Below are 56,003 nucleotides of genomic sequence, written 5' to 3' on the forward strand. Positions count from 1 at the left end.
GGCGGCGTGCTCGGCGTTCTTGGCCACGTCCTGCACGCCGTAGGTGACTTCATTGATCGCGGTGGCCACCAGTTCCATCTGCTGCGATTGTTGCTGGCTGCGGTCATGGGCCTGGCTGGCGTTATTGCCCATCTCCGTGGACGACTGACCCAGCGCATTGGCGCACATCTGCAACTGACCGACGACCTGGCGCAGCTTGGCGGTGAAGTTGTTGAAGTGCTGGGACAGTTGGGTGACTTCGTCGCGGCCATGGGTGTCGAGGCTGCGAGTCAGGTCGCTCTCGCCGCTGGCGATATTGGCCATGGCGCTCACGGCCGCCTGCAGCGGGCGCACGATGCTGCGCACAATCAACGAGACCAGCAGGGCCATGACCACGGCGATGCCCAGGCCGATACCTGAGGCTTTCCACACTTGCACGTTGAATTCGGCTTGCACGTCATCCACATACACGCCGGAGCCGATGATCCAGCCCCATGGCTCGAACAGCTGGATATACGAGGTTTTTTTCACCGGCGCTTCAGCACCCGGCTTCGGCCAGCTGTAATTGATGTTGCCGGCACCCTTGGCCTTGGCCAGGCTCACGAACTCGTTGAATATCGCAAAGCCGTTCGGGTCGCGAATCGACGAGAGGTTCTGACCATCGAGCTTGGGGTTGGCCGGGTGCATGATCATCACCGGCGTCAGGTCGTTGATCCAGAAATACTCATTACGGTTATAGCGCAGGCCGCGCACCGCGCTCAGCGCTTGTTTCTGTGCCGCTTCACGGGTCATGGCGCCGCTGGTTTCGAGGCTGTGATAAAACGTCAGGATTCCACTGGCGGTCTCTACGACGTGCTGGGTCTGCAGGCGTTTGGCTTGATAGAGGTCGCCATGGATCTGCTGGAGCATCAGCAAACCCAGGGTCAACAGCATCAGCACGGCGACTACTAGGATCAACCAAAGACGGCGGCTGATCGACATATTGCGCAAACTGTTCATCGTCCTGTCACTCCGTGCTTTTTATAATTCTCGGCGTTGCATCGACTTTTACGCCTTGTCTGATAGGCTTTCGGCCTGAAATCGAAAAACCTGAGTGCTGCCTGATTTTTCACGGAATTTTTGCAGACCGGCGTTGAATATCAACACCGGGCCTTTAGCGTGCTCATCGTCAGTGAACCATTAAAAAGACTAACGAGGCTTGTCGTAGAGCAAGACCTTTGGGGGAAGTATGGATTTGTGGACCGCCGCACAGGCGTTGATACTCGGCGTGGTAGAAGGGCTGACTGAATTTCTGCCGATCTCCAGTACCGGCCACCAGATTATCGTCGCCGACTTGCTCGACTTTGGCGGCGAACGCGCCATGGCGTTCAACATCATCATTCAGCTCGGCGCGATTCTGGCGGTGGTCTGGGAGTTTCGGCGCAAGATCCTCGACGTGGTCACCGGCTTGCCGACCCAGCGCAATGCGCAGCGCTTTACCGTCAACCTGCTGATCGCGTTCCTGCCGGCCGTGGTGCTGGGGGTGATTTTCGCCGACCTGATTCACCACTATCTGTTCAACCCGATCACCGTCGCCACTGCATTGGTGTTGGGCGGCATCGTGATGTTGTGGGCGGAGCGTCGCCAGCATGAAGTGCATGCCGAAACCGTCGATGAGATCACCTGGAAGGACGCGCTCAAGGTTGGCTTTGCCCAGTGCCTGGCGATGATTCCGGGCACCTCGCGCTCGGGCTCGACCATCATCGGCGGCCTGCTGTTCGGCCTGTCGCGCAAGACCGCCACCGAGTTTTCGTTCTTCCTGGCCATGCCGACCATGGTCGGTGCGGCGGTGTACTCGGGCTATAAGTACCGCGACCTGTTCCAGCCGGCGGACCTGCCAGTGTTCGCCCTCGGGTTTGTTACCTCGTTCATCTTCGCGATGATTGCGGTCAAGGGCCTGCTCAAGTTCATCGCCAACCATAGCTACGCAGCGTTTGCCTGGTATCGGATTGCATTCGGCTTGCTGATCCTGGCGACCTGGCAGTTCGGCTGGATCGACTGGGCTGCGGCCAAGGCATGATGATTCAGCACCCGCGCCTGAAGGCGCTGATCTTTGCGCTGTTATGCGCGGCGCCGTTAGTGGGCTCGGTATTGGTGTGGCATCGCGGCGAGACCGTGATGCCGCTGGTGGCCTATGGCGTGGTCAGCGTGATCGCGTTTTTCCTGTACTGGAGCGACAAGCGCAAGGCGCGCACCGATGCTCGGCGCATCCCGGAAAACATCCTGCACGCCGTCGAGCTGGCGGGCGGATGGCCGGGGGCGCTGATTGCCCAGCAGGTGTTCCGGCACAAGACGCGCAAGGTGTCTTATCAGGTGCTGTTCTGGGTGATCGTGCTGTTGCACCAGGTGTTCTGGCTTGACCAGATGTTCCTCAGCGGCACGCTGTGGTCAGTCCTCTAGCAACAACCCGATCTGCGTGCGCTTGGGCAATTTGCTCACCACCAACTGGTGGGAGCGCTGCAACAGGCCACGCAATTCCTCGGCGCCCAACGGGTAGGGCGTGTTCATGATGATCCACTGCGCGCGCGCCAGGTACGGCGCCGGGTGGATGCCCGGGCGGTCCACATGGCCCAGGAACAGTTCCTTGTCGACCTTGAACGCCAACGAGTCGCCCCGTAGATTCTGCACGGCGAACATCTTGTTGCCGGCAATCGAAAACACCCGCACGCCACCCCATTTGTAGTCCTCCCGCGCGCCGGGCAGGCTCAGGCAGAAGTGCGCGACGTGTTCTTCGGTCATGTTCATAACAGGCGGTCTCCACAGCTATTAAAGCCTTCTTCCAGGTAATCGATCCACGCGCGAATCGCCGGCAGCACGCCACGGCGATGCGGGTACACGGCCTGCAACCAGCCCCCCGGCAGCGACCATTGCGGCAGCAGTTGCACCAGTTGGCCGCTGGCCAGTTCTTCTTCGCAATACATCATCGGCAGCACGGTAAAGCCCAGGCCCTTGCGTGCGCTGGCTTTGCGCACGATGAAGTCATCAATGCCCAGGCGGGCTTCCATCACCAGGTCTTCGGCGCTGCCTTGGGGGTCGAGCAGGCGCAGGTGGACCATGCGGTCGGCTTCCAGGGCGCCGAGCACCGGCAATTGCTTGAGGTCGTCGAGGTTGTCGACCTGTCGGCCACGCATGAGGTCCGGGCTGGCGACCAGCAGCGTCTGGGCCTGGCGCAGGCGCTTGGTGACCAGCAGCGGGTCTTCGTCGCCGAGCTCGCGCACGCGCAACGCCACGTCAATGCCCTCGGCCACCAGGTCGACCCGACGGTTGACCAGGGTCATTTCCATCTGGACCAGGGGGTGGGCAGCGAGAAAACCGGCGACTAGCTCCGGCAGGATGTTCTGGGCCAAGCCCACCGGGCAGCTCACCCGCAGCCGCCCACGGGGTTCGCTGGACATGCTGGCGACCGCCTCATCGGCCATTTCCGCTTCCAGCAGCATCGCCTGGCAATGGCGCAGATAACGCTCGCCGACGGCGGTCAGGGTCAGTTGCCGGGTGGTGCGCTGCAGCAGGCGCGCGCCAAGGCGTTCTTCCAGCTCGGCGATCCGTCGCGACAGCCGCGATTTGGGAATCCCCAGTAGGCGACCGGCCGCCGCGAAGCCGCCGGCTTCCACGACTTTGGCGAAATAGTAGAGGTCATTGAGGTCTTGCATGGTCGGCCTATTGTCCTGTCAGTAGGACGAACTATCGCATTTCAACTACCTTATCGGCTATTAGTTTCATGCGTAGGATTAACACCATCTAATCCGCACCGCTGATCTTATTTGGAGCTTCCCCATGAAACTGTTGCATATCGATTCCAGCATCCTCGGCGACAACTCGGCTTCGCGCCAGCTCAGTGCCGGCGTGGTCAAGGCCTGGCAAGCGGCCGAGCCGGGTGTGGAAGTGACTTACCGTGACCTGGCCAACGAAGGCATCAACCACTTCTCTGGCGCCACCTTGGCTGCATTGGGCACGCCAGCCGAATTGCGCGACGCCGCGCAGCAGCGCGAAGCCGACCTCAGCGCGGCGACCCTGGCTGAATTCCTCGCCGCCGACGCCGTGGTGCTGGCCGCGCCGATGTACAACTTCACCATCCCGTCCCAGCTCAAAGCCTGGATCGACCGCATTGCAGTGGCCGGTCAGACCTTCCGCTACACCGAAGCCGGGCCGGAAGGCCTGTGCGGCAACAAGAAAGTCATCATCGTCTCCACTTCCGGCGGCTTGCATGTTGGCCAGGCAACGGGCGTGGCCCACGAGGAATACTTGAAAGTGATGCTGGGCTTCCTCGGTATCACCGACATCGAATTCGTCCGCGCCCACGGCCTGGCGTATGGCGATGAGTTCCGTAGCAAGTCCCTGAGCGACGCCAACGTTGTCATCAACGAACAATTGTTCGCCGCCGCGTAAGGCTTGTGTAAATTTCGTTGTTGCTCGGTTTCAATCTGAAGCCGGGCGCCTAAACTCTGTATTCTGCTCGCCTGAACGCGACCGGAGTACGGAGTTTTTTCGTTGGCCCGCTGTCTTTACTTTGGCCCAGGTTATGCACGCATGGGTTTATCACTCGGTGCGAGTACCCAGAACCATGGACATCTTAAATAGACATGCCGGTTATCGCGCAGCAAAGGTGGACATCCTCATGATGCGTCTTTGTGCTGTTTTGGTTCTTTCCCTGCTTGGCAGCCTGGTTTCAGTGCACGCCGCCCCTGCGCCGCACCCGCATTGGAGTGTGGGCTTTCACCGCATGAGTTTTCTCGACCCGCTGGATCTACAGCCGATGAAGGCCGTCGCGTTCTATCCGTCTACCGACCCTGAGCACACCACCCAGGTGGGTGGGTATCATGTGGCGGCGACGGAAGATTCGAAGATCGCTATAGGCCGTTTCCCGATGCTGATGTTGTCCCATGGCAACACCGGTACGCCGCTGGCCCTGCATGACCTGGCGACCTCCCTGGCGCGCAAGGGTTTTGTGGTGGTGGCGGTGCTGCATCCCGGCGACAACTACAAGGATCACAGCCGCCTGGGCACGGTGAGCAACTTGTATGGGCGGCCGATCCAGATTTCCGAAGCGATCACTGCGACCCTGGGCGACCCGATGCTGTCACCGTTCGTCAACGTCGACCAGGTAGGTGTCATCGGCTATTCGGCCGGTGGCGAAACCGCGTTGATCCTGGCGGGTGCCAAGCCCGATTTCGCGCGCCTGCGCCGCTATTGCCAGGAACGTCCGGAAGATCGCGACGCCTGCACCACCAACGGCGAGCTGGTGGTGGACCGTGATGACCTGCAGCCACAAGCCGATCCACGCGTTCACGCGTTGATGTTGATGGCGCCGCTGAGTTTGATGTTCGGCCGCCACACCCTGGCCGACGTCCACGTGCCGGTGCTGCTCTATAGCGGTGATGGCGACAAGCTGGTGGCTGTGGACAAGAACGCCGCTGCTTTGGCACGCAAGCTGCCCGAGCCGCCGGACTTCAAACTGCTGGCCGGGGCCGGGCATTTCGTGTTCATGGCGCCCTGCGACAGCGCTCAACTGGCGCTGATGCCGGCGATCTGCACCGATGCCGATGGCGTCGACCGCGAAGGCATTCACCGCGATCTGAGCTCCGAAGCCGGGCGCTTTTTCACTCAGACCCTCGGGCGGTCCACCCGTGCCGGCTTGCAAACGGCGGATCAGTAAGCGCGACGTTTGAGCAGCAAGGTCACGCCCAACGCAGTGAGCGACAGCAGCGCCGCGCAGAAGAAGATCCAGCCGTAGCCGAGGTTCAACGCCACCGCGCCCATCAATGGCCCGGCAATCGCCAGGGCCAGGTCGAAAAACACGGCGTAGGCACTCAGCCCCGCGCCACGGCTGCTGTTGGGCACTTGCTTGATCGCTTCCACACCCAGCGCCGGGTACACCAGGGATAAACCGAAGCCGGTCAGCCCTGCACCGACCAACGCCACGCCGGTAGACGGCGCGAGCCACAACAGCGTCAGGCCCAGGGTCTCGATGACCATGCAGGCAATCGCTGCCCTGAAGCCGCCAAAGCGGCTGATGGCTGAGATAAACACCAGGCGCGAAACGATGAAACACACGCCAAATACCGTCAGGCAATAGGCCGCGCCTGCCCAGCCGCGATTGAGGTAGTACAGGGTGATAAAGGTGGTCAGGGTGCCGTAGCCGATGGATGCCAGGCACAGGCTGGCGCCAAACGGTGCGATGCGGCCGAACACCGCCCAGAACGGCAAGCGCTCACCGCGCACCACCGGCACTGATGGTTTATTGCGGATCAGCACCAAGCCCAACGCCGCCAGCACCGACAGGGCGATGCCGAGGCTGTTGTAGCCATATTCGGCGACCATCACCACCCCCAGCGGCGCGCCAATCGCGATGGCGCCGTAGGACGCGATGCCGTTCCAGGAAATCGAGCGCGCCGTGTGCTCGGCGCCGACCTGGCCCATGCACCAACTGATGGTGCCTACGCCGATCAGGCCCTGGGCCACGCCAAGCAACAAACGACCGACGATCAGGATGCCCAGGCTCAACAGCGGCAGGCTCTGCAGCAGTGTGGCAAGCAGCGTCAATACGCCGCTGACCAGGATGCCCGCCAGGCCCAGCACGATCGCACGTTTGGTGCCCACGGTATCGGACATGCGCCCGGACATGGGGCGACTGAGTAGGGTGGCCAGGTATTGCGAACCGATGGTCATCCCGGCCACCACCGCACTGAAGCCCAGTTGCTCATGCACATAGCCCGGGATCACCGCGATCGGTAGGCCGATGCAGAGAAAGGCGATGAAGCTATAGAAGACGATGGAGACGATCTGCAGGGTGATCGACACTGAGCTGGGGGCGGCGGCAGACATGAGCACTCGTTCGCGGGAGGGCGGTGAGGGCATCATCGCAAGGGCTTGGGAGAAAAGAAAGCAGGCTAAGTATTAAGCCGGCTGACCCGTACAGATACAAAAAGCCCCATCACAGTGGACGGGGCTTTTTCTTGCCGCTTGGCGCTAACAGCTAGTCGCTGTGCTTAAAACACCACGCCTTGGGTGCGCAGGTAGTCGTCATAGGTGCCGCTGAAGTCGATCACGCCGCTGGCGCTCAACTCGATGATGCGGGTGGCCAGGGACGATACGAACTCACGGTCGTGGCTGACGAAGATCAGCGTGCCCGGGTAGTTTTCCAACGCCAGGTTCAGCGCTTCGATGGATTCCATGTCCAAGTGGTTGGTCGGTTCGTCCATGATCAGCACGTTCGGCTTTTGCAGGATCAGCTTGCCGAAGAGCATGCGACCTTGCTCACCACCGGAGATGACCTTGACCGACTTGAGGATCTCGTCGTTGGAAAACAGCATGCGGCCCAGGGTGCCGCGGATCACTTGCTCGCCCTGCGTCCACTGGCCCATCCAGTCGAACAGGCTCATGTCGTCTTCGAAGTCGTGGGCGTGGTCTTGGGCGTAGTAGCCCAGCTCGGCCGCGTCGGTCCACTTGATGCTACCGGCATCCGGCGTCAGTTCGTTGACCAGGGTGCGCAGCAGGGTGGTCTTGCCGATACCGTTCGGGCCGATGATCGCCACGCGCTCGCCGGCTTCAACCTGGAAGCTGAAGTCCTTGAACAGCGGCTTGCCGTCGAAGCCTTTGGCCATGCGATCGACGATGACCGCCTGGCGGTGCAGCTTTTTGGTTTGTTCGAAACGGATGAACGGGCTCACACGGCTCGAAGGCTTGACCTCGGCCAGCTGGATCTTGTCGATCGCCTTGGCACGGGAAGTGGCCTGCTTGGCTTTCGAGGCGTTGGCCGAGAAGCGGCTGACGAAGGATTGCAATTCGGAGATCTGCGCCTTTTTCTTGGCGTTGTCCGACAGCAGTTGCTCGCGGGACTGGGTCGCCACGGTCATGTATTCGTCGTAGTTGCCCGGGAACAGGCGCAGCTCGCCGTAGTCCAGGTCAGCCATGTGGGTGCACACGCTGTTCAGGAAGTGACGGTCGTGAGAGATGATGATCATCAGGCTGGAGCGCTGGGTCAGGATGTTTTCCAGCCAGCGGATGGTGTTGATGTCCAGGTGGTTGGTCGGTTCGTCGAGCAACAGCACTTCAGGGTCGGAGAACAGCGCCTGGGCCAGCAACACGCGCAGTTTCCAGCCTGGGGAGACTTCGCTCATCGGGCCGAAGTGCTGCTCCAGGGGAATACCCAGGCCCAGCAGCAGTTCACCGGCGCGGGATTCGGCGGTGTAGCCGTCCATCTCGGCGAACTCGGTTTCCAGCTCGGCCACGGCCATGCCATCTTCTTCGCTCATTTCCGGCAGCGAGTAGATACGGTCGCGCTCGGCCTTGACCCTCCACAGCTCTTCGTGGCCCATGATCACGGTGTCGAGCACGGTGAATTCTTCGTAGGCGAACTGGTCCTGGCGCAGTTTACCCAGGCGCACATTCGGCTCCAGCATGACCTGGCCGCCGGATGGTTCAAGGTCGCCACCGAGGATTTTCATGAAGGTCGACTTGCCGCAACCGTTGGCACCGATCAAACCATAACGGTTACCGGCGCCGAATTTGACCGAGACATTCTCGAAGAGCGGCTTGGCGCCGAACTGCATGGTGATGTTAGCTGTGGAGATCAATTACTTTACCTATCAATAGCTTAGGGTGCGCTTATTTGAGCTGTGACCAATTTTGGGCCAATCTGGAGCGCTTCCGATTCGCTCCAGTCCGAGCTTGAGTTGATCCAGCGCGCATAAGTCGAGAGCAGCATCTGCACACTATGGCCGAGCTGCTGGGAAATGAAGGCGGGGTTCATGCCAGACATAATGCATATTGTCGCATAGGTGTGACGACAGTTGTATGGCAGTCGACGACGGATGTTCAATGCTTTCGGTGTTGGAACCCACTGCCGCGCGGGAGGGGGGCAATCGGTTTATCTGCTCACCGAGCGAGCGGGCCAAACCGATTCGGACTAGCTAGCGATTGGCGCAAACCAACGTAACCCTTTCAGGAAACGTTTATCGCCGCCCTTGACGGTGAGCTTGATCGGTTGAAACCTGAGTGTTGAAAATGTGGAATAGGCGCGACGTGCTTGTGCCGTCGTATGAAAACCCAGGGTCAGGCCTTTACGTACCACATGATCGACCCAGGCCTTGAGCGCTGCTGGGACGTTATAGTTGTAGACTGGCGTTGAAATAACCACGTGATCGGTTTCCAGCAACTCGGCCACAAGCTCATCGGATAGCCGTAACACCGCTTTCATTTCAGGCGAATGTCGGGTTTCGGGGGTGAAGTAAGCCTGTAGCCAGGGGGCTGTCACGAACGTAAGCGGGGTGTCCGTGAGATCCCGTATTTTGATGGCGCCGCTAGGGTAGCTCGCTGTAACTGACTCTCTGGAGATGCAATGGACATGCCCTCAGCCCAACAGGCGATTGCCAGCAACAAGGACGCCTGGGACGAATCCGCCCGGCTGCACAAAGCCACGGATACCTGGAGGACGCTGCTGGACTCGGTCGCCGAACCGGGTTTCTCGTGCCTGGACCCGACCCTCACCGTCTTGCTGCGAGACGTCGGCGTTGCCGGCAAGGACGTGGTGCAATTGTGCTGTAACAACGGCCGCGAATGCTTGTCGTTATTTGGCCTGGGCGCGCGCACGGTCGTCGGCGTGGACCAATCCCGCGCCTTTCTCGATCAGGCTCAGGAACTGGCGGCGCTCTCACCCCACAGCCCGGAGTTCATCGAAACCGATATCCACCATCTGCCCGAGCGCCTGCATGCACGCTTCGATATCGCCCTGGTCACCATCGGTGTATTGGGCTGGATGCCGGATGTAGCGCTGTTCATGCGCCAGGTCGCCACAACGCTGAAGCCCGGCGGCACCCTGGTGATGTACGAAACCCACCCGTTCCTGGAAGTGTTCGACCCACTGGCGGCCAATCCGCTGCTGCCGGCCAGTTCGTACTTCCAGCGTGAGCCTTTTGTGCTGCAAGAGTCGATCGTCTATGAAGGGCTGGGCGCTGTCGAGGGGCCGACGTCCTACTGGTTTGTACACACCCTGGGCAGCGTGGTCAGCGCAGCGATTGCGGCGGGGTTGCAGATCGGTCATCTGCAAGAGTACCCGCATTCAAATCGCGAAGAACTCTATGACCAGTATGAGGGGCAGGCGGCCCAGTTGCCGCTGTGTTTTACCCTGACGGCGACCAAACGCCTTCCCTGAAGAGTCTTTCGCGTAAAAAAAAGCCCGCTGGGGGGCGGGCTAAGGGATTCACTGGAGTAGGTAGGCTTCACCCTATAGACCGGAAAGTGAAGGCCCTGTGAAAATCCCGTCGCAAGTTCAGATGGGCGCGGGGTTCAGGGTCTACGCACAAATGTGCGCATTGTCTGCCCGGGGCCGGTACTGAAAGTACGCGGTCGCGGCATGCCTTCATCCGCTGCGATGAACACAAATTCGTCTCCTTCCAGGCGGTAGCTGGCCGGCAGTGCCTTGCCCGCGTCGTCACCCATGGCATCGATCCAGGTGATGCTTTTGGGACGGGTGGTGCTGTCCAGGAAGAACCGGCCGGCCAATAGGCGCTCGCCGTCAACGGTGAGCACTTCAAAGCGATCACCCGTAATGGTGGTGAGCGCGCCGGGGGCGCTATGGGCGTCAGCGGGGTTGAGTTCGCCGCTGTCTTCGAGCGAGATCTGTTCCCAGGCGCCTTGGAGGGCGTGGTAGTCCGGATCGGAAATGGCTGCCATACAAATTCCTTTTTGTTGAGGTACATCGGCTGAATAGGGCGACCGAATGGTCAGAACAAGCCCGGTATGCACAGGTTCATCTGTAGGATACTTCGTGTTATCAGTCTTTTATCTCGAATTTTCCCTGTACCAGCAGCTATTTAACAAACTTTTGACTACTCTTGTGACAAGAATATTCCTACTTGATGAACGCCAGTGGCAATGATCGCTTTGATGAAGGGAAACAAACTTTAATAGCGTGGGATTTTTCGTCTGGCTAAGAGGTCAGATGGCTATTGGTTGGCCTGCTCTGTGGGCTTCAGGGCGTTGTTCCTTGGATTGTTTAGGTCTTTGGCGGTGATGGCCGTTTAGTATCATTTTTAAGGTGCTTTCATTTTGAATCGAACTTCCCCGCATACGGCTTCTAGCTCTTCAGATGAAATCGACCTGCTTGAACTGTTTCACTCGATTTGGCAGCAAAAAAAACTGGTAGTGGGGTGTACGGTTCTGGCGGGCGTGCTCGGAGTCGGCTATGCCTTCCTGGCGCCGCGGACATATGAGGTCAGCAGTGTCTTGCGCCCGGCGGCGATCAACGAACTGGATGCGTTGAACCGTTCCGAAGTCTACAAACTGCCACCGGCCGATGCGTTGTCGAAGGTGGGCGCGCAGTTGGACTCTTATGAGGCGAGACTGGGCTTTTTTAAATCCCATGAGCAATTGTTCACTGCGTTCCAGACGCCAGGGCAAAGCCTGGAGCAGAGTTTTGAAGACTTCAACCGCAACTCGGTCAAATTGATTCTGCCGGACCCGAAGAAGGCAGACTCGTTGAGCAGTTATATCCGCCTGGAGTTGCAGTACCCGGCCGATGTGGACGGTGTGGCGATTCTTAACGGCTTTGTCGACTACGCCATTGCGGCAGAGCGCTCACAAGTCGGTGCGGACCTCAAAGTGATCGTCAATAACCGCCTGAATGAACTCAAAGGCAAGATTGACGCGGCGCGCGCCAACTACGATACCGATAAGGAATCGAAGATCGCCAAGTTGTTGGAAGATGACCGACTCAAGCGCGCCCAGTTGCAAGATGAACTCAGTGCCCTGCGCCTGCAAATGAAAATGGAGCGTAACAACCGCCTGGCGGAATTGTCGGAAGCCATTGCCATCGCCAAGTCCATGGGGATCAAGACGCCGACTACGCCGTCTTCCATGGCGGATGCGTCGCGCGGCGGCTCGAGCCAGGTGATGCGTACCGAAGTCAACAACCAGAAGATCCCGCTCTACTTCCTCGGCACCGAAGCCCTTGAAGCCGAGCGCGTTGCGTTACAACAGCGGACCAGTGACGACTTCACCAACCCTCGCGTCGCCGAGATCGGCAAGGAGTTGCAACTGCTGGAGGTCAACCGTGAGGTTGAGGTGCTGCGCAAGCGTGGGAATGAAGATATCTTCCTGCAGGATGTTGAACCGCTTCGTGCAGAAGTTGCGCGCTTGCGCAACCTCAACATCGACATGAGCGACCTCAAGTTGGTCACCGTCGACCGCCGCGCCCAAGAGCCACTGGCCCCGATCAAACCGAAAAAAGCCCTGGTGATCGCCTTGAGCCTGGTTGCGGGGTTAATCCTCGGTTTGTTCGTCGCACTGGTCCGCCATTTTGTGCTGACCCGACGCGAAACCGTGCCTTATTCGAGCTTGGAAGACGGGCGCTTTTCCCGGCGTGAGCGCAAGGATGATCAGCCGCTGCTGTAACGTTTAACGCGAGAGGGCTTGTCCCATGACAAGCCCGCGTGCCGGCCTCCCATTACAATCAGTGGACAGCTCTTCACAATTCTTAGTTAACCTTTAGTTACAAAATGTGGCTAAATATCGGGCGATGGCAATGAACCAAAGGGTTATCCGCCGGTCGTGCCGCCTCTATGTGAATTGTGATTTCATGTGCTGCTATCCAACCTCGGCCGTCGTGGGCCCGCAGGAGCAGCCTGTTTTCTCCTGACTTGTGACGAAATCCATTGAAACTCATTATTGTTTTCCTCTACGTTGCCTCTATTGCGTATGTCCACCTGCGTGGCCGGGTGCGGCATAAACTGAGACGCCAGCTCAGCGATCACTCTACGTTCCTGGCGCCCATCAACTGCTTTCTCTACTTGTTCTCCAAGCTACCCAACCGACCGTATCTCTCGCCCAGCGATTTCCCAGACCTGAGCCCGCTGCAGGAGCATTGGGAAGAAATCCGCCAGGAAGCCCAGACCCTGATGCAAGCGGGCGCGATCAAGCGTTCGGACCAATACGACGACGTCGGTTTCAACTCGTTCTTCAAGTCGGGTTGGAAGCGCTTCTACCTGAAATGGTATGGCGACAGCCACCCCTCGGCGATGAAGCTGTGTCCGCGCACCACCGAGTTGCTGCAGAGCATCGGCTCGGTCAAGGCCGCGATGTTCGCCGAGTTGCCGCCGGGCTCCAAGCTGGTGCGCCACCGTGACCCTTACGCCGGCTCCTATCGCTACCACTTGGGCCTGGATACCCCCAACGATCCGGGGTGCTACATCAATGTGGACGGCGAGAACTACTCCTGGTGCGACGGCGAGCCGGTGATGTTCGACGAGACCTATATCCACTACGCAGAAAACGCCACCCAGAAGAACCGCATCATTTTGTTTTGTGACGTCGAGCGGCCAATGAAGTACCGCTGGGCGGCCGCGTTCAACCGCTGGTTCAGCCGCACGGTGATGGCGGCCGCAGGCGCGCCGAACGACGCGGGCGACAAGACCGGCGGTCTGAACCGTGCGTTTAGCCGCTTGTACAAAATCCGCCTGCGCGGCAAGGAACTCAAGAAGCGTAACCGCACGCGCTACTACCTGGAAAAATGGGCGATTTTCGCGGTGTTTGCGCTGATCTTCATCCTGATCTGAACCTCGACGCGGCGCGACTCACTGCGGTGGCGTCGCGCCCAACGTGTTCCACATCTTTTTGCTGAGCTTCTGCCGATTGGCATAACCCGCCCACGGGTCGTCCTTCAAACCCTGCAGCCGCTGTTGCAGGTTGGCGACCGTCCACTGCTGGGCGCCGCGCAATCCCTTCAACTCCTCGCGACTGACCGGCACCGACACCGGCAGGCCGGGGCGTGCGCGCACCGAATAGGCCGCCACCGTACTGGCACCGCGCACGTTACGCAGGTAATCGATGAAGATCTTGCCCTGTCGATTCTTCGGCCCTGAGGTGGCGGTGAAGCGTTCCGGCAGGCGTTGGGTCATGCACTGGGCGATCGCTTTGGCGAAGGCTTTCACGGTGGCCCAATCATCGCGGCGCGCCAGCGGGATGATCAGGTGCAGGCCTTTGCCGCCGCTGGTCTTGACGAAGGCTTGCAGGCCCAACTCGTCGAGCTCCGACAAGGTCAACTGCGCCGCCTTCAGCATGGCATTCCACGGCAGGGCCGGATCGGGGTCGAGGTCAAGGACGAACAGGTCCGGGGTTTCGATCTTGTCCGAGGTGGCGCCCCAGGTGTGCAGCTCGACGGTGCCCATCTGCACCGCACCGATCAGGGCGGCGAGGCTGTCGATTTGCATCAGGCACGCATGCTCCGGGTCCAGGCGCTGGTCCAGTTGCCTGATATGGGGAATCGCCAGGTGCTCCGAGTGTTTCTGGAAGAACTGTTCGCCGTCGATGCCCTCTGGCGCCCTCAGCAAGGACACGGGGCGGTGACGCAGGAAGGGAAGCAGCCATTCGCTGATGCTCTGGTAAAACTGCGCCAGTTGCAGCTTGCGGGTGCCGCTGGCCAGATCGATGATGCGCTCGGGGTGGGTGATCTGCACACCGGCTAGCGTGACGCACGCGGCGCTCTTTTGCGGCGCGGATGTAGGCCTGGCGTTCCCCACGCAGGCACCGCTGAGCACGCTTTGGGGCTGGGCTTCGGTGATGTCGTAGTCGCTGGCCGGGCGGGCGTGCCGGTCCTTTTCTTTGATCAGCAGCGACTGTTCCGATTCCACGTTTTCGATCTTGCCTGCTTTGGCCTTCTTCATAACCAGAACCCTGATGTTGTCTTGAGTAAAGGCGGTGTTCCGTTGACGCCCAGGGCCCGGCGAAAGTTTCGGCGGGCGGATGCGCAGACAGAACCTGTTACACCTGATGAGAAACTATTTAGTTACCAAAGCCGAACCCAAAGCGTAGCGTGGTATCGAAAGCACGTACTCCTCGTCCCAAGAGGCTTTGTCATGATCACCTGTGTGCGACATCTTGCAGCGTTGGCGCTAGGCCTGGCACTCGCAGCCGGCGTTCAGGCGCAAAACCTGCCCGGCAACAGCAACTCGAACAATAGCCCGATCCACCGGGCCAATCCCAACAGTATGCAGGGCACCCAGCCCAATGCGCCGGCAGTTCGCGGCATCCAGACCGGGCCGACCACGCGCACGCCGACCCTGGAAAACGGCGGCATCGGTAATCGCTATCCGCAACGCGAGGCTGTTCCCAGTCGCCCCGCGACCGAAACCAAAGCCCCCACGGTTGACGCCAACGGCAATCGCCGGCCTTGAGTGCCGGTAAGGACCCCGTCTTATGTTTCTACGCAAAACCCTGCTCGCCGCGTGTTGTGCAAGCACCTTATTGTCGCTGACGACGGTGTATGCCGCCGAGGCCCAGCAATTTCCCAGTGAACAAGGCAGTATCAGCGCCACGCCGATCGCCAAAGGCCTGGATCACCCGTGGGCTGTGGCGTTTTTGCCGGACAAACAAGGCTTTCTCGTCACCGAACGTCCCGGCCACCTGCGGGTCGTTAGCCCGGACGGCAAGTTGTCTGCGCCGCTGACCGGTGTGCCGCAGGTCTGGGCCAAGGGCCAGGGTGGATTGCTCGATGTGGCGCTGTCGCCGGACTTCAAGCAGGACCGCCTGGTGTACCTGTCGTATGCCGAAGGTGGCGGTCAGGGCGGCACGGCCGGCACCGCGGTTGGCCGCGGGCGGTTGGCGGATGACCTGAGCGGTTTGCGCGACTTCAAGGTGATCCTGCGCCAGGAGCCCAAGCTCTCCACCGGCAATCATTTCGGCTCGCGTCTGGCCTTTGATCGCGACGGCTACCTGTTCGTCACCCTGGGTGAAAACAACGACCGGCCCACCGCCCAGGACCTGGACAAGCTGCAAGGCAAGGTTGTGCGGATCTACCCGGACGGCCGCGTGCCGGATGACAACCCCTTTGTCGGCCAGCCGGGCGTGCGCCCCGAAATCTGGTCCTACGGCCAGCGCAACCCGCAGGGCCTGGCGCTGAACCCGTGGAGCGGTACGCTCTGGGAAAACGAGCACGGGCCGCGTGGCGGCGACGAAATCAACATCATCGAGCGCGGCAAGAACTACGGCTGGCCCTTGGCGACCCACGGTATCAATTATTCGCTGATGCCGATCCCCGAGGCCAAAGGCGAGGCGGTGGAAGGCACCGTGGCGCCACACCACGTGTGGGAGAAATCCCCGGCTATCAGTGGCATGGCGTTCTACGATGCAGACCGCTTCAAGGCGTGGCAGCACAATCTGTTCATTGGCGCACTGGCCAGCCAGGAGCTGATTCGCCTGCAGTTCGATGGCGACAAGGCGATCCATGAAGAACGCTTGCTGGGCGGTTTGAATGCGCGGATTCGCGACGTGCGGCAGGGGCCGGATGGCTTTTTGTATGTGTTGACCGATGAGGATGATGGGGTGTTGTACCGAGTGGGCCTGAACCAGGATTGAGCAATAAGCCGCAAACTTCACGCTTGCGGCTACAGGCTAGAGTCCCAACTCCGACAGCCCCGGATGATCATCCGGGCGCCGCCCCAGCGGCCAGTGGAACTTGCGCTCGCTGTCCTTGATCGGCATGTCGTTGATGCAGGCAAAGCGGTTGGCCATCAAGCCGTGCTCGTCGAACTCCCAGTTTTCATTGCCGTAGGAACGGAACCAGTTGCCCGAGTCGTCGTGCCACTCATAGGCATAGCGCACCGCGATGCGGTTATCGCCGAACGCCCACAGTTCCTTGATCAACCGGTAATCCAACTCCTTGGCCCATTTGCGGCTGAGGAAGTCTTTGGCTTGTTCGCGGTTGTAGGCGAATTCGGCACGGTTGCGCCATTTGGTGTCCAGAGTGTAGGCCAGGGACACCCGATGCGGGTCGCGGGAGTTCCAGCCGTCTTCGGCCAGGCGGACTTTTTCGATGGCCGACTCGCGCGTAAACGGCGGCAGGGGCGGGCGTGTTTCTGCAGGGGATGACATTGGGCAGCTCCTTAAAGCAATAAAGGTTGATCGAAAGTGCGAGGCCTGTGGGTTTAAAGTCCCAATAACGTTCGTGCCGTGGATTGCGCCGTATCCGCCGCGGTTGCGTCGCCCGTCACCAGCGCCACGGTAATCGCGCCATCGATCAGGATCAGCAGTTGCGCGGCCTGCTGTTGCGGCTCGGGCGTGCCGTGGGCTTGACACAGTTCGAGCAGGTACTCGAAGAGTGTGTGTTTATGCGCCTTCGCCAGCAGGCGTACCGGGGCTTGCGGGTCGCCGGTTTCGCCGCTGGTATTGATGAACGCGCAGCCGCGAAAGTCCGCCGAACCGAACCAAGCCTTGAGCGCGCTGAACAGTGCGAGCAGGCGCTCGCCGCTGTCGTCACAGCGTTCCACCTCGGTGCGCAGCCAGTGCATCCAGCGCGCGTCGCGACGTTGCAGGGCAGCGATCACCAGTTCGTCCTTATTGGCGAAATAGCGGTAGATGCTTTTTCTGGAAACACCGGCGGTTTTGACCAGGAAGTCCATGCCCGTGGCGGCGATGCCGTGGCGATAGATCAGCTTCTCGGTGACGTCAAGGATAATGTCTCGGGTAATATCGTTCATGTACTGGATAGTAGAACGATCGTTCTTCTTTCGCAACGAAGTTTTTCACTGACTGGCAACGAGACCTGAGCACCCCCATGGTGTAAGCTCTGGGCCTCTTCGGATTCGACCCATTGCGAGCCTTATGCCGTCGTTCTTCAAACGTTCCCTGTTGCCCAAACTGCGCGGTTTCCCACTCTCCACCGAGGCGATTGAGGTGCTTTCCGGCGCCGCTGCGTTTCGCCGTTGCCTGCTGGAGAAAATTCCCCAGGCCACCCGGCGTATCTACATCGTCGCGCTGTACTTGCAGCAGGACGAGGCGGGGCAGGAGATCTACGACGCCTTGCACGCGGCCAAGGCGGCACGCCCGGAGCTGGACATCGTGGTGGTGGTCGATTGGCTGCGCGCTCAGCGCGGGTTGATCGGTGCCGGCAAACAGCCGGGCAACAGCGCCTGGTACCAGGCCATGACCCAAAGCCATGCCACTGAGGTGCCGGTGTACGGCGTGCCGGTGCAGACCCGCGAACTGTTCGGCGTATTGCACCTCAAGGGCTTTGTGATCGATGACAGCGTGTTGTACAGCGGCGCCAGCCTGAACAACGTGTATTTGCACAAGTTCGACAAGTACCGCTTTGACCGTTACCACCTGATCCACAGCGCACCGCTGGCGGATTCGATGCAACACCTGGTGGAGCACGGGCTGATGGCATCCAAGGCGGTGCATCGCCTCGACTTGCCCAACCCGCCGACCACCCGCAGCCTGCGCAATGATATCGGCGACCTGCGCAGTCGCCTCAAGCACGCCGCCTACGACACCACGACCGGCCAGTTGCCCAACGGCCACCTGTCGGTCAGCCCCTTGCTCGGTGTCGGTAAGAACAACCCCTTGAGCCGGGTGATCCTCGAACTGATCGCCAGCGCCCAGCATCAACTGACCATTTGCACGCCGTACTTCAACCTGCCGCTGCCCGTGACCCGGGAAATCAACCGCGCCCTGGTGCGCGGGGTGAAGATCGACATCATTGTCGGCGACAAGACGGCCAACGACTTCTACATCCCGCCCAGCGAGCCGTTCAAAGTGATCGCGGCCTTGCCGTACCTCTACGAAATCAGCCTGCGCCGCTTCGCCAAGCGCCATCAGCGGATGATCGACAGCGGCCAGTTGAACCTGCATCTGTGGCATGACGGCGACAACACCTACCACCTCAAAGGCATGTGGGTCGACCAGCGTTATACCTTGCTGACCGGCAACAACCTCAACCCGCGCGCGTTCCGCCTTGACCTGGAAAACGCTTTGTTGATCGATGACCCCAAGAGCGAGTGGCTGGAGCCCAGGCGCACGGAACTGGCGCAGATTTTCCAGCACACCACGCGCATCGACGGTTATCAGCAGTTGCAGACCCTGGTGGATTACCCGCAAGCGGTCGGCAAATTCCTGCGTCGCGTCAGCCGGGTGCGGATTGAGCGGTTGCTGTATCGCATTCTGTAACACGGGCATCGCGCAACGAACTCTCTTGCTGCCTTCAAAGCCCTGAGAGTTCGCCTACACGCAGCGCGGGCCTATGTGGGTATGTTTTCTCTCGACAGTTCTTAAGGACAAGAACTCTTACCGATCACTGGTAGAGAGGAACTAGAAATGTCGCACGTCTCCCCAATGCTTCATGCCCATCCACCAATTCCGCCAGCGCTGAGCGCCGCGCCGACGCCGATTGGCAGCCCCATCCCCGACACGGTTGTGCGCAAACGGCGCGCGGCGGCGCCCGATCTACCTGACGGCGCGGCGCCGCGGTGGACCTTGCAGCCGGCGCCGGCAACATCGGCGGATGCCGATCGTCAGTTACACACTGCGTTGAGCACCTCGGCGTTGCGTCAGCTACCGGACTCGACCGTCCAGATTCCCCATGGCGCCGCGATTCGTCCAGGCTTCGAGGCCCTGCGCAGTGCCTTCAATACCGACGAGGTACGGGCCTGGGTCGCGAGCAAAGGGCTGGCCATGGATACCGTGGTGGTCAAACCCGACTCGATCAGTGGCTGGGTCGTCGACAACGGCGTCGCGACACAAAAGACCTTCACCGTGAACGACACCTCCGGCTGGTGGCAGGTCAGCGCCAGGCTGCGCGCCGCCGCTGTCGCCCTGGATGTGGCCGGCAACGGGCTTGCGTATGTGCATCCCGAGGGCGAAGGCTTGTCTCGCAACGCGGTCTTGCAGTGGTACGGCGTCACCCCGCCGAACACTGCCGATGAACTGGGAGCGGTGCGCCAGGCACTTTCGACGGCGGACGGGTCAGCCTTGTCGGCGCAGGAAAAAGGGCGTCTGGAACAACGCACCCTGACCGCCAGAAAAGCCATCGACGTCATGGATGAGCGTGTGCATCTGGCGCACCGTTTGAGTGAACTCGTGCGCCACCTATCCGATGAGGACGAGGTGCTGCTGGCCGGCGTGCAAACGCCGATCAGCCATACCTCGTCGCTGGCGATTGACGGCGCCGACCAGGCTGCGATCAGCGAGGTGCTGGCGTCCCATGGGTTGCCGGTGCCGAAGACGGCGCGGGAGGTGCGCAACCTTCTGCGCTGGCTCGACGCCGCGCTGCCGCCGGCGCCGGCGCTGGGGGATTACGCACAACTGATCGCGCGTCAGTGGGCCCCTGGAGTCTTGTCCGACGCCGACAAACGCCTCGTGGCGGAGTTGAGCGATGACGATACTCCTGGCAACAAGCCTGCGGTGAACCTGCTGCGTGTCCTGGATGTTCGCGGCGTGCTTGCTCTTAACAGCGCAGGCACCTTGCGCGCCGAGGCTGATCGCTTCCTCGAACAGGTCCTGAACAGCCCCGTGGCGTTGGACTGGGGTCGGGCGGTGGCGCGTAATCGCCAGTTCCAGGGGGCGTCCGGCAGCGATCAACTCTCGACGCTCGAAGCCAAGCAGTGGGTGCTGGCGGCCATCATGCTGCAAATCGATCCCGACGCACCAGGGCGTCCGGGAACCATTGCCGGTTATGACATCTACCAACCTGCCAACAATGGGCGGACGCTGGCCTCGGTACGCACGGATATCGAGACGCACCTGTGGAAAAAAACTTCACTGGACCCCAAGGTCGCGCCCCTGTTGGCCCACCTGTTTCTGGCCGCTGCCGCCCCTGAGTTTCTGATTCGGGATGTTCCCTCCACGCTGCGCATGGGGTCTGCCGAATGGGCGGATCTGCGCCTGGGCGTGACCTTTGCCGAACGTCAAGGCGGCGCAGGCAGCTCGCGGGCGATGAGTTACCCAGAAATCATGGCGCTGGCCCGGCTGGATGCGCGCACTGCGGACGAGGCGGCAGTGCTGGATAACCACGGTGTCGACGTGTTGCTGGACTGGGGCTTGATGCAGGGGATCTACGCCAAGACCGCAGACGGTCGCTACACACCGCAGCACTACCAGCAGGCCAGTGAAGCCTTTCAGGCCCAGCGCGAGCAACTCCTGCAGGCTCTGCTGGCGTTCAAGGCGCCGCTGCCGACCCGCCGGGATCAGGCGGTCGCGAACCTGCAGAAGGTGTTCCCGGAACTCAGCGTGGCCCAGTTGCAAGCGTTGCAGGTCTATATTGCGGACCCGGACGAGCGCCGCAACATGAAGGTCTCGGAACCCAAGACCCGTTCGCTGATCGAGACCTATATGACAGGGGATCTGGTCAAGGACCGCTGGATGCTGCTGGAGGCTGGCACGCCCGGCGGCACTGGCGCCGCAAGAACGCCCTTTTCAAACACACGCCCAAGTCGCGCCGAACAAGCTGCCATCGTAAAGAACGTGCGCGCCTTGAACGCCAGGATCAGCCGCTTGCCCAGTCTGCCGGGGCAAGTGGCGAGCGAAGTCGACAGCTATCTGGAGAACCTCAAGCAAGGCTTGGGCACCACCACCAAACGGTTGATCGCCAACTTGCCGCTGGCGGACCGCCAGGCCTTGGAGTATGGCGCCGTCGAGCTGTTTGCCCTGCGCGAACAGGTTGACGGGGTGCCCACGCTGGACCAGACATCTGCGCAAGTCGAAGCGCGACGAGGGCGCAAAGGCACGCTGATCCGCTGTGACTACAACGGGATGATCAGCTACTTTGAAGTGTTCCCGGCCAAGATGCTGATCGTTAAGCGCACGGATTTACCGGACCAACTGGCACTGGGCGGCACCCTCGAAGAGACGCAGCGTACCTATGGCCGTTGGGCGCCTTCGACGGTTCGGTTGCAAAATGGCGCAGTGGAACCGTTCGACTTCACGGCCTACACCTCCGACGCCTTGCCCCGATCAGACGTATCGTCCCCCGGCATCATTATCGAAAAGCTGGGTGACACCTTGCCGGCCGCCGCCCCGTCCGCCGATGGCAGCGTCCAGGCGGCGGTGCCCAACAGCTTTGCGTCGCCCCGCAGCCAAGCGATTGTCGAGCGGATCATGCAGGGCAATTTCATTCATCACCGCGACAGTGTGCTCAAGTATGCCCAGGGCCAATTGCCTCTTGAGCAACAGCGGGAAGTGTCGCAACGCAACGACAGCATTTTGCTGAGCATGATTCCGTTTGTCGGGGCCATCGTGGACCTGGCCAAGGGCAATATCATCGAGGGCACGCGGGGCCTGTTGATCGATACGGTCGGTGCATTTCTAGGCGGCGCGGGCGCGGCGGTGCGTTCGTTGGTCAAATCCACAAAGGCTGTCGCGCCCTTTGGTGCCAAGGCTTTCCGTGTGCTGGAAAAGGGCGTGAGCGTGGTCAGCGCGTTTTTGAATCCGATAGATGGCGCTGCCGATCTGTTGGTCAACAGTGCAAAAGGCGTGCTCGCCTTGCCTGGCGTGTTGAGCCGGGTGCCCAATGTGTCGGCGTTCGCGAACATGCTCGCGGCGCAGGAAAAGTTGCGCGCATTCTTCGGCGTACAGGTGGCAATAGATCGCGCGGTAGCGACCCACGATGGCTCTCAGCAGGCCGCAGCTCACAATGGACACAACCATGCTGTGCCCGTTCGAGCGGTACAGGTGGGCGGGCGTTGGTACGCAGTCAACCCTGAGAGCGGCTTGCCGATCGGTACGCCGTTGGATGGGTACCGACCGTTGAACGAGACCTAGAGGGCTCAGTTCAAACCCAGTTTGCCGCGCAGGGTCGACAGGTCTTCAGCCAGGGTATTGACCGGGCCAACCAAGGCTTTGCGGTCGTTTTCCTTGACCTTGTCGTAGGTCTGGAAGCCGCCGTCCGCCGTCTTGTACTTGGCCAGGACCTTATCCACGCTGGCGAAGTTCTTGTCGACCTTGGCCAGGAAGGCCTTGTCCTGTTTCTCGATCTGGCCGCGGAACAGATCGACGATTTTCTTCGCGCCGTCGATGTTGCCCTGGAAGTCATACAGGTCAGTGTGGCTGTAGCGGTCTTCCTCGCCGGAGATCTTGGTGGCGGCGACTTCTTCGAGCAGGGCTGCGGCGCCGCCCACGACTTTTTCCGGCGGGAAGGTCAGGCCGGCCACGCGCGTCTGCAGGTCCTTGACGTTGTTGTTCAGGCCGTCGGCCAAGGCGTCGAGGCCGTGGGTGGTGTTCTCGGCGAACAGGCTGTACTCGATGCGGTGAAAACCGGTGAAGTCATCGGCCTTCACGCCTTTTTCGTGGTCGTCGACACGCGAATCGATGGCCGCATCGAGGTCGCTGAACAGCTCGGCGATCGGCTCGATGGCCTCATAATGTACGCGGGTCGGCGCATACAGCTGCTTGGCGGTGGCCAGGTCGCCTTTTTTCACCGCGTCGGTGAACGCCTGGGTCTGGGTCGCCAGCTCAGCGATTTGCTCGGTGACGTAGATCTTGTAGTCCGACACCGGGCCTACCAGGTCCAGCGGCGCTGTGGCGGCGAAGGCCGCCAGGGGCGAGAGGGTGATTAACAACGACAGCGCGAGAGTCGACTTCTTCATGGGACGGTTTCCGCTTTAAGTGTTGGCAGGAGGTTGAACGTGCGTTGCAGCAAGTAGCGTGCGCCCGATGAAATCCTTCGGTCCCGTCGCCCCCGGCAAGGTGAAGAAATACCCGCCACCGACTGGCTTGAGGTACTCCTCCAGGGGCTCACCGTTGAGCCGGGTTTGTACGCTGATAAAACCTTTCTCCAGGTCAGCCTGGTAGCAGATAAACAGCAGCCCCATGTCCAACTGACCGTTTTTGTTGACGCCGTTGGAGTAGTTGAACGGCCGACGCAGGATCAGGTTGGCCTGGGTCTGCGGGGTGCGCGGGTTGGCCAGGCGGATATGGGCATCGAGCTTGGTCAGCTTGCCTTGCGGGTCTGTGCTGTAATCGGGGACTTGGGCTTCGTGCTGGCCACCCATGGGCGCGCCGGTGGGCTTGACGCGGCCGATGATGCTTTGCTGTTCCTGCAGCGGTGTGCGGTCCCAACGCTCGACAAAATTGCGAATGATCCGCACCGCCTGGTAGCTGCCATTGGCGGCCCAGGCCGGCTCGTCGCTGCCGGGCTGCACCCAGACAATCTGGTCCATGGTCTTGGCGTCGTTGGAATTCGGGTTGGCCGAGCCGTCACGAAAGCCCAGGAAGTTGCGCGCACTCTGCGCAGGCTCGCCGGGGCGGGCGGGCGCCTGCGGCGGCACGCTGCCTTCCTGCTTCCAGCGCACCAGCAGCAGGTCGGGCAGGTTCTTCACGATGTCGCGCAGGGCGTGGATATTGGTGTCCGGGGTGTTGGAGCAAAATTGCAGGCTCAGGTCGCCGTGGCACTGCGCCGCTTCCAAGGCATCGTTGGGGAAACCGAGCATGCGGATCAGGCGCTTGGGTTTGGCGGCGCTGAGACCGAAACGCTCATCGAACAGCGATTCGCCGACCGATACAGTGATGGTCAGGTTATCCGGCGTGACCACCGGGCCGAGGATGCCCGAATCGGTGGGCGGCAGTTTCGGGTCGACCTGCGGCACGCTGCCGCCCGTCATCAGGAAGCTGATGCGTTCGTTGAGGGTGCGGAACAACCGCTCCAAGTCCTCGCGATCACTGGCCAGGACATCAAAGGCCACCAGCATGCCGCAGGCCGGACGCGGGGTGACGATGCCGCTTTGGTGCTTGCCGAAAAAATCGTGATGGTCCTGGGTTTTGTCGCTACGCGGGGCGGTGGTCACTTGCTCGGCGGCAGCGGCCATGGCCGGGCAGCTCAAGGTGCTGCCGGCAATCGCGGCGCCGGTGGCGGCCATGCCCAGCAGGACGCGGCGGCGTTGAAGGTCTAACGGGTGTGAATCACTCATGTGTGCGCTCGTCTTTACTGCAGGCCGGAGAGGCCAAGGGCGGGGTCGATTCCATCGAGTGCAGCGGCCAGTGCCTTGGCCTTGTCGGCGATCTGCTGGCGCTGATCGGCGGTAACGCTGTCGTAGCGGCTGAATTGGCCGTCGACTTTCAAACCATTGAGCTGCGTCTCGAACGCTGCAAGGGCCGTGTCGATGTTCGGCAACAGGTCGGCGGCGGACTTGCTCAGCAGCGGACGCATCAGGTCCACGACCTTGCGCGCAGCGTCCAGGTTGGCGGCGAAACCGTTCAGGTCGATATGGCTGTAGCGTTCTTCTTCACCACTGGCGGCGCGCACGTCGGCCAGGCTGTTGAGGTTGCGCACCACGATGCTCACCAGTTGCTCCGGTGGCAGCGACTGCGCCAGCAACTGCTGCTTGAGATTGCTGACGTCGTTCACCAGGCGCTGCGCCAGCGGGGCCAGGCCATCGAGGCTGCGTTGCTGGAACAGGCTGTATTCGAGGCGGTGGAAGCCGCTGAAGGCTGGGTCCTGCTCACGCTTTTCGAAATAATCGGCGCGGGCGTTGATCGCGTTATCCAGTTCCGCCAGGCGTTGCGACGCTGCGGCGAGACGCTGGTAAGCCTCGCGGGCCGGCACGTACAGCGCCTGGGCCTGGGCCAGATCACCGGCGTCGATCGCTTGCTGCAAGGCGGTCACGGCCTTGATCAGTGCGCTGGCCTGGCTGCTCAGGTACACGCGAAATTCCGACAGCGGACCGATAAACGCCACCATCGACGGCTTGGCCTTGGCTTGGGCATCGGATTCAGCCGTGGGTGTCACATGCAGGGTGCCGCGCGGGTTGCTTAACAGGCCGCAGGTGATTGCATAGTCGCCGGGCAACAGCTTGGCATTGATCACCTGGCTCAGGCCCGGCGCGATGTTTTCGCGCTCTTCGAGCACCAGCACGCCGTCGAGGATTTCCCATTCCACCGCGCGCTCGGAGCGGTTGATGATGCGAAAGCTCGCGCGCCCGGCTGGAACGCTCAGCACGTTGGGTTCGCAGGCGTGGCCATGAATGGTCACAACGATTTCATCGTGATGGGTCTGGCGCTTGGCTGCGGCCATCTGCGAGGCGTAGTAGAACAGGCCACCGGCGGCGATCATCACGACCACCGAGCCGGCCACCGCCCAACGCAAGGCGCGGGGCGGCGAGGCCGGTTGAGGAGTTGGGTTGGACAAGAGACAGTCCTTACGGGTGAGAAACGGAAGAGGGCGCGGCCACCGGCTTGGCGGGCGCTGCGGGCAGGAAGAACATCACCAGGGCCACCACCAGGTAGATCAGGTAGGCACCCAGGGCGCTGACGGTCGGCGCGTCCTGATAGCCGAACATCCCGGCCAGCACCGAACCTACCGGGCCGTCCATCGGCAACGTGGCGCTGACATCGAACAGCACGCTTTGCAGGTGGTTCCACACGCCGGCTTCGTGCAGGGCCTGCACGGAATTGGCGAGGATGCCGGCGGCCACCACCAGGATGAACAGGCCGGTCCAGCGGAAAAACGCGCCGAGGTTCAGGCGCATGCTGCCGCTGTAGATCAGGAACCCGACGATGATTGCCAGCACCAGGCCGAGCAGGGCACCCAGCGGGGCGCCGGGGCCTTCACTCTGCTGGAACACCGCCAACAGGAAGAACACGGTTTCCAGGCCTTCGCGGGCCACGGCGAAAAACACCATCAGGATCAGTGCGGCGACCTGATGCCGCGAGCCGGCCAGGGCATGGTCGAGGGATTCGTGCAGTGAATGCTTGATCGACCGCGCGACCTTGCGCATCCAGAACACCATGGAACTGAGAATGCCCACGGCGACCAGGCCGACCACGCCTTCAAACAATTCCTGCTGTTTTTGCGGGAATTCGGCACTCATCAGTTCCAGGCCGCCGCCGACCAACAGGGCCAGGGCGGCGGCAAGGAAGACACCGATCCACACGGCAGGCATCCACTGGCCACGGCCGGTTTGTTGCAAGTAACTGGCAATGATGCCAACGATCAGTGCGGCTTCAATGCCTTCGCGCAACATAATGAGAAAGGGAACAAGCATTCGGCACCGAAGGGTAACTAGACAGGAAGCGAATTTGTAACATAATGATACTCATTGCTAAACAAGAAACATTAGCCTTTGCTGAACGGCGGCTGAACGGTGGTGGCAAAGCTCAAGCGCCCTTATGATGCACGCCACCTTTTGTGCCGTTGGATTGCCCTACAGCCATGTCGGAAAAAGACACCATCTCCATCCATCTCGTGCGCGAAGCGCTGTTGCAGAGCTGCGCGCCAGGGGCGGCGACCATTGAGGCGTTGAGCAAGGTGGGCATTGCTCCCGAGCTGCTGCTGCAGCCCGGCGCACGTGTCTCGGCCACGACCTACGCGCGGCTGTGGCGCTTGTTGGCGCGGCGCCTGGACGATGAGTTTTTTGGCATGGACCCGCGCCCGCTCAAGTCTGGCAGCCTGGCGTTTCTGTGTCGGGTGGCCATGGCCCAACCGACGGTGGCGGCCGGGCTGGAAACCGGTTTGGCGTTCCTGTCATTGATGTTCGAGCATCTGCCTGCCCAACTGGTGCGCCAGCAAAGCCTGGCAGAAATCGTGCTGCTCGAAACCGAGCCCGATCCGCGCCGAGCGTTCAGCTATTTCACTTACTGGATGATCGTCCACGGCGTTGCCTGTTGGCTGGCGGGACGGCGTATACCGATCCTGGCCATCGAACTGCGCTGCCCACAGCCGGATTTTTGTGACGATTACCGGGTGATGTTCTCCGACAACCTGCGTTTTGACCGGCCGCGCACCCGCATGATTTTCTCCGCCGATTGCCTCGATCTACCGATCAAGCGCAGTGCCGAAGAACTCAAGCGTTTCCTGGGGCATGCGCCGGCCAACATCCTGGTCAAATACCGCGACCCCGACAGCCTGGCCACGCGCATCAAGCACGACCTGCGCCAGATGCCGCCCGACACCTGGCCGGAAACCGACGGCCTGGCCGCCCGCCTGTGCATCTCCGCCTCGACCCTGCGCCGCCGCCTGGCGGAAGAGGGGCAAACGTATCAGGGGCTCAAGGACAGCGTGCGCAAAGAGTTGGCGATTGTCTGGCTGGCCGAACCGCAGATCAGCTTTGCCGAAATCGCTACGCGACTGGGATTTGCCGATGCCAGTTCGTTTTATAAGGCGTTTCGTAAATGGGTCGGGTCGAATCCGGGGCATTATCGTAGTTTGATTTTGAACGAGACAAATCGCCTGTGATGGAGTGGGTGTACGGGATAAAGAGCCAAACTCAGGCACGCTCCTCTATCGAGAGATCGCTGCGGGAAGAATTAACAAAAAATGCCAGTGCATTGATTGCATGATTGGCTGCGAACATGCCTTGAACATATTCGGGGATGCCTTGTGACCGCTTCACGTTGGGATGGCTTTCAAGAAACGAAAGGTAATCTTCCAGCTTTTCGTTAAATAAGGCGATTGCATTGTATTTTACGTCAGTTTCAGCTTGCTGGCCGTTGGCATCAAAAGCATCCAGGCCAGATATGAACATATGAAACGCCTCGCCATCAATTACGTCGTTTTCATAAAGCCGTCTGCCGACTTTTTTTAGTTCGTTGGTGGTGATCGATGTCATGTCGTAGTCTTTCAAAAATGTTTTCAGATCATCAATCGACTCTTGTTTTCGAAGCTTCAACGTGTCCGAAGCTTTTGACTCTTCCGTTATCGTGAATTTATTGACAACCTGTTCCGGGTTCTTTATCTGGAACGGGTTAGACGCTTTGGTGTACCTCATTTGTTCCGCAGTCAATAAAACGGCCATAGTGAAATCCTCCATTAGTCGAAACGTACACTTTTATATCGGGCCACTCGTGTACCTACTTTAAAAAAGTGCCGTGACCGAAAGGGCCGTGGGGCAAAAAACTGGCTGGCTGCGACCAGCCAAAGAAACTTTTTACATCATCTGGTGCTGGTGACGCTTCGCATCAGTTGCGTTACCGCAGTCATATTATTTAACGAAATTAGTCCATTGGAATAGCTGTTAGGAAGTGTCTGACAGCTATTGGTAGGCGAGAGGAAGTCCATTTCCCAAATTGAACGACGATGCGCGAATTCACCGGGTAAATCCGCGACAGCGCTTGGGCCTTTGATTAGATTGCGACGTCATCTTCATGCAATAAGGAATGCACGTATGGCAAGCAATACGCCCACATCAACCGGCTCCCTTCGCCCACTGCTGCTGAGAGGTTTTTAATGTCTCAGCCCTATGCGTTCATCAATGATTGGCAACAAACCTCAGTTGAACTCAAGGCAAGATTGCGCTTGAGCCAGCACGCCGAAGCCAAGTTCGACATGCTCAATACCCATATCCGAAACGTCGTGGTACTGCCGGGGCAGTTGGTCATCATCGGTGATGACTCCACGGCGTTGTGCAAGCCGGAAGAGCATCTGCTGATGCAATCCGCCTGGCGTATACGCCACAGCGTGATGGCCGAAGGGGGAGATGCCTTTGCCTTGCAAAACTATGACCTGCTGCAGAAACTGCTGGGCTACACCTCGCTTGGGGTCGGTACGGCGGGGGACGCTTGGAATCGCCACTTGAAGGCGATCGTCAAAACCCTGGAAGAAATCGATGCCCTGCATAAACAGGCGTTGCGCCGAGGCGGTGGCGCAGCGCGGGATGAGTTTTTGGCGCGTCGCCAAACGCTGTTCGCCAAACTGGAAGCACAACTGCGCGGGTTCGCCCGTTACGGCACGGGTTTGCGGAATGAAGGTTCGATCAAGAAAATGCTCGGTATTTCCACCAAGAGTTATCTGCATACCGGGGAGATCAGTCGATATGCCGAGAGGATTGCGCGTATTTCCAGGGTGGCGAAAGTGCTCAAGGCTGGGACGCCGTTGGGGATTGCTTTGAGCGCTGCGTCCACTGCGCTGGAAATTAAGGAAGCCTGTTCCACGGGGAGGGAAGAGCAGTGCAGGAAGGCGAAATATGTGGAAGTGAGCAAGCTAGGAGGAGGGATTTTGGGAGGAGTGGCAGGTGGGGCTCTGGCGACAGCATTATGTGTCGTCGTACTGGTCCCTACAACTGGGCCTGTATCATTGAGTTGCCTGTTGATCGCGGGTGGGACCTTAGGCGCGGTTGGGGGCGTTCATGGGAGTGAGTTCGGTGAGTACGTAGGGGAGAAGATTTATGAATATTGACTACTGGCTCAATCTTCCTATTAAGTTTTGGTTTAGTGCGAGCATTCTGTTTGTTGCCCTTAGCATCAATGTAGTCGGCATTTTTCTGATGTATCGACGATTGGATGAAATGGAGGAGCGTTTAAACAAATGCAGTCTTATCATTTTTCACAAACAGTTTTGGGGCAATTCTGCGCGAGGAAGGATGGTTCGACTGTGTGCCGTCACTGCGGCGGTTGCGATGCCGGGGTGGAACATAAAGCGCGGTGTAGTGGATCGACAGCAAGTTCAGGATTTTCCTCGCGGTCTCAAGCGCTTGTTTCAGGGAACCCTGCTTGTTGGAGTGCTTTTTTTAATTAGCGCCACCGCTGACATCTTGTATAAGTGGCTATATCAGTAACTGTGTCCAAAAAACCGTGACCAAACGGACCACGCGGCTAACCATTGGCTGGGTGCGACCAACCAAAGGAACTCTTTACATCATTTGGCACTGGCGGGGGGAGCCGCAGGCACGGTTGGGGGCGTTTATGGGAGTGAACTCGGTGAGTACGTAGGACGGAAAATTTATGAATATTGACTACTGGCTCAATCTTCCTCTTAAGTTCTGGTTTAGTGTGAGCGTTCTGTTTGTAGTCCTTAGCATCAATGTAGTCGGCATTTTCCTGATGTATCGACGATTGGATGAAATGGAGGATCGTTTAAATAAATGCAGCCTTGTCACTTCTAACAAACAGTTCTGGGGCGATTCGATACGAGGAAGAATGATTCGGCTGTGTGCCGTCACCTCAGCGGTTGTTATGCCGTGGTGGAACATAAAGCGCGGTACTGTGGATCGGCAGCAAGTTCAGGATTTTCCTCGCGGTCTCAAGCGCTTGCTTCAGGGAAAGATCCTTGGGGAAGTACTTTTTATGACGTTCGCCATATCCAACATATTTTATAAATGGCTAACACGCTGATCAGCGACACAAAAAAAGCCCCATGACCAAACGGACCACGGGGCTAAAAATTGGCTGGATGCGACCAACCAAAGGAGCTCTTTACATCACTTGGCCGTAGCGACCACCGTATCCGGCTGCCAACCGCCACCCAGCGCCTTGTAGATCGCAACAATCCCGCGATACAGATCGACCTCGGCCTGGGCCTGGGAGTCTTCGGCGGCCAGGCGTTCGCGTTGGGCGTCGAGCAGCACGAGGAAGTCCACGGTGCCTTCGCGGTAGCGGATCGCGGCGAGGTCGGCGGCGGCGCGGCTGGATTCGCTTTGGCGGATCAGCGAGACCAGGCGTTGCTGACGCTTGCCGTAGTCGCTGAAGGCGTTCTCGGATTCTTCCAACGCGAGCAACACTTGCTGCTCGTAGTTGGCCAGGGCGCCATCGGCCTCGGCATCGGCGCCGCGCAAGCGTGCACGCACGCTGCCCAGGTCAAACGCGGCCCAGGTGATGCTCGGGCCAAGGGCCCAGGCATTCGCCGCGGATGAACCGATCTGCGAACCGCGCCCGGCGGTGAAGCCGAGGAAGCCGCTGAGGCTGACCCGGGGGAACAGGTCGGCCTTGGCCACGCCGATGCGTGCGGTCGCGGATGCCAGTTTGCGTTCGGCACTCAGAATGTCCGGGCGCCGTTGCAGCAGTTGCCCCGGATCGCCGATCGGCAGCGCCTTGGCAATCGCCGGCAAGTCTTTCGGGCTCAGGTCCACGCTCAGCTTGTCGGGGCGCTGGCCGAGGAGGGTGGCGATGCGGTTGCGCTCGCGCACTTGTTCGGCCTGCAGTTGCGGCACGCTGGCTTCCACCGCCGCGAGGCGGGCGTCGGCACGCTCCACGTCGAGTTGGTCACCCACGCCGGCATCACGCAGGCTGACGGTGATGGTCCGCGATTCCTGCTGGTTCTTCAGGTTGTCCAGGGCGATGCGCTCACGCAGTTGCGCGCCGCGCAGTTGACCGTAGGCGTCCACCAGTTCGGCAATCATCGTGACCTGCAGTTGGTACAGGTCGGCTTCGGCGGCCTGCTGGTCGGCGTCGCTGGCTTCCAGGTTGCGCTGGATGCGGCCGAACAGGTCCAGCTCCCAGGCCATGTCCAGGCCCAGGTCATAACGCTCGCTGTTGACGCGCTGGGTGGTCTGGCCAGGGATTTGCCCCTTGGCCAGGTCACTGCTGGCGCGGCTGGTGATGGTCGGCATTGCGTCGTTGCTGGCGTCATCGCGGATCGCCCGTGCGGCCCGCAGGCGGGCAAACGCCACACGCAGGTCGCGGTTACCGCTCAGCGACTGGGTCACCAACTGGTTCAGAGTCGGGTCGTCGAACTGCTGCCACCAGATGCCTTCGAATTTCCCGTGGTCGTATTTTTTGGCATCGGCGGCAGCCGTGATATTGGCCGCCTCCGGGGTCTGGGTTGTGTAGTCCGGGCCTACGGCACAGGCGCTCAGCGCCAGGACCAGCAAGCTCGGCAGAAAGACTTTCACACTCATTGCTGTGTCTCCAGCTTCAAGGCTTTGGCCGCTTTGCGCGCGTCCTGGCGCTCGACATAGCGACGGATCAGTACGTAGAACACTGGCGTCAGCAACAGACCGAAGAAGGTCACCCCGATCATCCCGGAGAACACCGCCACGCCCATGGCATGCCGCATCTCGGCACCGGCACCGCTGGACAGCACCAGAGGCACCACACCCATGATGAAGGCGAACGAGGTCATCAGGATCGGCCGCAGCCGCAGACGGCAGGCTTCCAGCACCGCGGCGAGCGGGTCGAGGCCTTCCTGCTGTTTATCCTTGGCGAACTCGACGATCAGAATCGCGTTCTTACAGGCCAGGCCCACCAGCACGATCAGGCCGATCTGGGTGAAGATGTTGTTGTCGCCGCCGGAGATGATCACCCCGGTGATGGCCGACAGCAGCGTCATCGGTACGATCAGGATCACCGCCAACGGCAGGCTCCAGCTTTCGTATTGGGCGGCCAGTACCAGGAACGCCAGCAACACGCAGAGCGGGAACACAAACAGCGCGGTATTGCCCGAGAGGATTTGCTGATACGTCAGGTCGGTCCACTCGTAGGTCATGCCGTTGGGCAGTTCATCCTTCAACAGTTTTTCAATCGCGGCCTGGGCCTGGCCGGAGCTGTAGCCCGGCGCGGCGTTGCCGTTGATTTCTGCGGTGATGAAGCCGTTGTAGTGCATCACGCGGTCCGGGCCCGAGGTGTCGCTGACCTTGATGAAGGTCGCCAGCGGGATCATCTCGCCTTTGTTGTTGCGCACTTTCAACTGGCCGATCTGGTCTTCATCCAGACGGAACTGTTGTTCCGCCTGCACGTTGACCTGGTAGGTGCGGCCGAAGCGGTTGAAGTCGTTGGCATACAACGAACCCAGGTAGATCTGCAGGGTGTCGAAAATGTCGCTGATCGCCACGCCGTGGGTCTTGGCCTTTTCGCGGTCGATGGCGGCATCGACCTGGGGCACGTTGACCGTGTAGCTGGTGAACAGGCCGAACAGTTCCGGCGTGGTGCGGCTCTTGGTGATGATGTTCTGCACTTCTTTGTACAGTTCTTCGTAACCCAGGTTGCCACGGTCTTCGATCTGCAGGCGGAACCCGCCGATGGTGCCCAGGCCCTGTACCGGCGGCGGTGGGAAGATCGCCATGTAGGCTTCCTGGATGTCGCTGTACTTGCCGTTCAGCGCACCGGCAATCGCACCGGCGGACATGCTCGGGTCTTTACGCTCGTCGAACGGTTTGAGGGTCACGAACACGATGCCGCTGTTCGGGCTGTTGGTGAACCCGTTGATCGACAGGCCCGGGAAGGCCACGGCGCTTTCCACGCCCGGCTGTTTCAGGGCGATGTCGGACATGCGCTTGATCACGTCTTCGGTGCGGTCCAGGCTCGCGGCGTCCGGCAATTGGGCGAAAGCCACCAGGTATTGCTTGTCCTGGGCCGGTACGAAACCGGTCGGAGTGTGGGCAAACCCGAACCACGTCAGCACCATCAGGCCGGCGTACAGGAACAGCGCGATGCCGCTGCCGCGAATCACCCGGCGCACGGTGCCGACGTAGCCATGGCTGGCTTTTTCGAAGAAGCGGTTGAACGGCCGGAACAACCAGCCCCCCAACAGCTTGTCGAGCACCTTGGAGAAGCGATCCTTCGGCGCGTCATGGCTGCGCAGCAACACGGCGGCCAGGGCAGGGGACAAGGTCAGCGAGTTGAAGGCCGAGATCACCGTCGAAATCGCAATGGTCAAGGCGAACTGCTTGTAGAACTGCCCGGTCAAGCCGCTGATAAAGGCCGCCGGAATGAACACCGCACACAGCACCAAGGCCGTGGCGATGATCGGCCCGGTCACTTCGCTCATGGCCTTTTCAGTCGCCTGGAACGGCGCCAGGCCCAGCTCGATGTTGCGCTCGACGTTCTCCACCACCACGATGGCGTCATCGACCACGATGCCGATGGCGAGTACCAGGCCGAACAATGACAGCGCGTTGAGCGAGAAGCCGAACAGGTGCATCACCGCAAACGTACCGATCAGCGAGACCGGCACCGCCACCAACGGAATGATCGAGGCGCGCCAGGTCTGCAGGAACAGGATCACCACCAGCACCACGAGGATCAGCGCTTCGAACAGGGTATGCACCACCGCTTCGATGGAGCCGCGCACGAAGATGGTCGGGTCGTAGACGATGCTGAAGTCCATGCCTTCGGGGAAGCTCTTCTTCAGCTCCGCCATCTTGTCGCGCACTTCGTTGGAGATCTGGATCGCGTTGGAACCCGGGCGTTGGAAGATCGGGATCGCCACGGCCGGCTGGTTGTTGAGCAACGAACGCAGGGCGTATTGGCTCGAACCCAGCTCGACCCGCGCAATGTCTTTGAGCCGCGTGATTTCACCGTTATCGCCGGAGCGAATGATGATGTTCTCGAACTCTTCTTCAGTGACCAGGCGACCCTGCGTGTTCACCGACAACTGGAAGCTGGTGGCATTCGGTGCAGGCGGCGCACCCAGCGCACCGGCGGCCACTTGACGGTTCTGCTCGCGAATCGCGGTCACCACATCGGTGGCGGTCAGGTTACGCGACGCGGTCTTGTTCGGGTCCAGCCAGACGCGCAGGGAGTAGTCGCCCATGCCGAACAGCTGCACATCACCCACACCGCCCAGGCGCGCCAACTCATCCTTGATATTGAGCAAGGCGTAGTTGGACAGGTAGAGCATGTCGTAGCGCTGATCCGGGGAGGTCAAGTGCACCACCATGGTCAGGTCGGGGGAGGCCTTGTCCACGGTGATACCGATGCGCGTCACTTCCTCGGGCAGCTTGGGTTGCGTGCGCGTCACACGGTTTTGCACCTGCACCTGCGCGTTGTCCAGGTCGGTGCCCAGGGCGAAGGTGATGGTCAGGGTCAGTTTGCCGTCGGCGGTCGACTGCGAGGACATGTACAGCATGTTCTCGACGCCGGTGATCGCTTGCTCCAGCGGCGCCGCCACGGTTTCACCGATGACTTTGGGGTTGGCGCCGGGGAAGTTGGCGCGCACCACCACGGTCGGCGGTACCACTTCCGGGTATTCGCTGATCGGCAGTTGGAACAGCGAGATCGCGCCGGCGATCAGGATCAACAGCGAGAGCACCGCTGCGAAGATCGGCCGCGAAATGAAGAACTTGGAAAAATTCATCTTGAGTCGTATCCCTTAACCGCGTGGAGTCGCGACGGCTGCGAGCTTGGGCGCGGTTTTTTCCGGCGCCACTTGCTCCAGGTTGCTGGCTTCAAGCGCTTGTCGTTGTTGGGCCAAGGCGGCGAGGGTTTCCTTGCTGGCCATCGGGATGGTTTCCGGGGCGACCGGCGCACCCGGGCGCACACGCTGCAGGCCCTTGACGATAATGGTGTCGTCCTTGTTCAGGCCGCTGCGCACGATGCGCAAACCTTCGATCTTCGGCCCCAGTTCCACCGAGCGGTAGGCTGGCTTGTCGCCTTCCATCACCAGCACGAACTTCTTGCCCAGGTCGGTGCCGACCGCTTCATCGTTGATCAGTACGGCGGAGTAGGTGCCGCTGCCGACCAGTTTCAGGCGGGCGTACAAGCCCGGGGTGTATTCGCCTTTGCTGTTATCGAACACCGCACGGCCACGGATGGTGCCGGTGGCCGGGTTGACCTGGTTGTCGACGAAGTTCATCTGGCCCAGGTGCGGGTTGCCGGTTTCATTCGACAGGCCCAGGTACACCGGGGTGGTCGCGCCACGGCGACCCTGGCGGGCGAGTTCGGTGTACTTGAGGTACACGCGCTCATCGGCGTCGAAGTAGGCGTAGACCTTGTCGGTGGAGACCAGGCTGGTCAGCGCGGTGACGTCGGCGGTGACCAGGTTGCCCGCGGTGATCTCGGCACGGCTGACACGGCCACTGATCGGCGCGGTGACACGGGTGAAGCTCAGGTTCAGCTTGGCCAGGTCCAACTGCGCCTGGATGCCGGCGACAGCGGCGCGGGCTTCCTGGGCGGCGGTGGTGCGCGAGTCGGCCAGTTCGGCGGAGATCGCATTGCTCTGGCGCAGGCGTTCGCCGCGTTGTGCTTCGTTATCGCTGCGGCTGGCAGCGGCTTTGGTCTGTTGCAGTTGGGCTTCGAGGCGGCGCACCTCGGCCTGGAACGGGCGCGGGTCGATCTGGAACAGCAGGTCGCCTTTCTTCACGAGGGCGCCTTCGATGAAGGCCACCTGATCGATCTGGCCGGACACCCGTGGACGGATCTGCACGGTTTCCGGTGCTTCCAGGCGACCGGTGAATTCGTCCCACTCGTTGACCGGTTGCTCAAGCACCTTGGCCACGCTGATTTTTGCAGGAGGCATGGCGGCCGCTTGGTCCGGGGTTTTGCCGCACGCGCTCATTACCGCCACGGCCAGAATCGCCAGGGGCAAGCGCAAGTGTTTGAGTTTCTGTTCCATGAGGTGCATCCGCCAATGTATTTGAGATGGGCGGATCATGCGCGGCGAGGTGCTAGGTCACGAATCGAATGAAGCAAAGATAACTATCATTCGGAATGATATATGCGCGGGATTAGCCCTCTAGTCTGCGGGTTTCATTAGGCAGCTATCAATATCCTTGATGACAAAGGTGTATTGCGCAGGCTGCCAGGAACGCCGCGATGCCTACGCGGTGTTGTCAGTCGCCAACCGTGCAACGATGCGTTCTATCAACATTCTCACCCGTTTGGGCTGAATGCGCGTGGACGGGTACACGATGTTCAGCGCGGTCCCGCCCAGGTCGTAATCCTCAAGCACCTCGACCAAGCGGCCAGCGTTGAGATCGGCGCGCACGTCCCACACCGACTTCAAGCAAATCCCATGGCCGGCCAGGCACCATTGGCGGATCAGCGCGCCGTCGTTCGCCACGCGGCGGCCACGCACCATGATCCGTTGGGTCTGCCCGTGTTGCTTGAACGTCCACTCCCGCGAAATATTGATGCCGAAGCGCATCACCAGGCACTCGTGCGCGGCCAGGTCCTCAGGGTGTTGCGGGGTGCCATGGCGTGCCAGGTACAGCGGCGAAGCACAGACCACGCGGCGGTTCTCGCCAATCAGGCGGGCATGCAGGGTGCTGTCGGCCAGCGCGCCGAAGCGCACGGCGAAGTCGATCCCCTGGCTGACGGGATCGACATAACCGTCGCTGAGGTTGAGGTCGATGCTGACTTGCGGGTGCTCCAGCATGAACTGCGCAAGGATCGGCTCGATGTATTGACGGCCGAAGTCTTGCGGGGCACTGAGGCGGATCGGTCCGCAAATTTGGTCGGTGCCCAGACGAATGCTGCTGTGCAGCTCATCGGCTTCTGCCAGCAGGCGGTGTGCGCCGTCGACCAGCAGGCGGCCTTCATCGGTGAGGTTGATCGCACGGGTCGTGCGGTTGAGCAGGCTGGCGCCATAAAAACTCTCTAGCTGCGCCAGCCGTTCCGACACGGAGGCCGGCGATAACCCCAGCTCTCTGCCGGCGGCAGACAGCCCACCTTTCTCGACGATCAATAAAAACAGCTCAAGGTTCTTCAGCAGCATTGTTCGGTTTTTCCGAAAGTGATTTTTGATTTCAGCTCAATTATCAAAATAAACCTAAAGGATTAGCGTTGCATCCGTGTTTATTCAACGGAGTTATCGTCATGTCATCTGTGAACCTGCAACGGCGTACTTTCCTGGCCCAGGCGGGGGCGGGCGCCGCGGTGTTGACCGCCGGATCGCTGCTCAGCACCGCCAACGCGAGCGCGGCGCAGACCGGGCAGGGCGGGGCGGCACCGGCGGCGGCGCGTCAGGCGAGGGGTGGTTTCTGGCCCGGCGACACGCGGCTTGTCGTCTCGATCTCCATGCAGTTCGAAGCCGGCGGGCAACCGCTGAAGGGCACCGACAGCCCGTTTCCCAAAGTGGACTTCCCGGACAGCGTGCCCGCCGACCCCGCCACCAATACCTGGTTCGCCTATGGCTACCGCGAAGGCATTCCCAGAATGCTCGACCTCTGGGATCGACATGGGGTGAAGGTCACCAGCCACATGATCGGCGATGCGGCGAAGCGTCATCCGCAGTTGGCCCGGGAGATCGTCGCGCGCGGTCACGAGGCGGCGGGCCATGGCCCGCGCTGGAGTTCGCAATTTGCCATGAGCCGCGATGAAGAACGCACGTTCCTGCGCCAGGCCGCGAGCATGGTGCAGGAGGTCACCGGCCAGCCAGTCAGCGGCTACAACTGCAATTGGTTGCGCCGTGGCCCCAATACCCTGGCGCTGCTGCAAGAGCTTGGCTACGTCTATCACATCGACGATGTGAGTCGCGACGAGCCGTTTATCGAGCAGGTCAACGGCAAGGACTTCGTGGTGGTTCCGTACACCTTGCGCAACAACGACATCGTCTTGATCGAAGGCCGTAACTACTCACCGTCGCAGTTCCTGGAGCAGGTGAAGCTGGACTTTGACCAGTTGTACGAAGAGGCCGGCAGCCGGCGCCGCATGATGTCGATCAGCGCCCACGACCGCATCAGCGGCACGCCGCAAATGGTCCGGGTCTGGGATGAGTTTTTACGCTATGCCAACAGCCACCCCGGCGTGGCGTTCATGCGCAAGGACGCTATCGCGCAGTACACCCTTAAAAGCCCGCTCAGCCTGCGGGAAAACGAGACCCTCTGAGCCCATCACCCAAGGAGATTTTTCAATGAAACCCTCACCTGTTGCGCGCGTTTGCTTCATCGCCACACTCTTGACCTCGACCTTTTCCGGCGCCGTCCTCGCGGCCAACACTGAACTGGTCAAGCCGGGTGTGCTGGTGGTGGACAAGAGCCTCACACCTGCACAACTGGCGGCCATGGAAACCGCCGCCCGCCGCTATGACACCTTCTGGAATAGCGGCGACGAACGCCTGGCCCGCGAGGCGCTGTCTGCGGATTTCGTCGACAAAACTCCGCCAGCCGGGCGTAAACAAGGCCCCGAAGGCCCGTTGCTCGCTTCCCGGGCGTTTCGTGAAGCGGTGCCGGACCTGCGTTGTGAGATCGAACACATGATCATCGCCGGCGACCGCGTCGTGGTTCACCTGCATTTTCGCGGGCACTTCACCGGCACCTTTGGCCAGATCAAGGGCGGCGGACAGCCCGTGGACTTTATCGCCACCGATATCTATCAGATCGACAACGGCAAGATCGCCGCCAACTGGCACATTGAAGACAACCTGACACTGATGCAGCAGTTGGGCGCTCTGTAATCCCGGGAGCACCGCGTGCCTGACACTTCGGGCCAGGTCGAAGCATGGCCGGGTGGCAATTCTTTACAATTGCGGCTTCTATTAGCTGTTGTGCTGCCACGCGAGGAAAACGCCATGACTTCGTCCATCGATCCCGGTCTGCTGGCTATTTATGAAGCCTGGCACGCCACCGTCTGTGCCGGCGACCTGGCGGCTACAGCGGCGTTGTATGCCGAACAGGCGGTGTTCGAAACGCCGCTGGTGCTGGCGATCTACCCCGACCACGGCAGCGGGGTGCTGGTGGGCCGAGGGGTGATCCAGCGGTTCATGGAAGACAGCAAGCGCCGCTTTCCCAATGACCTGGCTGAGTGGTATCGCAGCGATAAAGCCTTCATCAACGGCCGCAACCTGACGTGGGAATACCCGCGCAAGACGCCGACGGGGGAGCAGGTCGACCTGATGGAAATGATGGAGATTGAAAACGGCTTGATCACCTGCCACCGCGTGTATTGGGGCTGGTATGGCGTGCGCTTGCTCGCGCCGGTACTGGCGAAGGCGCAAGCGCTGTGAACCCGCGTGCGACGGTTGCGATCATTGGCGGGGCGGTGACCGGCGTCGCGGCGTTTATCCAACTGGTGCGCACAGGTAACGCCCAGCGTATCGACATCATCGATCCCGAGGGGCTGGCGCACTCGATTGCCTTCAGCGCCAGCGAGGCCTCGCTGTTGTGCAATACCTCGGTGCAGACCATGTCGGTGCTGGACGATGACCCGCACGACTTTCAGCGTTACCTCCAGACGCAGGGCCTCGACGCTGGCGAAGACGCGTTTGTGCCACGGGCCTGGGTATCGGGCTACCTCAAGCAACGCTACGCCGAGTACCGCGATGTGGCGCAGGCGCGGGGCATCGAGCATCGGGTCGTGCGCGCAACGGTGCGACGTATCCAGCCGGTCGCGCGCAGCGACTATCGCCTGGTGCTGGATGATGGCAGCGACCTGCGCGCCTGTGCCGTGCTGGTCTGCACCGGCAGTGCCGCGCCGTTCATCCCGCCGCTGGTCAGCCCGCATGTCGGTGCGCCGGGCATTTTCTCGACGCCATACCCGGCCAAGGCCTGGCTGGACAGCCTGGGTAAACCGTCACGGGTCTTGGTATTGGGCAGTCGTCTATCGGCAGTCGACAGCGTGTTGCTGCTCTGCGGCGCGGGGCATCAGGTGCTGATGGCGTCGCCTTCCGGGCGTTTGCCCGGCGTGCGCACGGCTACCCCCCGGCGTTGTGCGGTGGCCCTGGATGAAACGCGATTCGCAAGGCTGGACCTGGAGAACCCCAAGCTGTACTGGCACTTGCTGCGCATCGTTGCGCGGGCGGCCAAGGCGATCAGTGGTCGCTCGCTGCGCGAACAAGTCGACCGCAGCGTGGAGCCCACCCAGCGCCTGCGCGGCGAAGTCGCCTTGGCCCGACGGGGCGCGACGGACTGGCAGAGCCTGTTGGTGCAGTGCATGGACCTGGCTGACGTGAAACTGCGCGCGGCACCGCCGGCAGTGCGCATGGCGGCGCTGCAGAACTGTTGGGAGGCGGTCGGGCGTTACCTCTTCGCGGTGCCCTTGCAGACCGCGATCACATTGCTGCGCCTGATCGACGAAGGGCGCCTGCAACTGGCCGTGCAGGTGCCGACAACCCTTGAGTGGCAAGGCCAATGGCAGGTTCACGACGCCCGCGGGCACATCGAGGCGGTGGATGCGGTGGTGTGCGCCACCGGTTTTCATAAGCAGTTTTTCCATGCCACCCGTGACGGCCTTGATCTGCAGGTGCCACCGACAACGCCGTGTACGCCGCCCTATGTGTCGCCGCAGTTGCAGGTCAGCCTGCCCGGCGCCGAGGCACCGGAAAACATCTGGCTGCTGGGCGTGGCCTCGTACCTGGCGGCGCCGATGGTCAACTCGGTGTATCAATCGGTGCGCCAGGCCCGCGAGGTGGTGATGCTGCTCGCCGAGCCCCCTTCATTCATCGACAAACACGCAACCGAGGCAGTGGCATGAAAGTGTATGGCGACAGAGGTTCGAGCAATACCCGGCGAGTACTGACCACCGCCGCTTACCTGGGGCTTGAGGTCGAATTCGTGTTCCTCGACCTGTTCAGTGGCGAGAACCGCACGCCGGAGTACCTGGCCCTCAACCCGAACGGCACGATCCCGACCTTTGTCGACGGCGACGTGGTGCTGTTCGAAGCCTCGGCGATCATGATTTACCTGGCCGAACAGGCCGGTTCGTCATTACTGCCCGCAGGCAATGCCAAGTACGAAACGCTCAAGTGGATGTTCTGGGCCGCCGAGCACTTTCGCCGTGGGCCGACGGTGCTGATCGAGCAGCGGTTCATGGACCGCCTCAAAGGCCGCGCCGAGAACCCGACGCTGGTGGCCGACGCGCTGCAGGCGATCCACCGCTATACGGCCGTGCTCGACGGGCACTTGCGCACCCGGCGCTTTGTGGTGGGCGACGCGTTGAGCCTGGCGGACATCGACCTGGCGGCCCCGCTGAGTCATATCCCGCGCACCCAGGCGCCGTTCCTGGAATATCCCCATGTGGCGGCCTGGTACGCGCGGATCAATGCGCTTGCCGCCTGGCAGCAGAGCGGGGCGGCCCAAGAGCGCCGGATCGCCGAAATCGAGCGGCTGTTCAGCTCGCAACGGGTGCCGGCATAAGGGTTTTCCTGGCCGGGGTCACGGCATGCAGCGGCGCTTCGAGATGACGCAGATGCTCAATCCCCAAATGCAGCTTGAATGCACGCCAGCCCGGGCTGGTCACATACACCGCACGTGAGCCGACGGTTCGACGCAGCCAACCCTGCTGGCAGAAAGTCTCCAGCAGGTGGGTGCCGAGCGGCCCGGCGATGTGGTGTTGGCGTTCGGTCCAATCCAGGCAACGGCGAGCCTGCATATGGTCGTGCAAGCATGGCTCGCCGCCCTGCGGGTTGAGTGACTGCAACCATTCGGTGCCGCGCGGGGTGAGCACATATTCGCACTCGTTGCGCTCAAGGAGAAAACCCTGCTGCAGCATGCCTTGGGTCACCGCTACACCGACCTGGCCGGCCAGGTGGTCGTAGCAGCAACGGGCAAAACGCAGCTCATGGGCCGAGCGGTTGGGCAGGCTACGCCACGAACTGGTTTGCGGCGCGACCGCCGCCAGGCTTTCCAGCACATGGGACACATCGGGACCGGCCAATTGATAGAAGCGGTTGCGGCCCTTGGTCTCGACGGTGAGCAAGCCGCCGTCGAGCAGTTTCGCCAGGTGCGAGCTGGCGGTCTGCGGGGTCACGCCTGCGGCATTGGCCAAGGCACTGGCGGACATCGAACTGCCATCTGCCAGGGTGATCAGAATCACTGCGCGCACGGGCTCGGCGATCAGGTAGGCGATGGATGAGATTTTTGGCTGGGTCATTCCGTCGAACTCCGTGCTGTGCCAAGTCATGTCGATTTTCAGGATGACATAAACATAAACACTTCGACACAGCTCGAAGCGTTTATCCCGGAAAGCTGCATATAGTCGAGCCGCCCCCTCTCAACGGACGCACGCGGTCATGACCCCCAACACCCGCTACCAACGCCAAGTACTGCTTGCGACGAGCCTGAGCTATGTGGTCGTGATCCTCGACACCTCGATTGTCAATGTGGCGGTGGAATCGATTTCCCGCACCTTTGGCTCGGGCATCTCCGGGCTGCAGTGGGTGATCAACGCATACACCCTGACCTTCGCCAGCCTGCTGCTGACGGGCGGCCTGTTGGGCGATCGTTTCGGTGCGAAGAAAATCTACGCGGTCGGCCTCGGCCTGTTTGCCCTGGCCTCGGCCTTGTGCGGCCTGGCCACCGATCTGCCGGAATTGGTCGGTGCGCGGGTCTTGCAGGGGCTGGGCGCCGCGTTGCTGGTGCCGTGCTCGTTGATGTTGATCAATAACGCTTACCCGCAGACCCACCAACGCGCCAGCGCGATTGGGGTATGGGCCGGCTGCGGTGGCATCGCCATGGCGGCCGGGCCGCTGGTGGGCGGGGTGCTGATCGAGCTGTTCGGCTGGCGCAGCATCTTCTTGATCAACGTGCCGATCGCGCTGGTCGGTGTGTGGCTGACCTCGCGCATCCCGTCTTCAGCACCGTTGGCGCCTGACCGCCACTTGGACATCACCGGGCAAGTCGCCGCGATTCTCGCGCTGGCGACCTCGGTGGCGGTGCTGATCGAAGGGGCGAAGCTGGGGTGGAACTCCGAATGGGTGTACGCCGGCGTGTTTGTGGCCTGTATTGCCTGGTGCGTGTTCTTCGTGACCGAAAGCCGCCACAAGGACCCGATGCTGCCGCTGCAGTATTTCCGCCACCCGGTGTTCTCGGGGGCGACGCTGCTGTCGCTGGTGTCGGCCCTGGTGTTCTATGGCCTGTTTTTCCTGCTCAGCGTGTATTTCCAGACCCACCGTGGCTGGTCGCCGCTGGACACCGGGCTGGCCTTCCTGCCGTTGACCGCCATGGTCACCCTGGGCAGCTTCACCTGCGGCCGGCTGACCCGCGCGTATGGCGCCCGCGCCGTGCTGTGTGCGGGGTTTGGTCTGTACACCCTGGGGTTTATCGGCCTGTTCGCCCTGGCCAGTGACGCGCCGTACTGGCGTATCGCGCTGTGTTACCCGGTCGTGGGATTCGGCGCCGGGATCATTACCCCGGCCGCCACTTCCGTGCTGATGAGCGTGGTCGAGCGGGCCAAGGCCGGGGTGGCGGCCGGCACGCTCAATGCCAGCCGGCAAAGCGGTTCCGCCTTCGGTGTGGCGATCTTCGGCGCCTTGCTCACCTCGATTCAACCCCTGGGCGATGCCATCGACGTCGCCGTCAGCGTCGCCATCGGCTTGTCGTTGCTCGCCATGCTGATGGCCGCCCTGGTGTTGAAAGCGCCGGCGGCGCAACCCGTGGAAAGTTGATGGACCTGCACCTGTAAAGGCGATTGCCCGGCACGTTTTCGTGACATTCGCGAGGCGTCGCTGCACCTGAAAAACATCATCAATAGGGATAATGATCATGAATCTGCGTTCTGCACCTGCAGTTGTCGATATGGCGGGAATCGGCATCGGTCCGGCTAACCTTAGCCTGGCGGCGCTGGCTCAGCCCAAAGCAAGCATTACCGCCGCGTTCTTCGAGCGCAGCAGCGAATTTCAATGGCATGCGGGGATGATGGTGCCCGAGGCCAAGCTGCAGGTGCATTACCTCAAGGACCTGGTCAGCCTGGTGGACCCGTCCAACCCGCTGTCATTCCTCGCTTACCTGGCGCAGAAAAAACAGCTGCTGAGTTTTATCAACGCGCATTTCGAGCAGGTGCTGCGCCGCGAGTTCAACCAGTACTACCGCTGGGCGTGCAGCCAACTGCCGAATCTGCATTTCAATAGCGAAGTGCGCTCGGTGACGTTCGATAACGGCCTGTTCCTGCTCAAGGGTGACACCTGGGTGCAGCCGGCGCGCCACCTGGTGCTGGGCACCGGGCAGCAACCGTCGATCCCGACGTGCGCGCAAGCACATCTGGGCGATACGCTGTTTCACTCCTCGCAGTACATGACCCGCAAGCGCAGCTTCAAAGACAAGCGTGTGGTGGTGATCGGTGGTGGCCAGACCGGGGCCGAAATCATCCAGCACCTGCTGTCCGACACCGCCGCCTTGCCCGCCAGCGTGACCTGGGTTTCGCGGCGCTGGAATTTCTCGCCGTTGGATGAGTCGCCGTTTACCAACGAACTCTATACCCCGCAGTACAGCGAGCACTTTTTCGCCCAGCCCGAGGCCGTGCGCCGACCGTTGCTGGCCGAGCAGAAACTGGCGAGCGACGGCATTTCCCAAGCGTTGTTGCAGTCGATTTATCGCCGCCTGTACGAGCTCAAGCACGTCTTGCAGCACCCCTGTCACATTCGCTTGCTGCCCGGGCGTGAGCTGACCGCGATTCACCAGCGCCCCCATCACTGGAGCCTGTCGATGGCGCACGGGCACAGCCAGGTCCAGGAGGAACTGAGTGCCGACATGGCGGTGCTGTGTACAGGCTATGCCTACCAGATGCCGGCGTGCCTGGAGGCGCTCGAATCACGGATTACCCGGTGCAACGGCGAGTACGTGTTCAACGATGACTATTCCGTCGCGTGGGACGGCCCGCAGGGCTCGGCCATCTACGTGCAAAACGCCGCCCGCAGCCAAAAAGGCATCGCCGACCCGAACCTGGGCCTGATCCCTTGGCGCTGCGCGAACATCATCAACAGCGTCAGCGGGCAAGCCCTGTACGACCTGGATCAGCCCGAGGCGTTCGTCCAATGGGGCGCCAACGCTGTATTCGACGAGGTCGGCGATGCGCGTTTCGATCGCCTGACCGCCCTTGCCAACTAGACCCAGGAGCCCGGTCATGGACCCCATCACACTTGCTCCCAACGGCAATGCCCCGGTGATTCGAGAAACCGAGGAGCCCGTGGCGCAGCCAGGCGTGCGCCTGTACCTGCATCACTTTGCCGGCAAACTGGCCAACGCGCCGATCCAGTCATCGCGTTTCACCCTCGACCCACACTGCGCGACCGACGAAGACAAGCACGCCGTGAACGAGATCTGGTTTGTCAGCGGCGGGGAGCTGGACGTCTTTTACGACGGCACCTGGCACGCGGTCAGAAATGGCGAAAGCCTGTATTTCGCGCCCTGGCGGCCGCATTTCGCGCGCAACAACGGCACCACCCAGGTCCAGGTGTTTTCGGTGTGGTGGGCATGAGCATGGAGCAGCACTTCGACCTGGTGATTGTCGGAGGCGGCATTATCGGTGCCTGGGCCTTGCATCATGCGACGCAACGCTATCCGCACTGGCAGATTCTGCTGATCGACCGCTACCGCATCGGCGACGGTGCCACCGCCCATTCGGCGGGCGTGCTGCTGGCCACCGGCCGCTCGGCCCGTGAACGGCGCCTGGCCGGGGAGAGCGCCGAGCTGTATCGAACCCTGCGTGATCGCCTGGGCATCCGCACCACCCAGGCGCCGGTGTACTGGCTGGCCGAGCGCAGCTTTACCGCGCATATCGAGCAGGCCCTGGTCGATGCGCCGGTTCAGCCTGCCGATCTGTCGGTGCCTGACCTGGGCTCACGCCTGGGCGCTTCGCTCAACGTTGGCGCGAACGAAAGCCTGCTGCGTGGCGGTACCGCCGAAAGCTACGAGCCGCCGTTGGTGGCGCGGTTGCTGATCAGCCACAGCCTGGCCAGTGCCCATGTGCGCTGCATCGAAGGCGTGGGCGTGCAGCAGATTGATGCGCTGGGCAGCGGCACGCGCATCACCCTGGCTGACGGCGCCACGCTGCGCGCCCGGCGCACCCTGGTGGCCACGGGGCCGTGGGTCAGCGAGTCGCCGTTCGGCATGCTTGCCGCGCGCCATGGGCTGCGCGTGAAGAAGGTGGTGGCCCTGCATATCGACGGCGTGCCACCGGCCAACGCCGCAGCGCTGTTCCTGCCGCAAGCCGACGCTTACCTGATGCCGTTGGCGGCGCGTAACCAGTGGTTGTTCAGCTTTCGGTGCGATGAATGGGACGTTGCGCCGCGCAAACATGCACTGGAAATCAACCGCCACGATCTGCAAGTGGCCACGCGCACGCTGGCGCACTACCTGCCCGAGCTGGTGCCACGCTGTCGTGGCGGCCGGGTGTTCTGCGACAGCTACAGCCCCGACGGTGAGTCGCAGGTGAGCTTCGACGCCTCGCAAAGTCTGGTGTTTGCCGGCGCCGGCAGCGGCGCCGGTTTCCGCCTGGCGCCGGGCATCGCCCGCGAAGCCCTTGAATTGATGGTCGCCCATTGGCCCGATGCGCCCGCTACCGCCAAACCCACCCTTTCTACTGTTTCGATGGATTGAAAAGATGACCGCTATCGTCGCGCAAACCTTCTTCCTGATGCCCATCCCGCCGACCCCGAACGGCAGGCTGCACCTGGGGCATATCGCCGGGCCGTACTTGCGCATGGACATGCTGGGGCGCTACCTGCGCAGCCAGGGCCATCGTGTCGACGTGGTCTCGGCAGTCGACGGCTTCGACTCCTATGTGTTGTGGAAGGCGCTGCAAGAGCAACGTGCGCCCGAAGCCGTGGTGCGCGACTACCACGCGCAAATCGCCCATGACCTGCGCGCGCTGGATGTCGAGGTCGATGACTTCCTCGACCTGGTGCAAGGCCCGTATGCGCAGCAGCATGCGCGCAATGCCCAGCGCACGGTGGAGCGCCTGGTGGCGCTCGGGGTGACGCAAAGCGTGGTCGAACGTGTGCTGTATTGCCCGGACACCCGGCGCTATATGGCGGGCGCCTGGCTGCTGGGGCAATGCCCGTATTGCCGAGCAGGGGCGGGCGGTTATTTTTGCGAAGCCTGCGGCGCACTGTTTCGCCCGCAAGCCATGCTTGACCCGCAACCGCGCATGGGCGACAGCCCGTTGCATTGGGTGGAGGTCGAAAGCCTGTTTCTGAGCGTCGCCCACCCCGAGCAGTTGCTGCAACGCATCGCCGCTTCCGGTGCGCCGGCGTCGATCATCGAGGTGATTGCGCGCTTCCTCGAACGGGAAAACGGCCTGGTGCGGCTGACTGCACCGGGCGAATGGGGCGTCGCCTGGAGCCCGGATCGCTTTGGCAACCCGCGCGTTCTGTTCGAGTCCGGCTGGGAATATGCGCTGACCTGCGCCGATCGGTCCCAGGAGAACGCCCCCGAGCACGGCCATGCGATGTTGCGCAGCAGCGAGGTGACGACGCTGGTCAGTTTTGGCATCGACAACGCGGTGCTGTTGTTGGCCGGCAGTGTCGCGGTGATGGATGCGCTGCAGGATCACCAGTCGTTTGATTACGTGCTGACCAACTACTTCTACAACCTGCAAGGCGCGAAGTTTTCCACCAGCCGACTGCATGTGGTGTGGGCCGCCGATATCGTCGAAAAGACCCCGGCGACCAGCGACGCCGTGCGTTACTTCCTGAGCCGAGAAAGCCCCGAGCAGGGCGAAACCAATTTCGCCGTGGAGGAGTTTGTCGAGGTGGTCAACGTGGACCTGGCCGGGGCGCTCGACAGCCGTATCGACCTGGCGCTGGGCGGCCTCGATCACGCTCGGGTGCAGTCCATCGAGCCTGCGCTGTTGCCGGGCCTGGAGGTGGCTGTCGCCCGGTTGGGGCAGGCCTTCCGGTTGAACGCGGTGTCGGTGCGCGAGGCGTGGGCGGTGCTGCATCAGTGGATGCAACGCCCCGACCTGGACGTCACGCAGCCCGGCCACGCCTACCTGTGGCTCAAGGGCCTGGCGTACCTGGCCGCGCCGATCATGCCGCGCCTGGCCGAGTACCTGTGGCAGCGCCTGGGCCATGACGGGTTGCCGCTGGTCCAGGCGCTCTATGTGGCCTCGCAGCCACGGCTGCTGGCCTCTCTGCGTCCGCGCTTTGCGCCGCTGTCGCCGGCCGCATTGGCGCCGTGCCTGCCGGCCAGCGTGGTGCTTGCCGGGGCCGCCAGCGATGCATGAATACGCCGACGTTATCGTGATCGGCGCCGGGACCACCGGCACCAGCGCGGCCTGGCACCTGGCGCGCGCCGGTGCGTCGGTCAGGTTGCTGGATAAAGGCGCGATTGCCAGCGGGTCGTCGGGCGCATCGCCGGGGATCGTGCGCGCTTACTATGCCGACCCCGCGCTCAGCCACCTGGCGGCGCGAGGTGTGCGGGCCTATCGCGAGTGGCAGCAGCACTATCCCGGCGCATGCGGTTACCAGCGCACGGGGTTCCTGACCGGGATTCCAGTGCGTGCGCAAGCGGCCACCCAGGCCAATGTCGAGCGTCTTCAGGCAGCGGGTGCTACGTTTGAATGGCTGTGCCCCAAGCAGATGCGCGAACGGGTGCCGGACCTGTCCGCCGATGGCCTGGCGGGAGCGGTCTACGAACCGGACGCCGGTTACTGCGACCCGCGCCTGACCGCACGCAGCTTTGCCGCCGGTGCGAGTGCCATGGGCGCGGTGATCGAAGAGGGCCGGGCGGTGCGTCGGATTGTCCGCCAGGCCGGCCGCGTCATCGGCGTCCAGACCGACTGCGGGTTTATCGCCAGCAGCCATGTGATCAACGCCGCCGGGCCGTGGGCCGCCGCACTGGCCGCCGAATGCCGCGCGCCGCTGCCGATCCATGCCACACGGCAATGCGTGGGCATCGTCGAGGTCTGCGGTGCGGATCAGCCGATGCCGGGCTACTGCGACCGCGACGCCGGCTTCTACCTGCGCCCGGATCGCCCCGGCAGCTACGTGATCGGCGCGTTGAGCGGCGTCGAAGGGGCGCCCATCGACCCGGATGCCTTCGACGGCACCTTCAGCGACACCCAGGTGTTGGCCTACCGTGACCGCGCCGCGCAACGCTTGACGCGGCTGCAGGGTGCGCAGCCTATCGGGCGCCGCGTGTCGTTCTTCGACGACACGCCGGATGGTAATCCGCTGCTCGGCCCGGACCCGCGCGTGCCGGGGCTGATGGTCGCGGCTGGGTTGAGCGGGCATGGCTTCAAATTTGCACCGTTGTTTGGGCAGGCGATTGCGCAGTGGGTGTTGACGGGGGAGATGCCCGCGGCGATGGCGCCGTTTGCGCTGCAGCGGTTTATCGATTGAAGGGCCGCCCTCAGGCTTTGGAAAACCGACCGCATCATCGAACGCTACAAGGCCGGCCTGGACGCTGCGCCGACCGACTTCTTCTTCGCCCACCGCACGTCGGCTGCCTTTGCGCTGATGGACCATGACGTTGTCGTCCATAACTGCGAACCGCTATTCACCTGCCTGGTGGCACGCACGTTGAAGCGCTATGCCGACAACGCCTTTGTTGCGCGATTTACCCGTGTAAATGCCCTGAAAGTTGCCTGATCCAATGCTGTCGCGGCTACCCGGTGCGGCAGCGTAACCGTTTTGTGCGACGTTGGTTGCGCTTCAATCGACCGGCTGTTCGGTGGTAAAGTCGCCGCCATGAAACTGACCCGCTCAGACCGCTCGCTCATTGCCTGGACGCTGTATTTTTGCGTCCTGTTCAATGTGTTCGCCTGCGGTTTGGCGCACGGACAGACGATGGGCTTGGCGCTCAATGGCGTAGGCGGGCAGTTCTGCTCGTCTGTGGGCAGTCCCGCGCCGGCCTCGAAAGCGGATCCTGCGGATCTGTCCGCCAGTAGCTGGGCCGGGAGTTTTGCTTGTCCGATCTGCTCGACCGTGACCTTGGGCATTGCCTTACTGTTTTGTCTGAGCTGGATGCTGCGGATCGGGTCGGTACGCCGGCCTGACCGCGAACAGCGCTGCAAGGCGCCCCCGCGCTATTCCTGGCCCTCGGCCAATCCCAGAGCCTCCCCCGCACTTTGCGCATGACCGCGTTTGTCTAAGCCCCTTTGTGCCTGTCGACCCCGGTCAGCCAGGCGTTGCAGGGGCTCCACGGTTAAAGGTGACACGGGAAGGAGCACACAATGGCTCATGTATTGGCACGCCTCAATCGTCGGCTACTGCCAGGATTGGCTGCGGCCGTTTACGCAAAAAAACACGCAACGTTCGCGACTGCGCCAATCGGCCGGAGGTCGCCATGTGCGCGCTAGCCGTTCCATCGGGGGCTTCGCGGTTGGTCAGCAAAGCCTCGCGTCTGCGTAATCAAGCGGACTTTCTGCTGCCGTTTCCGGATTACCCAGGTAATGCGCGCAGTTTCGTCCACCTGGATGCCCGACTGCTGCCTTACTGGCACACCTTGTTCGATGTGTGCCCCGGCTTGCTCAAACTCGATCCGCCCGATGGCCTGAATGTATTTCGCGGCTTCATGACCTGGGCCTATCGCAATCATCCGCCGTTGAACTGGACCTATTACCTGAGCGTATGCCGCTGGCTCCTGGGCTCCAAGTATCAGGCGCGGATCAACGAAGAGCACATCGAGTCGTTTATGTGCGCTGCGGCGGCGCGCTGGATCAATAGCGATGACAGCCAGGCTCGGGGGCTGGTGTTGGCTTGGCAGGGCGCGCCGGAAAGGGTGTTCGATTGGAAGCAGGCGCCTCGTCCGGTGCCCGGGCTTGAAGCGGATCTGGAGGAGTTTCCGCCCGTGCCCTGGGACTTTGCCTGGTGCCCGTTGACCGGCAAGGGCGGCGTGGGATTTCGCCGCTGGCTGCCGATTCCTTGACGCGGTGTTGACCCAGGGGGCGCCAGTGAGATGCGACAAAGCACCACACCTGATCAGCATTGATCGCGCGCGCCGCCAGCACTGCGGATCGGGTCGATTAGCGCCTGCGATGTGCCAGATTGTCGCAGTTGTCGCCCTGAGACTGCGCTCATAAAGTGTGCAGGCTTTGAGCGGAGGCAGACACTTCCACGGTAGCTCGAGGCGCGGCATTTGAACCCGTTCATGTGCCGGTTGCCAGGCCCTCTTCCCAGAGGGCTTTTTTTTGCCTGATAAACCCGGTCATCACTCGCCCGCGGGCCGGTTTGGCGTTCATGAGCCAGGCTCATGGGGTTCGGCGCTGCGCTCGTTGCCGTTGAACGAGGAGCCCCAGTGCGACAGCCCGCCACAGTCAGGAGGAGAGAGCGCCAAGGCGTGGTTTTTCATTGTGCAATGAAGCGCTGCCTGTGGTGGTTTGTCGCAGGTCAGGTGGCGCGCATTGGCATGCTAGATTCTGCGTCGACGCGACATTTTCCCTTGGCAGGGTTTTGGTCGCGTTACTGAGCGCCGGGAATCGCAAGGTTCCTGGCGCTCCTTTAATGTGTGTTCGAGCCGCTGCCAACGCCTTTCGGCTTTTTCACGGTGACCAGTCGCAACCTGGAAGAGGGATTTCCCGGCTGGACCGATGTGCCTCGCTGAGACTGCCCCGTGCCAAATGCAACGCTAGCGCTGATTGAGCATGGCCAGCATGCGCGGTGCGATAAAACGATGGAACGGCGCCACCGGCAGCATATACAGGCGGCCCAGCCAGTTGTGCGGCTGGACCACGGTGGAGAGCACCACCCGACGGGATCCTTGCGGGTTGATCGGCATAAGGTTGATGGCCAGGTACACATCCAGGTGCCGGTCCTGGTCGACCAGCAAAACCTCGTCGGGGGTTTGCGAGACCAGGGTGAAAATCCCCACCCGGTCGCCGGGTCGATAGTCGGCGTCTGCACGCTCGAGATCGATGCGTGTCAGCCTGCCAAGATCCTTGAGGCCAAACACCTGCACCAGTCGGTTGCGCAGCGCCATCAATCGGTCGATCCAAATCGGTGTCCGGGCCATCAGCCGCAGCCCATGCCGTAAGGCGCTGCGCTCGTGGTCATCGGTCAAGGTGCTCTGGCAATCGATGAAACTGGCGCCGGTGGCATGGCGGGCAATGCTTGAGTCGGGCGGGAGCGCGCAACGGCTGACGCTGGAGTTCATAAGGTTTGTCCGAAGGTCATTAATCGTAGGTAGCGCGTTTTTATTCGGGTTCCACGAGGTGCCGCGCGCTCTTTAGCACTTCATGCGAGCGTACGATCAAGTGGGCCAGAAAGTGCAGCGCATCCTCAAGTTTTTTAATTGCTCAGTGCTGCGCACCAATGAAAGGCCCAGAGTGGCAGGACGCTTTGTCGGCGACTGAACGCAAAAAAGGCGCCCGAAGGCGCCAAGGGTTTCACCCCAACCGAGGGAGCCGGGTGAAGCCGTTCACAGCAAAGGTCGCGGTGGTAAGGCGCGACGGGAACGGAAGCGGGGCGCGCCGAATGGTGGCGCGCAGGTGTTAGTTGCCGAGCTTGACCTTGGTCCAGCCACGGGTCATCAGGCGCTGCACGGGAATGGGCTGGTCGGGGATCGCGTACAGGGTCGCGAGCACGTCCTGGGGCGGGTAGGACGCCGGGTCGTTGCGGATCGCCTCGTCCACCAGGGGCGTGGCCGCGGCGTTGGCGTTGCTGTAGCCGATGCTGTTGGTGACCTCGGCGATGATATCCGGGCGCATCAGAAAGTTCATGAAGGCATAGGCGTTGTCGACGTTGCTCGCGTCCCGGGGGATGGCGACCATGTCGTAGAAACTGCCGGCGCCTTCCTTGGGAATGCTGTAGTCGATCTTCACCCCGTTGTTGGCTTCTTCAGCCCGGGCGCGGGCTTGCAGCACGTCGCCGGAGTAACCCACGGCCACGCAGATATTGCCGTTGGCCAGGTCCGAGATGTACTTGGAGGAGTGGAAGTACGCCACCGAAGGGCGGATCTTCATGAACACTTCCTGGGCCTGGGCGATCTGTTGTTTGTCCTGGGAGTTCACCGCAAAGCCCAGGTAGTGCAGGGCCGCTGGCAGCATTTCGGTCGGCGAGTCGAGGAAGCTGATGCCGCAGGCCTTGAGCTTCGCCGCGTTCTCGGGGTTGAACAGCAGGTCCCAGGAGTTCAGCGGCGCGTCGCTGCCCAGTGCCTGGCGGACTTTCTCCGGGTTGTAACCGATGCCGATCGAACCCCACATATACGGGAAGGCATGCGCGTTGTCGGGGTCGCTGGCGGCGGCATTTTTCAGCAGCACCGGGTTCAGGTTCTTCCAGTTCGTCAGTTTGGATTTGTCCAGGGGCTGGTAGACCCCGGCCTTGATCTGCTTGGCCAGGAAGCTGTTGGACGGGACCACGATGTCGTAGCCCGACTTGCCGGCCAGCAGCCGCGCTTCGAGGGTTTCATTGCTGTCGAATACGTCGTAGGTGACGTGTATGCCCGTCTCGGCCTCGAACTTTTTCAGGGTGTCGGGGGCGATGTAGTCCGACCAGTTATACACGCGCAGTACCTTGTCGGAGGCCTGGGCGCCGCCAGCCATGGCGCCCAACAGGGACAGTGTGAGCAGAGTCCTGCCAAACCTTTTCATGCATCCAACTCCATTTTTTATTGTGGGGGTAAAACACGACGGCCTAGGCCGTCGCCGGTGTTCGTTACGACTGTTGGGGTTGCGGCTGCCAGGCTTCGCTGGCGGTCTGGTCCATGGCTTCCTGGATCGCCCGCTTGCGGTTCACTTCGGCCTTGCGGCTGAAATACCAGACCATAAAGGTCACCAGGGACACTGCCAGCAGAATCAGGCTGGCCACGGCGTTGATCTCCGGCTTGACCCCCAGGCGCACGGCGGAGAACACCTCCATCGGCAGGGTGGTGGAGCCGGGTCCGGAGACGAAACTGGCGAGCACCAGGTCATCCAGGGACAAGGCGAACGCCATCATGCCGCCCGCCGCCAACGACGGCGCGATCATCGGGATGGTGATCAGGAAAAACACCTTGAGTGGCCGCGCACCTAGGTCCATCGCCGCTTCTTCGATGGACAGGTCCAGCTCCCGCAGGCGTGCCGAGACGACCACCGCGACATAGGCCGCGCAGAAGGTGGTGTGAGCGATCCAGATGGTGACGATGCCACGCTCCATGGGCCAGCCGATCATCTGCGCCATGGCCACGAACAGCAGCAACAGCGACAGACCGGTGATCACTTCCGGCATCACCAGAGGCGCGGTCACCAGGCCACCGAACAGGGTCCGGCCCTTGAAACGGGTGACCCGGGTCAGCACGAAGGCGGCCAGGGTGCCCAGCGCCACGGCGGCCACGGCGGTGTAGCAGGCAATCTCCAGGGAGCGCGCCACCGAGCCCATCAATTGGGTGTTATCCAACAGCCCCAGGTACCACTTGAGCGACCAGCCGCCCCAGACCGTCACCAGCTTGGAAGCGTTGAACGAATAGATCACCAGAATCAGCATCGGCAGGTAGATGAACAACAAGCCGAGCACCAGCATCAGGGTCGAAAAACTCAAACGCTTCATGCCCGTGCCTCCATTTCTTTGGCCTGGCTGCGGTTGAACAGCAAGATGGGAATAATCAGGATCGCCAGCATCACCACCGCCAGGGCGGACGCCACCGGCCAGTCGCGGTTATTGAAGAACTCCTGCCACAGCACGCGGCCGATCATCAGGGTCTCCGGGCCGCCCAGCAGTTCCGGGATCACGAACTCGCCGACCACCGGGATGAACACCAGCATGCTCCCGGCGATGATGCCGTTCTTGGCCAGCGGCACGGTGATTTTCCAGAAGCTGTTGAAGTTGCTCGAACCCAGGTCCGAAGCGGCTTCCAGCAGGCTCTGGTCGTGCTTGACCAGGTTGGCGTACAACGGCAGCACCATGAACGGCAGGTAGGCGTAGACCACGCCGATGTAGACCGCCGTGTTGGTGTTGAGGATTTCAATCGGGCTTGAGGTCAGGCCGGTCCACATCAGGAAGGCGTTGAGCAGGCCGTTATTGCTGAGGATGCCCATCCAGGCATAGACGCGGATCAGGATCGCGGTCCAGGTCGGCATCATGATCAGCAGCAGCAATACGTTTTGCATTTCCTTGCGGGTCTTGGAAATCCCATAGGCCATGGGAAAACCGATCAGCAGGCACATCAACGTGCTGAGGAGAGCGATCTTCAGCGAGCCCAGGTAGGCCGAGATGTACAAATCGTCGGCGGCCAGCAGGCTGTAGTTACCCAGGTTCAGCAGCACCTGGAGTTTCTGCTCGACGAAGGTGTAGA

51 protein-coding genes and 2 pseudogenes (2 of these 53 running past the window's edge) are annotated in these 56,003 nt (G+C 61.5%); 28 read left to right on the forward strand and 25 right to left on the reverse strand.

The window, feature by feature from the left end:
• Window positions 1-978: the 5' portion of a methyl-accepting chemotaxis protein gene (locus tag J2Y83_RS12065; protein WP_253395434.1), read on the reverse strand. It extends 657 nt beyond the left edge of the window; only the first 978 of its 1,635 coding nucleotides appear in the window; its start codon is at window positions 976-978; the stop codon falls past the left edge of the window.
• A 229-nt stretch (window positions 979-1,207) separates the two neighbouring features.
• On the opposite strand from J2Y83_RS12065, the gene J2Y83_RS12070 reads away from it, so the two are divergent.
• Complete coding sequence (locus J2Y83_RS12070; protein ID WP_253395436.1) at window positions 1,208-2,038, forward strand: undecaprenyl-diphosphate phosphatase; 831 nt, start codon at window positions 1,208-1,210, stop codon at window positions 2,036-2,038.
• Window positions 2,035-2,418 carry a DUF1294 domain-containing protein gene (locus J2Y83_RS12075; RefSeq protein ID WP_253395438.1) on the forward strand — a complete coding sequence of 128 codons (384 nt, stop codon included), beginning with the start codon at window positions 2,035-2,037 and terminating at the stop codon, window positions 2,416-2,418. Before J2Y83_RS12070 ends, J2Y83_RS12075 begins: the two co-directional genes overlap by 4 nt.
• Here the strand turns inward: J2Y83_RS12075 and J2Y83_RS12080 are convergent.
• Window positions 2,407-2,763, reverse strand: coding sequence for an MmcQ/YjbR family DNA-binding protein (locus J2Y83_RS12080; RefSeq protein ID WP_253395440.1), 357 nt, complete (start codon window positions 2,761-2,763; stop codon window positions 2,407-2,409). The genes J2Y83_RS12075 and J2Y83_RS12080 overlap by 12 nt on opposite strands.
• The gene (locus J2Y83_RS12085) at window positions 2,760-3,668 is read right to left on the reverse strand and encodes a LysR substrate-binding domain-containing protein (protein ID WP_253395442.1); all 909 of its coding nucleotides are present in this window, start codon (window positions 3,666-3,668) and stop codon (window positions 2,760-2,762) included. The genes J2Y83_RS12080 and J2Y83_RS12085 overlap by 4 nt, the downstream gene beginning before the upstream one ends.
• Before the next feature lie 124 nt (window positions 3,669-3,792).
• Between J2Y83_RS12085 and J2Y83_RS12090 the strand changes: the two genes are divergently transcribed.
• Window positions 3,793-4,404, forward strand: a complete 612-nt coding sequence (locus J2Y83_RS12090; protein WP_253395444.1) for an FMN-dependent NADH-azoreductase — start codon at window positions 3,793-3,795, stop codon at window positions 4,402-4,404.
• A gap of 229 nt (window positions 4,405-4,633) precedes the next feature.
• Window positions 4,634-5,671, forward strand: a complete 1,038-nt coding sequence (locus tag J2Y83_RS12095; RefSeq protein WP_253395446.1) for an alpha/beta hydrolase family protein — start codon at window positions 4,634-4,636, stop codon at window positions 5,669-5,671.
• Here J2Y83_RS12095 and J2Y83_RS12100 read toward each other — a convergent pair.
• From J2Y83_RS12100 to J2Y83_RS12115, 4 genes and pseudogenes are all read right to left on the reverse strand, one after another.
• Complete coding sequence (locus J2Y83_RS12100; protein ID WP_253395448.1) at window positions 5,665-6,840, reverse strand: MFS transporter; 1,176 nt, start codon at window positions 6,838-6,840, stop codon at window positions 5,665-5,667. The genes J2Y83_RS12095 and J2Y83_RS12100 overlap by 7 nt on opposite strands.
• A 164-nt stretch (window positions 6,841-7,004) precedes the next feature.
• Window positions 7,005-8,591, reverse strand: coding sequence for an ABC-F family ATPase (locus J2Y83_RS12105; protein ID WP_253395450.1), 1,587 nt, complete (start codon window positions 8,589-8,591; stop codon window positions 7,005-7,007).
• A gap of 20 nt (window positions 8,592-8,611) precedes the next feature.
• A pseudogene (locus J2Y83_RS12110) lies at window positions 8,612-8,863 on the reverse strand (site-specific integrase); the annotation flags it as partial.
• A 60-nt stretch (window positions 8,864-8,923) separates the two neighbouring features.
• Complete coding sequence (locus tag J2Y83_RS12115) at window positions 8,924-9,352, reverse strand: NAD(P)H-dependent oxidoreductase (RefSeq protein ID WP_307513315.1); 429 nt, start codon at window positions 9,350-9,352, stop codon at window positions 8,924-8,926.
• Between the two features lie 3 nt (window positions 9,353-9,355).
• Between J2Y83_RS12115 and J2Y83_RS12120 the strand changes: the two genes are divergently transcribed.
• Window positions 9,356-10,168, forward strand: coding sequence for a class I SAM-dependent methyltransferase (locus J2Y83_RS12120; protein ID WP_253395454.1), 813 nt, complete (start codon window positions 9,356-9,358; stop codon window positions 10,166-10,168).
• Between the two features lie 134 nt (window positions 10,169-10,302).
• Here the strand turns inward: J2Y83_RS12120 and J2Y83_RS12125 are convergent, their stop codons facing one another.
• Entirely contained in the window at window positions 10,303-10,689 is a 387-nt protein-coding gene (locus J2Y83_RS12125) for a TIGR03067 domain-containing protein (RefSeq protein ID WP_253395456.1), read from the reverse strand.
• 375 nt (window positions 10,690-11,064) lie between these two features.
• Here J2Y83_RS12125 and J2Y83_RS12130 point away from each other — a divergent pair, with 375 nt between their 5' ends.
• Window positions 11,065-12,408, forward strand: a complete 1,344-nt coding sequence (locus J2Y83_RS12130) for an LPS O-antigen chain length determinant protein WzzB (RefSeq protein WP_253395458.1) — start codon at window positions 11,065-11,067, stop codon at window positions 12,406-12,408.
• Window positions 12,409-12,668: 260 nt separating this feature from the next.
• Complete coding sequence (gene lpxO, locus J2Y83_RS12135) at window positions 12,669-13,568, forward strand: lipid A hydroxylase LpxO (RefSeq protein ID WP_253395461.1); 900 nt, start codon at window positions 12,669-12,671, stop codon at window positions 13,566-13,568.
• Between the two features lie 18 nt (window positions 13,569-13,586).
• Here lpxO and ligD read toward each other — a convergent pair.
• Window positions 13,587-14,603, reverse strand: a pseudogene (gene ligD, locus J2Y83_RS12140) (DNA ligase D); the annotation flags it as partial.
• Between the two features lie 264 nt (window positions 14,604-14,867).
• Between ligD and J2Y83_RS12145 the strand changes: the two are divergent.
• Window positions 14,868-15,185, forward strand: a complete 318-nt coding sequence (locus tag J2Y83_RS12145; RefSeq protein WP_253395463.1) for a hypothetical protein — start codon at window positions 14,868-14,870, stop codon at window positions 15,183-15,185.
• Between the two features lie 22 nt (window positions 15,186-15,207).
• Window positions 15,208-16,365, forward strand: a complete 1,158-nt coding sequence (locus J2Y83_RS12150; RefSeq protein ID WP_253395465.1) for a PQQ-dependent sugar dehydrogenase — start codon at window positions 15,208-15,210, stop codon at window positions 16,363-16,365.
• Window positions 16,366-16,401: 36 nt separating this feature from the next.
• On the opposite strand, the gene J2Y83_RS12155 is transcribed toward J2Y83_RS12150, so the two are convergent.
• Window positions 16,402-16,881: a DUF1348 family protein gene (locus J2Y83_RS12155; RefSeq protein ID WP_253395466.1), complete on the reverse strand. Its 480-nt coding sequence runs from the start codon at window positions 16,879-16,881 to the stop codon at window positions 16,402-16,404.
• Window positions 16,882-16,934: 53 nt separating this feature from the next.
• Complete coding sequence (locus J2Y83_RS12160; RefSeq protein ID WP_253395468.1) at window positions 16,935-17,486, reverse strand: TetR/AcrR family transcriptional regulator; 552 nt, start codon at window positions 17,484-17,486, stop codon at window positions 16,935-16,937.
• Window positions 17,487-17,610: 124 nt separating this feature from the next.
• Here J2Y83_RS12160 and pssA point away from each other — a divergent pair, with 124 nt between their 5' ends.
• Together pssA and J2Y83_RS12170 are read left to right on the forward strand one after the other, a co-directional pair.
• Entirely contained in the window at window positions 17,611-18,954 is a 1,344-nt protein-coding gene (gene pssA, locus J2Y83_RS12165; protein WP_253395470.1) for a CDP-diacylglycerol--serine O-phosphatidyltransferase, read from the forward strand.
• A 147-nt stretch (window positions 18,955-19,101) separates the two neighbouring features.
• Entirely contained in the window at window positions 19,102-22,542 is a 3,441-nt protein-coding gene (locus tag J2Y83_RS12170) for a hypothetical protein (RefSeq protein ID WP_253395471.1), read from the forward strand.
• Between the two features lie 5 nt (window positions 22,543-22,547).
• Here J2Y83_RS12170 and efeO (J2Y83_RS12175) read toward each other — a convergent pair whose 3' ends face one another.
• From efeO (J2Y83_RS12175) to efeU, 4 genes are read right to left on the reverse strand one after another with little or no spacing between them, the layout of a single operon-like run.
• Window positions 22,548-23,366 (reverse strand): iron uptake system protein EfeO, encoded by an 819-nt coding sequence (gene efeO, locus J2Y83_RS12175; protein ID WP_253395472.1) that lies wholly within the window; start codon window positions 23,364-23,366, stop codon window positions 22,548-22,550.
• Window positions 23,367-23,381: 15 nt separating this feature from the next.
• Complete coding sequence (gene efeB, locus J2Y83_RS12180) at window positions 23,382-24,686, reverse strand: iron uptake transporter deferrochelatase/peroxidase subunit (protein WP_253395474.1); 1,305 nt, start codon at window positions 24,684-24,686, stop codon at window positions 23,382-23,384.
• A 14-nt stretch (window positions 24,687-24,700) separates the two neighbouring features.
• Window positions 24,701-25,903, reverse strand: a complete 1,203-nt coding sequence (efeO, locus tag J2Y83_RS12185; RefSeq protein WP_253395476.1) for an iron uptake system protein EfeO — start codon at window positions 25,901-25,903, stop codon at window positions 24,701-24,703.
• A gap of 10 nt (window positions 25,904-25,913) precedes the next feature.
• Window positions 25,914-26,759, reverse strand: coding sequence for an iron uptake transporter permease EfeU (efeU, locus tag J2Y83_RS12190; protein ID WP_253395478.1), 846 nt, complete (start codon window positions 26,757-26,759; stop codon window positions 25,914-25,916).
• A 167-nt stretch (window positions 26,760-26,926) separates the two neighbouring features.
• Between efeU and J2Y83_RS12195 the strand changes: the two genes are divergently transcribed.
• Window positions 26,927-27,949, forward strand: a complete 1,023-nt coding sequence (locus J2Y83_RS12195) for an AraC family transcriptional regulator (protein WP_253395480.1) — start codon at window positions 26,927-26,929, stop codon at window positions 27,947-27,949.
• A 31-nt stretch (window positions 27,950-27,980) separates the two neighbouring features.
• On the opposite strand, the gene J2Y83_RS12200 is transcribed toward J2Y83_RS12195, so the two are convergent.
• Window positions 27,981-28,508, reverse strand: coding sequence for a hypothetical protein (locus J2Y83_RS12200; protein WP_253395482.1), 528 nt, complete (start codon window positions 28,506-28,508; stop codon window positions 27,981-27,983).
• Window positions 28,509-28,939: 431 nt separating this feature from the next.
• Between J2Y83_RS12200 and J2Y83_RS12205 the strand changes: the two genes are divergently transcribed.
• The 3 genes from J2Y83_RS12205 (at window position 28,940) to J2Y83_RS12215 (ending at window position 30,822) form a co-directional block, all read left to right on the forward strand.
• Window positions 28,940-29,887, forward strand: a complete 948-nt coding sequence (locus J2Y83_RS12205) for a hypothetical protein (protein WP_253395484.1) — start codon at window positions 28,940-28,942, stop codon at window positions 29,885-29,887.
• Window positions 29,877-30,266, forward strand: a complete 390-nt coding sequence (locus tag J2Y83_RS12210) for a hypothetical protein (RefSeq protein WP_253395486.1) — start codon at window positions 29,877-29,879, stop codon at window positions 30,264-30,266. The genes J2Y83_RS12205 and J2Y83_RS12210 overlap by 11 nt, the downstream gene beginning before the upstream one ends.
• A 166-nt stretch (window positions 30,267-30,432) precedes the next feature.
• Window positions 30,433-30,822, forward strand: coding sequence for a hypothetical protein (locus J2Y83_RS12215; protein ID WP_253395488.1), 390 nt, complete (start codon window positions 30,433-30,435; stop codon window positions 30,820-30,822).
• An 86-nt stretch (window positions 30,823-30,908) separates the two neighbouring features.
• On the opposite strand, the gene J2Y83_RS12220 is transcribed toward J2Y83_RS12215, so the two are convergent.
• From J2Y83_RS12220 to J2Y83_RS12235, 4 genes are all read right to left on the reverse strand, one after another.
• Window positions 30,909-32,324: an efflux transporter outer membrane subunit gene (locus J2Y83_RS12220; RefSeq protein ID WP_253395491.1), complete on the reverse strand. Its 1,416-nt coding sequence runs from the start codon at window positions 32,322-32,324 to the stop codon at window positions 30,909-30,911.
• Entirely contained in the window at window positions 32,321-35,500 is a 3,180-nt protein-coding gene (locus tag J2Y83_RS12225) for an efflux RND transporter permease subunit (protein ID WP_253395493.1), read from the reverse strand. The genes J2Y83_RS12220 and J2Y83_RS12225 overlap by 4 nt, the downstream gene beginning before the upstream one ends.
• 15 nt (window positions 35,501-35,515) lie before the next feature.
• Window positions 35,516-36,757 (reverse strand): multidrug efflux RND transporter periplasmic adaptor subunit MexE, encoded by a 1,242-nt coding sequence (gene mexE / locus J2Y83_RS12230; RefSeq protein WP_253395495.1) that lies wholly within the window; start codon window positions 36,755-36,757, stop codon window positions 35,516-35,518.
• 204 nt (window positions 36,758-36,961) lie between these two features.
• Window positions 36,962-37,858: a LysR family transcriptional regulator gene (locus J2Y83_RS12235; protein ID WP_253395497.1), complete on the reverse strand. Its 897-nt coding sequence runs from the start codon at window positions 37,856-37,858 to the stop codon at window positions 36,962-36,964.
• Window positions 37,859-37,959: 101 nt separating this feature from the next.
• Between J2Y83_RS12235 and J2Y83_RS12240 the strand changes: the two genes are divergently transcribed.
• The 5 genes from J2Y83_RS12240 (at window position 37,960) to J2Y83_RS12260 (ending at window position 42,215) form a co-directional block, all read left to right on the forward strand.
• Window positions 37,960-38,970: a polysaccharide deacetylase family protein gene (locus J2Y83_RS12240; protein WP_253395499.1), complete on the forward strand. Its 1,011-nt coding sequence runs from the start codon at window positions 37,960-37,962 to the stop codon at window positions 38,968-38,970.
• Between the two features lie 25 nt (window positions 38,971-38,995).
• Window positions 38,996-39,538, forward strand: a complete 543-nt coding sequence (locus J2Y83_RS12245) for an ester cyclase (RefSeq protein ID WP_253395501.1) — start codon at window positions 38,996-38,998, stop codon at window positions 39,536-39,538.
• A gap of 114 nt (window positions 39,539-39,652) precedes the next feature.
• Window positions 39,653-40,087: a nuclear transport factor 2 family protein gene (locus J2Y83_RS12250; RefSeq protein ID WP_247408599.1), complete on the forward strand. Its 435-nt coding sequence runs from the start codon at window positions 39,653-39,655 to the stop codon at window positions 40,085-40,087.
• Entirely contained in the window at window positions 40,084-41,553 is a 1,470-nt protein-coding gene (locus J2Y83_RS12255; RefSeq protein WP_253395503.1) for an FAD/NAD(P)-binding protein, read from the forward strand. The genes J2Y83_RS12250 and J2Y83_RS12255 overlap by 4 nt, the downstream gene beginning before the upstream one ends.
• A complete protein-coding gene (locus J2Y83_RS12260; protein WP_253395505.1) occupies window positions 41,550-42,215 on the forward strand; it encodes a glutathione S-transferase family protein in 666 nt (221 codons plus the stop codon). The genes J2Y83_RS12255 and J2Y83_RS12260 overlap by 4 nt, the downstream gene beginning before the upstream one ends.
• On the opposite strand, the gene J2Y83_RS12265 is transcribed toward J2Y83_RS12260, so the two are convergent.
• Complete coding sequence (locus J2Y83_RS12265; protein ID WP_253395507.1) at window positions 42,190-42,951, reverse strand: ArsR/SmtB family transcription factor; 762 nt, start codon at window positions 42,949-42,951, stop codon at window positions 42,190-42,192. The genes J2Y83_RS12260 and J2Y83_RS12265 overlap by 26 nt on opposite strands.
• A 139-nt stretch (window positions 42,952-43,090) precedes the next feature.
• Between J2Y83_RS12265 and J2Y83_RS12270 the strand changes: the two genes are divergently transcribed.
• From J2Y83_RS12270 to J2Y83_RS12305, 8 genes are all read left to right on the forward strand, one after another.
• Complete coding sequence (locus tag J2Y83_RS12270; RefSeq protein WP_253395509.1) at window positions 43,091-44,464, forward strand: MFS transporter; 1,374 nt, start codon at window positions 43,091-43,093, stop codon at window positions 44,462-44,464.
• Window positions 44,465-44,561: 97 nt separating this feature from the next.
• Window positions 44,562-45,902, forward strand: coding sequence for a lysine N(6)-hydroxylase/L-ornithine N(5)-oxygenase family protein (locus J2Y83_RS12275; RefSeq protein WP_253395511.1), 1,341 nt, complete (start codon window positions 44,562-44,564; stop codon window positions 45,900-45,902).
• Window positions 45,903-45,918: 16 nt separating this feature from the next.
• Window positions 45,919-46,272: a cupin domain-containing protein gene (locus J2Y83_RS12280; RefSeq protein WP_253395513.1), complete on the forward strand. Its 354-nt coding sequence runs from the start codon at window positions 45,919-45,921 to the stop codon at window positions 46,270-46,272.
• Entirely contained in the window at window positions 46,269-47,393 is a 1,125-nt protein-coding gene (locus tag J2Y83_RS12285; RefSeq protein WP_253395515.1) for an NAD(P)/FAD-dependent oxidoreductase, read from the forward strand. Before J2Y83_RS12280 ends, J2Y83_RS12285 begins: the two co-directional genes overlap by 4 nt.
• Before the next feature lie 4 nt (window positions 47,394-47,397).
• Window positions 47,398-49,020 carry a methionine--tRNA ligase gene (locus J2Y83_RS12290; RefSeq protein WP_253395517.1) on the forward strand — a complete coding sequence of 541 codons (1,623 nt, stop codon included), beginning with the start codon at window positions 47,398-47,400 and terminating at the stop codon, window positions 49,018-49,020.
• A complete protein-coding gene (locus J2Y83_RS12295) occupies window positions 49,013-50,137 on the forward strand; it encodes an NAD(P)/FAD-dependent oxidoreductase (RefSeq protein ID WP_253395519.1) in 1,125 nt (374 codons plus the stop codon). Before J2Y83_RS12290 ends, J2Y83_RS12295 begins: the two co-directional genes overlap by 8 nt.
• A gap of 348 nt (window positions 50,138-50,485) precedes the next feature.
• The gene (locus J2Y83_RS12300) at window positions 50,486-50,875 is read left to right on the forward strand and encodes a DUF2946 domain-containing protein (RefSeq protein ID WP_253395521.1); all 390 of its coding nucleotides are present in this window, start codon (window positions 50,486-50,488) and stop codon (window positions 50,873-50,875) included.
• Between the two features lie 208 nt (window positions 50,876-51,083).
• Window positions 51,084-51,665, forward strand: a complete 582-nt coding sequence (locus tag J2Y83_RS12305) for a putative natural product biosynthesis protein (protein ID WP_253395523.1) — start codon at window positions 51,084-51,086, stop codon at window positions 51,663-51,665.
• Window positions 51,666-52,364: 699 nt separating this feature from the next.
• Here the strand turns inward: J2Y83_RS12305 and J2Y83_RS12310 are convergent.
• From J2Y83_RS12310 to J2Y83_RS12325, 4 genes are all read right to left on the reverse strand, one after another.
• Window positions 52,365-52,889, reverse strand: coding sequence for a DUF2867 domain-containing protein (locus J2Y83_RS12310; RefSeq protein WP_253395525.1), 525 nt, complete (start codon window positions 52,887-52,889; stop codon window positions 52,365-52,367).
• Window positions 52,890-53,226: 337 nt separating this feature from the next.
• Window positions 53,227-54,324: a polyamine ABC transporter substrate-binding protein gene (locus J2Y83_RS12315; protein WP_253395527.1), complete on the reverse strand. Its 1,098-nt coding sequence runs from the start codon at window positions 54,322-54,324 to the stop codon at window positions 53,227-53,229.
• Window positions 54,325-54,388: 64 nt separating this feature from the next.
• The gene (locus J2Y83_RS12320; RefSeq protein ID WP_253395529.1) at window positions 54,389-55,258 is read right to left on the reverse strand and encodes an ABC transporter permease subunit; all 870 of its coding nucleotides are present in this window, start codon (window positions 55,256-55,258) and stop codon (window positions 54,389-54,391) included.
• Window positions 55,255-56,003 carry the 3' portion of an ABC transporter permease subunit gene (locus J2Y83_RS12325; RefSeq protein ID WP_247398319.1) on the reverse strand. Its footprint extends 133 nt past the window's final position, so the window shows 749 of its 882 coding nt (coding positions 134-882); its start codon lies off the right edge, out of view; its stop codon occupies window positions 55,255-55,257. Before J2Y83_RS12325 ends, J2Y83_RS12320 begins: the two co-directional genes overlap by 4 nt.

The organism is Pseudomonas marginalis (genome assembly GCF_024169655.1).
In the GTDB taxonomy this organism is placed as follows: domain Bacteria; phylum Pseudomonadota; class Gammaproteobacteria; order Pseudomonadales; family Pseudomonadaceae; genus Aquipseudomonas; species Aquipseudomonas paraveronii.

Bases quoted from the DNA above. Each gene is read 5' to 3' on its own strand.
- J2Y83_RS12070 (WP_253395436.1), top strand. From the start codon at position 1,208: ATGGATTTGTGGACCGCCGCACAGGCGTTGATACTCGGCGTGGTAGAA.
- J2Y83_RS12075 (WP_253395438.1), top strand. From the start codon at position 2,035: ATGATGATTCAGCACCCGCGCCTGAAGGCGCTGATCTTTGCGCTGTTA.
- J2Y83_RS12080 (WP_253395440.1), bottom strand. From the start codon at position 2,763: ATGAACATGACCGAAGAACACGTCGCGCACTTCTGCCTGAGCCTGCCC.
- J2Y83_RS12085 (WP_253395442.1), bottom strand. From the start codon at position 3,668: ATGCAAGACCTCAATGACCTCTACTATTTCGCCAAAGTCGTGGAAGCC.
- J2Y83_RS12090 (WP_253395444.1), top strand. From the start codon at position 3,793: ATGAAACTGTTGCATATCGATTCCAGCATCCTCGGCGACAACTCGGCT.
- J2Y83_RS12095 (WP_253395446.1), top strand. From the start codon at position 4,634: ATGATGCGTCTTTGTGCTGTTTTGGTTCTTTCCCTGCTTGGCAGCCTG.
- J2Y83_RS12100 (WP_253395448.1), bottom strand. From the start codon at position 6,840: ATGTCTGCCGCCGCCCCCAGCTCAGTGTCGATCACCCTGCAGATCGTC.
- J2Y83_RS12120 (WP_253395454.1), top strand. From the start codon at position 9,356: ATGGACATGCCCTCAGCCCAACAGGCGATTGCCAGCAACAAGGACGCC.
- J2Y83_RS12125 (WP_253395456.1), bottom strand. From the start codon at position 10,689: ATGGCAGCCATTTCCGATCCGGACTACCACGCCCTCCAAGGCGCCTGG.
- J2Y83_RS12145 (WP_253395463.1), top strand. From the start codon at position 14,868: ATGATCACCTGTGTGCGACATCTTGCAGCGTTGGCGCTAGGCCTGGCA.
- J2Y83_RS12150 (WP_253395465.1), top strand. From the start codon at position 15,208: ATGTTTCTACGCAAAACCCTGCTCGCCGCGTGTTGTGCAAGCACCTTA.
- J2Y83_RS12155 (WP_253395466.1), bottom strand. From the start codon at position 16,881: ATGTCATCCCCTGCAGAAACACGCCCGCCCCTGCCGCCGTTTACGCGC.
- J2Y83_RS12160 (WP_253395468.1), bottom strand. From the start codon at position 17,486: ATGAACGATATTACCCGAGACATTATCCTTGACGTCACCGAGAAGCTG.
- pssA (WP_253395470.1), top strand. From the start codon at position 17,611: ATGCCGTCGTTCTTCAAACGTTCCCTGTTGCCCAAACTGCGCGGTTTC.
- J2Y83_RS12170 (WP_253395471.1), top strand. From the start codon at position 19,102: ATGTCGCACGTCTCCCCAATGCTTCATGCCCATCCACCAATTCCGCCA.
- efeO (WP_253395472.1), bottom strand. From the start codon at position 23,366: ATGAAGAAGTCGACTCTCGCGCTGTCGTTGTTAATCACCCTCTCGCCC.
- efeB (WP_253395474.1), bottom strand. From the start codon at position 24,686: ATGAGTGATTCACACCCGTTAGACCTTCAACGCCGCCGCGTCCTGCTG.
- efeU (WP_253395478.1), bottom strand. From the start codon at position 26,759: ATGCTTGTTCCCTTTCTCATTATGTTGCGCGAAGGCATTGAAGCCGCA.
- J2Y83_RS12195 (WP_253395480.1), top strand. From the start codon at position 26,927: ATGTCGGAAAAAGACACCATCTCCATCCATCTCGTGCGCGAAGCGCTG.
- J2Y83_RS12200 (WP_253395482.1), bottom strand. From the start codon at position 28,508: ATGGCCGTTTTATTGACTGCGGAACAAATGAGGTACACCAAAGCGTCT.
- J2Y83_RS12205 (WP_253395484.1), top strand. From the start codon at position 28,940: ATGTCTCAGCCCTATGCGTTCATCAATGATTGGCAACAAACCTCAGTT.
- J2Y83_RS12210 (WP_253395486.1), top strand. From the start codon at position 29,877: ATGAATATTGACTACTGGCTCAATCTTCCTATTAAGTTTTGGTTTAGT.
- J2Y83_RS12215 (WP_253395488.1), top strand. From the start codon at position 30,433: ATGAATATTGACTACTGGCTCAATCTTCCTCTTAAGTTCTGGTTTAGT.
- J2Y83_RS12220 (WP_253395491.1), bottom strand. From the start codon at position 32,324: ATGAGTGTGAAAGTCTTTCTGCCGAGCTTGCTGGTCCTGGCGCTGAGC.
- J2Y83_RS12225 (WP_253395493.1), bottom strand. From the start codon at position 35,500: ATGAATTTTTCCAAGTTCTTCATTTCGCGGCCGATCTTCGCAGCGGTG.
- mexE (WP_253395495.1), bottom strand. From the start codon at position 36,757: ATGGAACAGAAACTCAAACACTTGCGCTTGCCCCTGGCGATTCTGGCC.
- J2Y83_RS12235 (WP_253395497.1), bottom strand. From the start codon at position 37,858: ATGCTGCTGAAGAACCTTGAGCTGTTTTTATTGATCGTCGAGAAAGGT.
- J2Y83_RS12240 (WP_253395499.1), top strand. From the start codon at position 37,960: ATGTCATCTGTGAACCTGCAACGGCGTACTTTCCTGGCCCAGGCGGGG.
- J2Y83_RS12245 (WP_253395501.1), top strand. From the start codon at position 38,996: ATGAAACCCTCACCTGTTGCGCGCGTTTGCTTCATCGCCACACTCTTG.
- J2Y83_RS12250 (WP_247408599.1), top strand. From the start codon at position 39,653: ATGACTTCGTCCATCGATCCCGGTCTGCTGGCTATTTATGAAGCCTGG.
- J2Y83_RS12260 (WP_253395505.1), top strand. From the start codon at position 41,550: ATGAAAGTGTATGGCGACAGAGGTTCGAGCAATACCCGGCGAGTACTG.
- J2Y83_RS12265 (WP_253395507.1), bottom strand. From the start codon at position 42,951: ATGACCCAGCCAAAAATCTCATCCATCGCCTACCTGATCGCCGAGCCC.
- J2Y83_RS12270 (WP_253395509.1), top strand. From the start codon at position 43,091: ATGACCCCCAACACCCGCTACCAACGCCAAGTACTGCTTGCGACGAGC.
- J2Y83_RS12275 (WP_253395511.1), top strand. From the start codon at position 44,562: ATGAATCTGCGTTCTGCACCTGCAGTTGTCGATATGGCGGGAATCGGC.
- J2Y83_RS12280 (WP_253395513.1), top strand. From the start codon at position 45,919: ATGGACCCCATCACACTTGCTCCCAACGGCAATGCCCCGGTGATTCGA.
- J2Y83_RS12285 (WP_253395515.1), top strand. From the start codon at position 46,269: ATGAGCATGGAGCAGCACTTCGACCTGGTGATTGTCGGAGGCGGCATT.
- J2Y83_RS12290 (WP_253395517.1), top strand. From the start codon at position 47,398: ATGACCGCTATCGTCGCGCAAACCTTCTTCCTGATGCCCATCCCGCCG.
- J2Y83_RS12295 (WP_253395519.1), top strand. From the start codon at position 49,013: ATGCATGAATACGCCGACGTTATCGTGATCGGCGCCGGGACCACCGGC.
- J2Y83_RS12300 (WP_253395521.1), top strand. From the start codon at position 50,486: ATGAAACTGACCCGCTCAGACCGCTCGCTCATTGCCTGGACGCTGTAT.
- J2Y83_RS12305 (WP_253395523.1), top strand. From the start codon at position 51,084: ATGTGCGCGCTAGCCGTTCCATCGGGGGCTTCGCGGTTGGTCAGCAAA.
- J2Y83_RS12310 (WP_253395525.1), bottom strand. From the start codon at position 52,889: ATGAACTCCAGCGTCAGCCGTTGCGCGCTCCCGCCCGACTCAAGCATT.
- J2Y83_RS12315 (WP_253395527.1), bottom strand. From the start codon at position 54,324: ATGAAAAGGTTTGGCAGGACTCTGCTCACACTGTCCCTGTTGGGCGCC.
- J2Y83_RS12320 (WP_253395529.1), bottom strand. From the start codon at position 55,258: ATGAAGCGTTTGAGTTTTTCGACCCTGATGCTGGTGCTCGGCTTGTTG.